This is a genomic window from Sphingomonas gilva (assembly GCF_003515075.1).
Lineage (GTDB): Bacteria > Pseudomonadota > Alphaproteobacteria > Sphingomonadales > Sphingomonadaceae > Sphingomonas > Sphingomonas gilva.
In genome coordinates this window covers 110627-160218 of sequence record NZ_QWLV01000009.1, presented here as the reverse complement: position 1 = coordinate 160218, position 49592 = coordinate 110627, and the positions used below count along the sequence as shown (strand labels likewise).

The 49592-nt window shown below is 66.7% G+C and carries 50 protein-coding genes and 1 tRNA gene (1 of these 51 cut by a window edge); 34 read left to right on the top strand and 17 right to left on the bottom strand.

Annotated features, from left to right (window positions below):
- Positions 1-74, bottom strand: a 74-nt coding sequence (locus D1610_RS17630) for a helix-turn-helix domain-containing protein (RefSeq protein ID WP_425453247.1), incomplete at its 3' end; no start/stop codon positions are given.
- Between the two features lie 133 nt (positions 75-207).
- On the bottom strand, positions 208-1983 hold the full coding sequence (locus D1610_RS15815; RefSeq protein WP_118865155.1) for a cation:proton antiporter domain-containing protein: 1776 nt from the start codon (positions 1981-1983) through the stop codon (positions 208-210).
- A 116-nt stretch (positions 1984-2099) separates the two neighbouring features.
- On the opposite strand from D1610_RS15815, the gene D1610_RS15810 reads away from it, so the two are divergent.
- Together D1610_RS15810 and D1610_RS15805 are read left to right on the top strand one after the other, a co-directional pair.
- Positions 2100-3731, top strand: a complete 1632-nt coding sequence (locus tag D1610_RS15810) for a cation:proton antiporter domain-containing protein (RefSeq protein ID WP_425453246.1) — start codon at positions 2100-2102, stop codon at positions 3729-3731.
- Complete coding sequence (locus D1610_RS15805) at positions 3731-4945, top strand: FAD-dependent oxidoreductase (RefSeq protein ID WP_118865154.1); 1215 nt, start codon at positions 3731-3733, stop codon at positions 4943-4945. Before D1610_RS15810 ends, D1610_RS15805 begins: the two co-directional genes overlap by 1 nt.
- Here D1610_RS15805 and D1610_RS15800 read toward each other — a convergent pair.
- Together D1610_RS15800 and D1610_RS15795 are read right to left on the bottom strand one after the other, a co-directional pair.
- On the bottom strand, positions 4907-6517 hold the full coding sequence (locus D1610_RS15800) for a bifunctional GNAT family N-acetyltransferase/carbon-nitrogen hydrolase family protein (protein ID WP_118865153.1): 1611 nt from the start codon (positions 6515-6517) through the stop codon (positions 4907-4909). The genes D1610_RS15805 and D1610_RS15800 overlap by 39 nt on opposite strands.
- Before the next feature lie 215 nt (positions 6518-6732).
- The gene (locus D1610_RS15795) at positions 6733-7953 is read right to left on the bottom strand and encodes an NADP-dependent isocitrate dehydrogenase (RefSeq protein WP_118865152.1); all 1221 of its coding nucleotides are present in this window, start codon (positions 7951-7953) and stop codon (positions 6733-6735) included.
- A 446-nt stretch (positions 7954-8399) separates the two neighbouring features.
- On the opposite strand from D1610_RS15795, the gene D1610_RS15790 reads away from it, so the two are divergent.
- Positions 8400-9131, top strand: a complete 732-nt coding sequence (locus tag D1610_RS15790; RefSeq protein ID WP_118865151.1) for a phosphatidylserine decarboxylase — start codon at positions 8400-8402, stop codon at positions 9129-9131.
- A 10-nt stretch (positions 9132-9141) separates the two neighbouring features.
- The gene (locus D1610_RS15785; protein ID WP_118865150.1) at positions 9142-9957 is read left to right on the top strand and encodes a CDP-alcohol phosphatidyltransferase family protein; all 816 of its coding nucleotides are present in this window, start codon (positions 9142-9144) and stop codon (positions 9955-9957) included.
- Here the strand turns inward: D1610_RS15785 and D1610_RS17300 are convergent.
- On the bottom strand, positions 9884-10108 hold the full coding sequence (locus D1610_RS17300; RefSeq protein WP_222927035.1) for a hypothetical protein: 225 nt from the start codon (positions 10106-10108) through the stop codon (positions 9884-9886). The genes D1610_RS15785 and D1610_RS17300 overlap by 74 nt on opposite strands.
- A 238-nt stretch (positions 10109-10346) precedes the next feature.
- Here D1610_RS17300 and rpsB point away from each other — a divergent pair, with 238 nt between their 5' ends.
- From rpsB to D1610_RS15715, 13 genes are all read left to right on the top strand, one after another.
- Positions 10347-11165, top strand: coding sequence for a 30S ribosomal protein S2 (gene rpsB / locus D1610_RS15775; protein WP_118865148.1), 819 nt, complete (start codon positions 10347-10349; stop codon positions 11163-11165).
- Positions 11166-11262: 97 nt separating this feature from the next.
- On the top strand, positions 11263-12192 hold the full coding sequence (tsf, locus tag D1610_RS15770; protein WP_118865147.1) for a translation elongation factor Ts: 930 nt from the start codon (positions 11263-11265) through the stop codon (positions 12190-12192).
- A gap of 137 nt (positions 12193-12329) precedes the next feature.
- Positions 12330-13049, top strand: coding sequence for a UMP kinase (gene pyrH / locus D1610_RS15765; RefSeq protein WP_118865146.1), 720 nt, complete (start codon positions 12330-12332; stop codon positions 13047-13049).
- A 12-nt stretch (positions 13050-13061) separates the two neighbouring features.
- A complete protein-coding gene (gene frr / locus D1610_RS15760; RefSeq protein ID WP_118865145.1) occupies positions 13062-13625 on the top strand; it encodes a ribosome recycling factor in 564 nt (187 codons plus the stop codon).
- Entirely contained in the window at positions 13622-14344 is a 723-nt protein-coding gene (gene uppS / locus D1610_RS15755; RefSeq protein ID WP_281268992.1) for a polyprenyl diphosphate synthase, read from the top strand. The genes frr and uppS overlap by 4 nt, the downstream gene beginning before the upstream one ends.
- A 2-nt stretch (positions 14345-14346) precedes the next feature.
- Positions 14347-15135, top strand: a complete 789-nt coding sequence (locus D1610_RS15750) for a phosphatidate cytidylyltransferase (protein ID WP_425453245.1) — start codon at positions 14347-14349, stop codon at positions 15133-15135.
- Entirely contained in the window at positions 15132-16289 is a 1158-nt protein-coding gene (locus D1610_RS15745) for a 1-deoxy-D-xylulose-5-phosphate reductoisomerase (RefSeq protein WP_118865143.1), read from the top strand. Before D1610_RS15750 ends, D1610_RS15745 begins: the two co-directional genes overlap by 4 nt.
- Positions 16286-17419, top strand: coding sequence for a M50 family metallopeptidase (locus D1610_RS15740; protein WP_118865142.1), 1134 nt, complete (start codon positions 16286-16288; stop codon positions 17417-17419). Before D1610_RS15745 ends, D1610_RS15740 begins: the two co-directional genes overlap by 4 nt.
- Positions 17420-17546: 127 nt before the next feature.
- Positions 17547-20318 carry an outer membrane protein assembly factor BamA gene (gene bamA, locus D1610_RS15735; RefSeq protein ID WP_245942329.1) on the top strand — a complete coding sequence of 924 codons (2772 nt, stop codon included), beginning with the start codon at positions 17547-17549 and terminating at the stop codon, positions 20316-20318.
- Positions 20318-20953 (top strand): OmpH/Skp family outer membrane protein, encoded by a 636-nt coding sequence (locus tag D1610_RS15730; protein WP_118865141.1) that lies wholly within the window; start codon positions 20318-20320, stop codon positions 20951-20953. The genes bamA and D1610_RS15730 overlap by 1 nt, the downstream gene beginning before the upstream one ends.
- Positions 20950-21429: a 3-hydroxyacyl-ACP dehydratase FabZ gene (gene fabZ, locus D1610_RS15725; RefSeq protein ID WP_118865140.1), complete on the top strand. Its 480-nt coding sequence runs from the start codon at positions 20950-20952 to the stop codon at positions 21427-21429. The genes D1610_RS15730 and fabZ overlap by 4 nt, the downstream gene beginning before the upstream one ends.
- Positions 21430-21507: 78 nt before the next feature.
- Positions 21508-21738, top strand: a complete 231-nt coding sequence (rpmE, locus tag D1610_RS15720; protein ID WP_118865139.1) for a 50S ribosomal protein L31 — start codon at positions 21508-21510, stop codon at positions 21736-21738.
- An 83-nt stretch (positions 21739-21821) separates the two neighbouring features.
- The gene (locus D1610_RS15715) at positions 21822-22430 is read left to right on the top strand and encodes a hypothetical protein (protein WP_118865138.1); all 609 of its coding nucleotides are present in this window, start codon (positions 21822-21824) and stop codon (positions 22428-22430) included.
- A 20-nt stretch (positions 22431-22450) separates the two neighbouring features.
- Here the strand turns inward: D1610_RS15715 and D1610_RS15710 are convergent.
- Positions 22451-22540, bottom strand: a tRNA-Ser gene (locus D1610_RS15710).
- Between the two features lie 93 nt (positions 22541-22633).
- Here D1610_RS15710 and D1610_RS15705 point away from each other — a divergent pair.
- From D1610_RS15705 to mazG, 10 genes are all read left to right on the top strand, one after another.
- Complete coding sequence (locus D1610_RS15705) at positions 22634-23674, top strand: lytic murein transglycosylase (protein WP_118865137.1); 1041 nt, start codon at positions 22634-22636, stop codon at positions 23672-23674.
- A 91-nt stretch (positions 23675-23765) separates the two neighbouring features.
- Positions 23766-24302, top strand: coding sequence for a septal ring lytic transglycosylase RlpA family protein (locus D1610_RS15700; protein ID WP_245942319.1), 537 nt, complete (start codon positions 23766-23768; stop codon positions 24300-24302).
- Positions 24303-24324: 22 nt separating this feature from the next.
- Positions 24325-25488 (top strand): D-alanyl-D-alanine carboxypeptidase family protein, encoded by a 1164-nt coding sequence (locus D1610_RS15695; protein WP_118865135.1) that lies wholly within the window; start codon positions 24325-24327, stop codon positions 25486-25488.
- On the top strand, positions 25485-26114 hold the full coding sequence (gene tmk / locus D1610_RS15690; protein ID WP_118865134.1) for a dTMP kinase: 630 nt from the start codon (positions 25485-25487) through the stop codon (positions 26112-26114). Before D1610_RS15695 ends, tmk begins: the two co-directional genes overlap by 4 nt.
- Positions 26111-27115: a DNA polymerase III subunit delta' gene (locus D1610_RS15685; protein WP_118865133.1), complete on the top strand. Its 1005-nt coding sequence runs from the start codon at positions 26111-26113 to the stop codon at positions 27113-27115. Before tmk ends, D1610_RS15685 begins: the two co-directional genes overlap by 4 nt.
- Before the next feature lie 168 nt (positions 27116-27283).
- On the top strand, positions 27284-28825 hold the full coding sequence (gene metG, locus D1610_RS15680; RefSeq protein ID WP_118865132.1) for a methionine--tRNA ligase: 1542 nt from the start codon (positions 27284-27286) through the stop codon (positions 28823-28825).
- Positions 28822-29601: a TatD family hydrolase gene (locus tag D1610_RS15675; protein WP_118865131.1), complete on the top strand. Its 780-nt coding sequence runs from the start codon at positions 28822-28824 to the stop codon at positions 29599-29601. Before metG ends, D1610_RS15675 begins: the two co-directional genes overlap by 4 nt.
- The gene (locus D1610_RS15670) at positions 29598-30374 is read left to right on the top strand and encodes an MBL fold metallo-hydrolase (RefSeq protein WP_118865130.1); all 777 of its coding nucleotides are present in this window, start codon (positions 29598-29600) and stop codon (positions 30372-30374) included. Before D1610_RS15675 ends, D1610_RS15670 begins: the two co-directional genes overlap by 4 nt.
- Positions 30367-30960: a retropepsin-like aspartic protease family protein gene (locus tag D1610_RS15665; protein ID WP_118865129.1), complete on the top strand. Its 594-nt coding sequence runs from the start codon at positions 30367-30369 to the stop codon at positions 30958-30960. The genes D1610_RS15670 and D1610_RS15665 overlap by 8 nt, the downstream gene beginning before the upstream one ends.
- Before the next feature lie 189 nt (positions 30961-31149).
- Positions 31150-31866 carry a nucleoside triphosphate pyrophosphohydrolase gene (mazG, locus tag D1610_RS15660; RefSeq protein WP_245942324.1) on the top strand — a complete coding sequence of 239 codons (717 nt, stop codon included), beginning with the start codon at positions 31150-31152 and terminating at the stop codon, positions 31864-31866.
- Here mazG and hflX read toward each other — a convergent pair.
- The 7 genes from hflX to dusB form a co-directional block, all read right to left on the bottom strand.
- Positions 31847-33148, bottom strand: a complete 1302-nt coding sequence (gene hflX / locus D1610_RS15655) for a GTPase HflX (RefSeq protein WP_245942318.1) — start codon at positions 33146-33148, stop codon at positions 31847-31849. The two genes, mazG and hflX, sit on opposite strands and share 20 nt — an antisense overlap.
- Positions 33145-33630: an RNA chaperone Hfq gene (hfq, locus tag D1610_RS15650; RefSeq protein ID WP_118865128.1), complete on the bottom strand. Its 486-nt coding sequence runs from the start codon at positions 33628-33630 to the stop codon at positions 33145-33147. Before hfq ends, hflX begins: the two co-directional genes overlap by 4 nt.
- 114 nt (positions 33631-33744) lie before the next feature.
- Positions 33745-35121, bottom strand: a complete 1377-nt coding sequence (ntrX, locus tag D1610_RS15645; RefSeq protein ID WP_118865127.1) for a nitrogen assimilation response regulator NtrX — start codon at positions 35119-35121, stop codon at positions 33745-33747.
- Positions 35122-35123: 2 nt separating this feature from the next.
- Positions 35124-37298, bottom strand: coding sequence for a sensor histidine kinase (locus D1610_RS15640; RefSeq protein WP_118865126.1), 2175 nt, complete (start codon positions 37296-37298; stop codon positions 35124-35126).
- Between the two features lie 109 nt (positions 37299-37407).
- Positions 37408-38826, bottom strand: coding sequence for a nitrogen regulation protein NR(I) (gene ntrC / locus D1610_RS15635; RefSeq protein WP_118865125.1), 1419 nt, complete (start codon positions 38824-38826; stop codon positions 37408-37410).
- Positions 38823-39929 carry a two-component system sensor histidine kinase NtrB gene (locus tag D1610_RS15630; RefSeq protein ID WP_118865124.1) on the bottom strand — a complete coding sequence of 369 codons (1107 nt, stop codon included), beginning with the start codon at positions 39927-39929 and terminating at the stop codon, positions 38823-38825. Before D1610_RS15630 ends, ntrC begins: the two co-directional genes overlap by 4 nt.
- Positions 39905-40903, bottom strand: coding sequence for a tRNA dihydrouridine synthase DusB (gene dusB, locus D1610_RS15625; RefSeq protein WP_118865172.1), 999 nt, complete (start codon positions 40901-40903; stop codon positions 39905-39907). The genes D1610_RS15630 and dusB overlap by 25 nt, the downstream gene beginning before the upstream one ends.
- 79 nt (positions 40904-40982) lie before the next feature.
- Here dusB and D1610_RS15620 point away from each other — a divergent pair, with 79 nt between their 5' ends.
- Genes D1610_RS15620 through D1610_RS15610 form a run of 3 tightly spaced genes read left to right on the top strand, consistent with a single transcriptional unit; the run spans position 40983 to position 43171 of the window.
- Positions 40983-42116: a bifunctional 2-C-methyl-D-erythritol 4-phosphate cytidylyltransferase/2-C-methyl-D-erythritol 2,4-cyclodiphosphate synthase gene (locus D1610_RS15620; RefSeq protein WP_118865123.1), complete on the top strand. Its 1134-nt coding sequence runs from the start codon at positions 40983-40985 to the stop codon at positions 42114-42116.
- Positions 42117-42120: 4 nt separating this feature from the next.
- Positions 42121-42639 (top strand): hypothetical protein, encoded by a 519-nt coding sequence (locus tag D1610_RS15615; protein ID WP_118865122.1) that lies wholly within the window; start codon positions 42121-42123, stop codon positions 42637-42639.
- 1 nt (position 42640) lies between these two features.
- Positions 42641-43171: a CinA family protein gene (locus tag D1610_RS15610; protein WP_118865121.1), complete on the top strand. Its 531-nt coding sequence runs from the start codon at positions 42641-42643 to the stop codon at positions 43169-43171.
- Here the strand turns inward: D1610_RS15610 and D1610_RS15605 are convergent.
- Complete coding sequence (locus D1610_RS15605; protein WP_118865120.1) at positions 43102-43593, bottom strand: type II toxin-antitoxin system RatA family toxin; 492 nt, start codon at positions 43591-43593, stop codon at positions 43102-43104. The genes D1610_RS15610 and D1610_RS15605 overlap by 70 nt on opposite strands.
- A gap of 133 nt (positions 43594-43726) precedes the next feature.
- Positions 43727-44650 carry a lipoyl synthase gene (gene lipA / locus D1610_RS15600; RefSeq protein WP_118865171.1) on the bottom strand — a complete coding sequence of 308 codons (924 nt, stop codon included), beginning with the start codon at positions 44648-44650 and terminating at the stop codon, positions 43727-43729.
- 285 nt (positions 44651-44935) lie between these two features.
- On the opposite strand from lipA, the gene D1610_RS15595 reads away from it, so the two are divergent.
- From D1610_RS15595 to D1610_RS15585, 3 genes are read left to right on the top strand one after another with little or no spacing between them, the layout of a single operon-like run.
- Entirely contained in the window at positions 44936-45568 is a 633-nt protein-coding gene (locus D1610_RS15595) for a carbonic anhydrase (RefSeq protein WP_118865119.1), read from the top strand.
- 19 nt (positions 45569-45587) lie between these two features.
- Complete coding sequence (locus D1610_RS15590) at positions 45588-46364, top strand: NYN domain-containing protein (RefSeq protein ID WP_118865118.1); 777 nt, start codon at positions 45588-45590, stop codon at positions 46362-46364.
- 48 nt (positions 46365-46412) lie between these two features.
- Positions 46413-46988 (top strand): Uma2 family endonuclease, encoded by a 576-nt coding sequence (locus tag D1610_RS15585; protein ID WP_118865117.1) that lies wholly within the window; start codon positions 46413-46415, stop codon positions 46986-46988.
- A 21-nt stretch (positions 46989-47009) separates the two neighbouring features.
- Here the strand turns inward: D1610_RS15585 and ettA are convergent, their stop codons facing one another.
- Entirely contained in the window at positions 47010-48689 is a 1680-nt protein-coding gene (gene ettA, locus D1610_RS15580; protein WP_118865116.1) for an energy-dependent translational throttle protein EttA, read from the bottom strand.
- Between the two features lie 237 nt (positions 48690-48926).
- Between ettA and D1610_RS15575 the strand changes: the two genes are divergently transcribed.
- A complete protein-coding gene (locus D1610_RS15575; protein ID WP_118865115.1) occupies positions 48927-49193 on the top strand; it encodes a hypothetical protein in 267 nt (88 codons plus the stop codon).
- A 163-nt stretch (positions 49194-49356) separates the two neighbouring features.
- On the opposite strand, the gene D1610_RS15570 is transcribed toward D1610_RS15575, so the two are convergent.
- A protein-coding gene (locus D1610_RS15570) for a superoxide dismutase (protein WP_118865114.1) crosses the window boundary here: on the bottom strand, positions 49357-49592 show its end. It continues 388 nt past the right edge of the window; only the last 236 of its 624 coding nucleotides appear in the window; the start codon falls outside the window, past its right edge; the stop codon is at positions 49357-49359.

The window sequence follows — 49592 nt, the reverse complement described above, 5'->3', positions numbered from 1 at the left end:
AGCGATTGCCCGGCTTCATGAAGCCGGGCAATCGCACACCGTTCCTCGATCGAAAGCTGGCGGTATCTCGACATGGCAACACCTGTACGTGGTGTTGCACTTCGTTTGTGAACTCAGAGGGGTCCATCTCTCCGTCAGAGCGGCCTCGTTTGTGGCACGATGGATGCCGGAACAAGTCCGGCATGACGGTGAAAATCTCGGCTACGCCTAAGTCTCCACCTCGCTCAGCCGCGTGCGCCGCAGCCGCGGCTCGCGGTCCATTTCGGCGTCGTGCTTGATCGCCTGGCGCATCTCGTCGCGCTTGGCATGGATCGAGGCGATCACCGGGCCGACCGCCACGCCCATGTCGACCAGCAGCGCTTCCGAAAGTTGGAGCGAGCTTTCGAGCGTTTCGGGCACCGCTTCGCTCGCCCCGGCCTTGTAGAGCTGGGCGGCATGCGCGGTGTCGCGCGCGCGGGCGATGATCGGCAGATTGGGAACCCAGCCGCGCACGCGCCGCGTGAGCGAGACGGTGAGCACGGGATCGTCCATCGTCAGGATCAGCGCGGTCGCATGGCCGAGCTTGAGGCGATCGACCAGCTCGGCGCGCGAGGCATCGCCGAACAGCACCGGATATCCTTCGCGTCGCGCCTCCGCGACCGAATCGATGTCCGATTCGACCGCGACATAGGGCTTGCCGTGCGCGGCGAGCATGTCGGCAACCAGCCGCCCGACGCGGCCGAAGCCGATGATGACCGCGCCCGGCCCCTCTATGCCCGTCGGCACCTCCGGCTCTCCGCCCGCCGCGAGTTCCACCTTGCGAGCGAAATCATGGCCGACGCGCGCAAGCAGCGGGGTGATCGTCAGTCCGATGGCGGTGACCGTCTGCCAGAAGGCGGCGGTCGAGGGCTGGATCAGTTGCGCCTGCGCGGCTGTGGCCAGCACGATCAGCGTGGTTTCCGACGGGCTCGACATCAGCACGCCGGTTTCGGTGGCGATGCCGATGCGCGTGCCGATGGCGCGCAGCAGCCCGGTGGTGACCGCGGCCTTGACCGCCACCACGCCGACCACCGCGAGCGTCAGCTCCAGCCAATTGGCGGCGATCTCGGCGAGGTTAAGGCTCATGCCTACGGTGAGGAGAAAAACGCCTAGCGCCAAACCCTTGAATGGCGAAGTTACGACCTCTACCTCATTATGATATTCGGTCTCCGCAATGAGCAGCCCGGCAAGAAGCGCACCGACGATGGGCGAGAGGCCGACGACGGCGGTGGCGACGCTGGCCACGATCACGACGAGCAGGCTGGCGGCGAGGAACAGCTCCGGACTCTTGGTCCGCGCGGCCTGCGCGAACAGGCGGGGCAGCACGAAGCGGCCGCCGACGAACATCGCCGCGATGGTGAGCCCACCCTGCCACAAGGTCATCCCTACGCCGCTCCAGCCCGCATCCTGCGCGTAGGGCGCGAGCGCGCCGAGGCCGAAGATGATGGGGACCAGCGCGAGATCCTCGAACAGCAGCATCGAAAAGGCGGCGCGACCGACGCCGCTCGCCGTGCCGACCATCGGCAGCACCAGCGCGGTCGAGGAAAGGGCGAGCGCCAGACCCAGGCCGATCGCACCCGCCCAGCCTTGCCCCAGCAGATTCAGCGCCAGGCCGATCAGCAGCCCCGATATCAGCAGTTCCGCCGCGCCGACGCCGAACACCAGCCGCCGCATCGACCATAATCGCCGGAACGAAAGCTCCAGCCCGATCGAGAAGAGCAGCAGCACGATGCCGAGCTCGGCGAAGGGCTCGATCGAGGCAGGATCGGAAATGGTGAAGTAATAGAGCCAGGGATATTGCCCGATCATCGAGCCCAGCCCGTGCGGGCCGACGAGCACGCCGACCAGGATGAAGCCGATCACCGGGCTGATGCGAAAGCGCGCGAAGGCCGGGATGACGATCCCCGCCGCGCCCAATATCACCAGCGCATCGCTGAACCCCTGATTGTGAATCTCCAACGCCATAGGTGAGACCTTAGCTTCGCGGTCGCAGCAAATGCCAGCGAAACGATTGCCGGATTCGCATCGGTTTTCGGGGTTACATCGCGCGCGGCCCACCCTAGCTTGGGGCAACAGGGAGAATGGCGCTGCCGGAACATCATATCACGCCGCTGATCGGAACGATGGTGGCGGGCCTCGTGCTCGCTTTCCTGCTGGCGCTGGTTGCCCAGCGGCTGCGGATCTCCCCGCTGATCGGCTATGTGCTGGCGGGCGTGGTGGTCGGCCCGTTCACGCCGGGCTATGTCGCCGACCAGAGCCTGGCCAACGAACTGGCCGAGATCGGCGTGATCCTGCTGATGTTCGGCGTCGGGCTGCATTTCTCCGTCCGCGACCTGATGTCGGTTCGCCGCATCGCCATCCCCGGCGCGCTGGTCCAGATCGTCGCGGCGACGGCGATGGGGGCGGGTCTCGCCTGGATGCTGGGCTGGGGGATCGGCGCGGGGCTGGTGTTCGGCCTGGCGCTTTCGGTCGCGAGCACGGTCGTGCTGCTGCGCGCATTGCAGGTGCGGAACATCCTGGAGACCGAGCGCGGCCGCGTCGCGGTGGGATGGCTCGTGGTCGAGGATCTGGTGATGGTCCTCGCGCTGGTCATGATCCCGGCGCTGGCCGGCGCCGGTAGCGGCAGCGATCTCGGCTGGACGCTCGCGATCACCATCGGCAAGGTCGCCGCCTTCATCGCGCTGATGCTGATCGTCGGGCGGCGCTTCGTGCCCTGGCTGCTCCACCGCGTCGCCCATACGGGGTCGCGCGAGCTGTTCCGGCTGGCGGTGCTGGCGATCGCGCTGGGCGTGGCGGCGGGGGCGACCCTGCTGTTCGGCGTGTCGTTCGCGCTCGGGGCCTTCTTCGCCGGGATGATCCTGGCCGAATCACCCTTGAGCGCGCGTGCGGCGGAGGAGACGCTGCCGCTGCGCGACGCTTTCGCCGTGCTGTTCTTCGTCTCGGTGGGGATGCTGTTCAACCCGTCGATCCTGATCACCGACACGCTGCCGGTGCTGGCGACGCTGGGCATCATCGTCATCGGCAAGTCGATCGCCGCCTTCGCCATCGTCCGCGCCTTCGGCCGGCCGACGCGGACCGCGCTGACGATCTCGGCGAGCCTAGCGCAGATCGGCGAATTCTCCTTCATCCTCGCCGCGCTGGGCGTATCGCTCGGCGTGCTGCCGCGCGAGGGGCGCGATCTGATCCTGGCGGGCGCGATCCTGTCGATCATGCTCAATCCGCTGGTGTTCTGGGCGATCGGCCGCGTGGCGAGGCGCCATGACGTCACCGATGGCGAGGCGCCCGCCGCCGCCTCTGCGGCCGAGGAGGCGCCGGGGCATATCGTCCTGATCGGTCATGGCCGCGTCGGGTCGCTCGTCGCCGGGACGCTGACCGGCGGCAGGCGGCCGCTGACGGTGATCGAGACGCAATCGGACACGGCGGCGCTCGAGCCGTCGGTCACGCGCGTGACCGGCAACGCGGCCGACATGGCGGTGCTGCGCCGGGCGCGGATCGAGGATGCGCGCCTGCTGCTCGTCGCCATCCCGGATGCGTTCGAGGCCGGCCAGATCGTCGAGCAGGCGCGCGCCATGAACCCCGGCCTGCGCATCGTCGCGCGCGCGCATGAGGACGCCGCGGTCGATCATCTCACGCGGCTGGGGGCCGACCTCGCGATCATGGGCGAGCGCGAAATAGCGCGGCGGATGATCGATCAGGCATTGTCGGCGGCGTGATGCAGCCGCCCATCGTCATCGTCGGGGGCGGACCGGCCGGCATGATGGCGGGGCTGCTGTTCGCCCGGGCCGGCCTCAAGACGGTGGTGCTGGAGAAGCACGCCGATTTCCTCCGCGATTTCCGCGGCGACACCGTGCATCCCTCGACGCTCGAACTGTTTCGCGAACTCGGCCTGATCGATGGATTGCTCGCGCGGCCGCACGACAAGGTCGAACAGCTCACGGCGCGTATGGCGGGGCACGAATATGCCGTGGCGGATTTCCGGAGGCTGCCGGTCAAATCCCGCTTCATCGCGCTGATGCCGCAATGGGAGTTCCTCGATTTCGTCGCCGATTCGGCACGGGCCTTTCCCGCCTTCGCGCTTCGCATGAATGCCGAGGCGGTGGATCTGATTTCATCCGGCGGCCGCGTGACGGGCGTGCGGCTGGCAAATGACGAGGCGATAGCGGCGCGATTGGTGATCGCGGCCGACGGGCGGCGATCGGTGCTGAGGGGGGCTGCGCGGTTGCCGCTCGAGGATCTCGGCGCGCCAATGGACGTGCTCTGGTTCCGCCTGTCCAAGGCGGAGACCCCGCAAAACGCGACCGGCGGGATATTCTCCGCGAGCGGCATGCTCGTGACGATCGACCGGGGCGATTACTGGCAATGCGCGCTGGTGATCGCCAAGGGAAGCGCCGAGCTGGTGCGCGAGCAGGGACTGACGGCGTTTCGCGATCGTATCGCCCGCATCTCGCCCGCGCTGACCGTCGCCGAGCTGGTCGATTGGGAGCAGATCAAGCTCCTGTCGGTCGCGCTCGACCGGCTGACCCGCTGGCACGCGCCGGGTCTGCTCGCAATCGGCGATGCGGCGCACGCGATGTCGCCGATCGGCGGTGTCGGCATCAATCTGGCGATCCAGGACGCGGTCGCGACCGCGAACATCCTCGCCGGCCCGATGCTGGCCGGGACGGACCCCGATCCCCTGCTCGCCAAGGTGCAGGCGCGGCGAATGCTGCCGACCCGGGCGATACAGGGACTCCAGCGGGCGGTGCAGACCCGCATACTGTCACCCGCGCTCGACGCGCCGGAGGCGATCGAAGCGCCGCTCGCGTTGCGCATGCTCGATCGTTTCGCGCCGTTGCGCACGCTGCCGGCCCGGCTGATCGGGCTGGGCATCCGGCGCGAGCATATCCGATCACCCGCCGCCGGGACTGTGCGGTCCGGGCGGGACTGAGCCCTGCACGCGCGTGTCGCCGGCGTGCGGATGGCTGTCGAACCGGATATGGTACAGGTCGAAGCGGCGGTCGGTCAGGTTGCGCACCGTGCCCTCGGTTCGCGCCCAGGTGAGATCGGCGAGGTTGACGTCGCTGATCGTCAAGGTCTCCACATTCTCGGTCGCCTCGGCGGCGATGCCGTCGCGCGCGAAGGGGAAGTCGCACGGGGTCAGGATGCAGCTCTGCGCATATTGGATGTCCATATTGTCGACGCCCGGCAGATTGCCGACATTGCCGGAGAGGACGACGAAGCACTGGTTCTCGATCGCGCGCGCCTGGCAGCAATAGCGGACGCGCAGATAGCCCTGGCGGCTGTCGGTGCAGAAGGGGGTGAACAGGATGCGCGCGCCTTCGTCGACCAGGCGCCGCGCGAGCTCCGGAAACTCGCTGTCGTAGCAGATCAGCACGCCGATCGGCCCGCAATCGGTCTGGATGACGTCGATCGATTCGCCGCCCTTGATGTTCCACCAGTATCGCTCGTTGGGGGTGGGGTGGATCTTCTCCTGCGCGTGGACCGATCCGTCGCGCAGGCAGATATAGGCGACGTTCTGGATATCGCCGTCGTCGGTGCGGGTCGGGTGCGATCCGCCGATGATGTTGATGTTGTATTCCAGCGCCATGCGGCTGAGTTCGGCGACGATCTTCGGCGTGTGCGATGTCAGTGCGTCGATCGCCTCGGCAGGCGCTAATGTGCGTTTCTCGAACGATAGCAACTGCAGCGTGAATAGTTCTGGAAAGACGACGAAATCGCTACGGTAATCCGCCGCGACATCGACGAAATATTCGACATTGTGGACGAACTCGGCGAAATCCTTGACCGCCCGCGCCTGTAGCTGGACCGTGGCGAGGCGGACGCTCTCGACCCCGCGCGGCAACGAATACACCTTGTCGGCATCGTCGGCGACATAGGGGTTGCGCCAAACCATCAGCGCGGCGTTGCCGGCGGACTGCCTGTCCTCGGGAAGATAGCCCTTGAGCACCCCTTTGGGCTCGAAACCGTTGCGCAGCTGGAAGCCGATCACCGGATCGCGCAGCTTCCGCTGGGCGACCTGATCGAGATAATCCGCTGGCCCATCCACCTTTCGGCGATTGCGGGCATAACTCGGCATGCGCCCGCCGATGACGATGCCGCGCAGTTCGAGCCGTTCGGCGAGATGCTTGCGCTCGTCATAAAGGCGCTGTCCGATGCGCAGGCCGCGCCGGTTGGGATCGACGCACATTTCGTAGCCGTAGAGATAATCGCCCGTCGGATCATGGCGCGAGCCGAAACCGTTCGCGGTGATCTCCTCCCAGTCGTGCGGCGCCAGCGCTACCGCGCCGTCGATCCGCATCGATGCGCAATAGCCGACGACCTCGCCCTCATGCAGCGCGACGAACTGACCTTCGGGATAATGGTTGATCTGCCCGCGGACCATGCCGGCCGAATAGCCCGAGATGCGGTCATAGGCGCGATCGACCAGCGCGACGATGCCAGGCACGTCGCGCGGTGTGGCGACGCGGACCTCGAGCGATGCCTTCCTGGTATTGCGCATGGCTACTCCTTCTCAATCCTCCCCGGAACGGGGAGGGGGACCGCACGACGAAGTCGTGTGGTGGAGGGGGCTCACCGCGAGCGCAACGCCGGTGGAGAGCCCCCTCCACCAGCCTGCGGCTGGTCCCCAGTGTTGGGTCGATCGTGCCCCCGGCACGATCTTGAATTGCCGGGGGCAATCCAACCCAACACTCCGCGAGCGGGGAGGAACTTAGATCACACCCAGGCGGCCATTTCCTTTTCGAGATTGACGCGCACCGCCTCGAAGAATTGTTCGGTGGTCATCCATGCCTGATCGGGGCCGATGAGGATCGCGAGATCCTTGGTCATCTGACCGGCTTCCACCGTCTCGACGCAGACGCGCTCCAGCGTCTCCGCGAAACGCGTGACGTCAGGCGTGCCGTCGAACTTGCCGCGATATTTGAGACCGCCGGTCCAGGCGAAGATCGAGGCGATCGGGTTTGTCGAGGTCGCCTTGCCCTGCTGGTGCTGGCGATAGTGGCGGGTCACCGTGCCGTGCGCGGCCTCCGCCTCCACCGTCTTGCCGTCGGGCGTCATCAGCACCGAGGTCATGAGGCCGAGCGAGCCGAACCCCTGCGCAACCTGATCCGACTGCACGTCACCGTCGTAATTCTTGCAGGCCCAGACGAACTTGCCGCTCCATTTGAGCGCGGAGGCGACCATGTCGTCGATCAGGCGATGTTCGTAGACGATCTTCGCGGCATCGAACTGCGCCTTGAATTCGTTCTCGAAAACCTCCTGGAAGATGTCCTTGAAGCGGCCGTCATAGGCCTTCAGGATGGTGTTCTTGGTCGACAGATAGACCGGCCATTCGCGGCCCAGGCCGTAGTTCAGGCTGGCGCGGGCGAAGTCGCGGATCGAATCGTCGAGATTGTACATCCCCATCGCGACGCCGGAGGAAGGGAACTGGAACACCTCCTCCTCGATCGTCTCGCCGTTCTCGCCCTGCCACTTCATGGTGAGCTTGCCGGGACCCGGGACGCGGAAGTCGGTCGCCTTGTACTGGTCGCCAAAGGCATGGCGGCCGACGACGATGGGATCGGTCCAGCCGGGGATCAGCCGGGGGACGTTGGACATCACGATCGGCTCACGGAAGACGACGCCGCCCAGGATGTTGCGGATCGTGCCGTTGGGCGATTTCCACATGCGCTTCAGGTTGAACTCCTCGACGCGCGCCTCGTCGGGCGTGATCGTCGCGCACTTCACGCCGACGCCATATTTCTGGATGGCCTTGGCGCTTTCGACCGTCACCTTGTCGTCGGTGGCGTCGCGATGTTCGATGCCCAGGTCGTAATAGTCGAGCTCGATATCGAGATAGGGCTTGATCAGGCGCTCGCGGATCCATTCCCAGATGATGCGGGTCATCTCGTCGCCGTCGATTTCCACGACGGGGGTCTTCACCTTGATCTTCGCCATCGAATGCTCGCTTGTCCTAGGGGAGGGGAGTTGCCGGGTGCGTTTAGGGTCTGTGTTCGTGATCGGCAATGGTCTGGACGGAGCGGATTTTGGCGCAGGGCTAGAAGCGAGGAGGGAGCGATGCCGAAGCATCGTGACCGACAAGCGACGATGGACAGGCCGCCATGTCCCCCGGACATGGCTAAAACTGCCGGGGGCAGTTTTACCTGTCCATCATGCGCCAAAAGCCGCCCGCCGCTGCGCGGTCGCCCGGAGAGGCCCGCTGGCTACGTCGCTTGCTTGCGCGTAGCTTCGGCTACGCGTCTGCGCTGCGCTCCTTGCCAGCGGGCCTCTCCGGGCGATCCAGACCGTTGCCGATCACGAACACAGACCCTCAGCGAGCCGCGCGGACCGATCAACCGCATGTGCGCGTTGTCAGGCGTCGGGACGCTGCGTAGAGAGGCGGGATGACATCATTAGAGAAACCGGCGGCCGGAACGACGACCGTCAAATGGCGCTTCCCATCGGTCCATCCGGAGGGGCGCAAGTTCGTGCTGATCGCCGTCGGGCTGACGCTGCTCGCCACGCTGATCTGGAATGTGCTGTTCTGGCCGTTCGTCGGGCTGACCATCTGGGTCGCGGCGTTCTTCCGCGATCCGATCCGCACGACGCCGGCCGACGACACGCTGATCATCGCGCCGGCGGACGGGCTGATCACGATGATCGAGGAGGTGCCGGTCCCGGTCGAACTGGCCGGCGAGGATGCGCTGGGGACGGCGCCGCTCACGCGCATATCGATCTTCATGTCGGTGTTCGACGTGCACATCAACCGCGCGCCGATCGGCGGCACGATCAAGCGCGTCGCCTATATCTCCGGCAAGTTCCTCAACGCCGATCTCGACAAGGCGAGCGAGGAGAATGAGCGACAGCATATCCTGGTCGAGCGCGGCGACGGCACGCGGATCGGCTTCACCCAGATCGCCGGACTGGTCGCGCGCCGGATCATGCCGTTCGTCAAGCCCGGAGACATCGTCGCCAAAGGGCAGCGGGTGGGCCTGATCCGCTTCGGCAGCCGGGTCGACGTGTTCCTGCCCGCGGGCACCGCGCCGCAGGTGGCGCTGGGCCAGCGCTCCATCGCGGGTGAAACGGTGCTGGCGCGCATCGGCAGCGGACAGGGCGTCACGGGAATCGCGCAATGAAGCGCGCCAAATGAAACGAGAAGGCCGTTTCCGGCCGCTGCAGCGGGGAATCCCGCTGCGCGCGATCGCGCCCAATGCGGTGACCGTCACCGCTTTGTGCTTCGGCCTGACCGGCATACGCTTCGCCATCGCCGGCGAGTTCGAACGCGCGGTGGTGGCGATCCTGATCGCCGGGGTGCTCGACGGCATGGACGGACGCATCGCCCGCGCGCTGCACGGCGAGAGCCGCTTCGGCGCCGAGCTCGATTCGCTCTCCGATTCGATCGCCTTCGGGGTGGCGCCCGCGCTCGTCATCTTCCTCTGGTCGCTGATCGGCATCCCGCAATATGGCTGGCTGTTCGCGCTCGCCCATGCGGTGTTCTGCGTGCTGCGGCTGGCGCGGTTCAATGCGCAGATCGACGCGGCCGAGCAGCCGCACAAGTCCGCCGGCTTCCTGACCGGCGTTCCCGCGCCGGCGGGCGCGGGGCTCGCCTTCCTGCCGATGTTCCTCTGGCTGTGGACGGGGATCGAGGATTTCCGCAATCCCTGGTTCGTCGCTCCCTGGATCGCGCTGGTCGCCTTCCTGATGATCTCCAGCGTCGCGACCTACAGCTGGTCGTCGCTCAAGCTCCGCCAGAATGTCAGGTTCGAAGCGATCGCGGTGATCGCGCTGGTCACCGGTGCGCTGATCACCGCGCCCTGGGCGACGCTGTCGGTGGTGTCGGCCGCCTATATCGTCACGATCCCGTTCAGCATCCTGAGCTATCGCCGGGTCAAGCGGCAGCGCGCAGGGCTGCGCGGACCGGCGCCGGCCGCATCGCACGATGCGGAGCCGCCCGCGGCCTGACCGCGATGGCGCGGGGCAGCGCCACTTCGCGCAGCGATCCGTCGAGCAGTCCGATGATCCGGTCGCGTTCGGCGCCGATCATCGCGGCGATGACACCGATCGCGGCGAAAGCGGCCACGACGAAGACGAGCGTGCTGATGACGGCAACCATGCGAACCTCCCGAACCAATCCGGCCATCGCCCGGCGGCAATCCACAGCCTGTGGATAAGTTCCGCGTTCCGGCCTGTGGCGCTATATGTTCTTTATATGTTCCACATGTCAAGCCTTGAAATCCAATCGCCGACGCTGTAAGCGCGCGCCTCCACACCGCATGGGATGCGCACATACCGGTGCCGGGCGATTGTCCGGTCACTGCGTCCCAGAGGCATAACCGGAAAGGAACCATCCTATGGCGGCACCTGTCGTCACGCTGCAGCAGCTGCTCGAATCGGGCGCGCATTTTGGCCACCAGACCCACCGCTGGAACCCGAAGATGAAGCCCTACATCTTCGGCGACCGCAACGGCATCCACATTCTAGACCTGTCGCAGACCGTGCCGCTGTTCGCGCGTGCGCTCGACTTCATCAGCCATACCGTCGCCGCCGGCGGCAAGGTGCTGTTCGTCGGCACCAAGCGCCAGGCGCAGGAAGCCGTAGCCGAAGCGGCGAAGCGTTCGGGCCAGCATTATGTCAATCATCGCTGGCTGGGCGGCATGCTGACCAACTGGAAGACCATTTCGGGCTCGATCAAGCGCTACAAGGCGCTCGAGGAGCAGCTGTCGGGCGACACCCACGGCCTGACCAAGAAGGAAGTGCTGCAGCTGACCCGCGAGCGCGACAAGTTCGAGCTGTCGCTGGGCGGCATCCGCGACATGGGCGGCATTCCCGACGTGATGTTCGTGATCGACGCCAACAAGGAAGAGCTGGCGATCAAGGAAGCCAACACGCTGGGCATCCCGGTCGTCGCGATCCTCGATTCGAACGTCTCGCCCGACGGCATTGCCTTCCCGGTGCCGGCGAACGACGACGCCAGCCGCGCGATTCGCCTCTATTGCGAGGCCGTGGCGATCGCCGCGACCCGCGGCAACCAGGAGCAGGCCGCCAGCCGCGGCCACGACCTGGGCGCGATGGCCGAGCCGCCCGCCGAGGAGGCGCTGACCGAGACCGCAGAGGCTCCGGCCGAAGCCGCCGAGGCGCCCGCCGACAACTCGGAGCAGGCGACCGCCTGATCCCCGCGTAACGCAAAGGACATGCGGGCGGGGCAGGGCGTTCACGCGCCAGGCCTCGCCCGCACCCATATTGATCGACATTCAAAGGACTGAACACATGGCAGAGATCACCGCCGCCGCCGTCAAGGAGCTGCGCGAGCGTTCGGGCGCAGGCATGATGGATTGCAAGAAGGCGCTGAATGAGACCGCCGGCGACATGGAAGCCGCGATGGACTGGCTGCGCACCAAGGGCCTGGCCGCCGCCGCCAAGAAATCGAGCCGCACCGCGGCCGAAGGGCTGGTCGGCGTCGCCGTTTCGGGCACTCGCGGCGCCGCCGTGGAGGTCAATTCGGAAACCGACTTCGTCGCCAAGAACGATCAGTTCCAGAACTTCGTCCGCGAAGTGACGCAGGTCGCGCTGGCCGAGGGCGATTCGATCGACGCGATCAAGGCGGCGAAGATGCCTTCGGGCACGACCGTAGAGGAAACGCTGACCAACAACATCGCCACCATCGGCGAAAACCAGAATCTGCGTCGTGCGCGGGTGCTGGAAGTGTCGCAGGGCGCGGTGGTTCCCTATGTCCACAACGCGGCGTCGCCTGGGCTGGGCAAGATCGGCGTGCTCGTCGCGCTCGAAAGCCACGCGGGCGACGACGTGCTGCAGCCGCTGGGCAAGCAGATCGCGCAGCACGTCGCGGCGGCCTTCCCGCTGGCGCTCGACGAGACCGGTCTCGATCCCGAAGTGCTGGAGCGCGAGCGCGCCATCGCGACCGAGAAGGCTGCCGAATCAGGCAAGCCCGCGGACATCATCGCCAAGATGGTGGAGGGCGGCATCAAGAAGTTCGCCAAGGAGAATGCGCTGCTCAGCCAGCCGATCGTCCATGACGGCAAGACCCCGGTCGCCGACGTCGTCGCCAAGGCGGCCAGGGATGCCGGCAAGTCGATCGTGCTGAAGGACTATGTCCGCTTCCAGCTGGGGGAGGGCATCGAGAAGGAGGCGAGCGATTTCGCCGCCGAGGTCGCCGCCACCGCCGGCCTGAGCAACTGAGCCAGGTCTCCTGCAAAAGCCGTCGCGCCCCGGGGCGCGGCGGCTTTCGCTTATGTGCGCTAAGCCTTGGCTTGGCGTACCGGCCTGACTAAGGTCCGCGCCGCCCCGATCTCGTCTCGACGGAAACCAGCTTTCTTATGACCACGCCCCCGTTCAAGCGCATCCTCCTCAAGCTCTCCGGCGAGGTGCTGATGGGCGAGAACGGGCTCGCCATCGATCCCGCCGTCACCGCGCGGGTGGCGGGCGAGATCGCCGAGGCGAAGGCCAAGGGTTACGAGCTGTGCGTCGTCGTCGGCGGTGGTAACATCTTCAGAGGCCTGGCGGCCGCGGCCAAGGGTTTCGAACGCGCGACGGCCGATTACATGGGCATGCTCGCAACCGTGATGAACGCGCTCGCGGTGCAGAACGCGCTCGAACAGATCGGCGTCGACACGCGCGTGCAATCGGCCATTCCGATGGCCGCGGTGTGCGAGCCCTTCATCCGCCGGCGCGCCGAGCGGCACCTGGAGAAGGGCCGGGTGGTGATCTTCGCCGCCGGCGTCGGCAGCCCGTTCTTCACCACTGACAGCGGCGCCGCGCTGCGCGCCGCCGAGCTCAAATGCGATGCGCTGTTCAAGGGCACCTCGGTCGACGGCGTTTATGACGCCGATCCCAAGAAGGTGCCGGAAGCCAAGCGCTATGAAACAGTAAGTTACGATACGGTGCTGTCGAACAACCTGAGGGTAATGGATGCGAGCGCCGTGGCGCTATGCCGGGACAACGATATCCCGATCGTGGTGTTCAACATCCGCGAGCAGGGCAATCTCGCCCGCGTTCTCGCCGGAGAGGGCATTTCGACGATCGTGCAGAAGGCTTGAAGGAGAGAGACGATGGCTGCCCCGCAGTTCAACAAGGCCGATCTGGAGCGCCGCATGGCCGGCGCGGTCGAGGCGCTGAAGCACGATCTGACCGGTCTTCGCACCGGCCGCGCATCGATAACGCTGCTCGATCCGGTGACGGTCGAGGTCTACGGCGCCAACATGCCGATCAATCAGGTCGCGACCGTATCCGCGCCCGAACCGCGCCTGCTGTCGGTGCAGGTGTGGGACAAGAGCAATGTCGGGCCGGTCGACAAGGCGATCCGCTCGGCGGGGCTGGGCCTCAACCCGATCGTCGACGGGCAGACGCTGCGCCTGCCGATACCCGATCTCACCCAAGAACGGCGCAAGGAACTCGCCAAGCTCGTCGGGCAATATGCCGAGAAGGCCCGCATCGCCGCGCGCAACGTGCGGCGCGATGGCAACGACACGCTCAAGACCGATGAAAAGGGCGGACATTTGTCCGAAGACGAGCGCAAGCGGCACGAGACCGAGGTGCAGAAGCTGACCGACGCGACGATCGCCGACATCGATGCGGCGGCGCACGCCAAGGAAAAGGAAATCCTCGGCAAGTGACGTCAGCGCACGCCGAAGCCGCGGCCCCCGCGAACGGTGCGGGGGGCGTGCCGCGCCACGTCGCCATCATCATGGACGGCAATGGCCGCTGGGCGAAGAAGCGGCTGCTGCCGCGCGTCGCCGGGCACCGCGCCGGCGTCGAGGCGGTGCGCAAGGTCACCCGTGCGGCGCGCGAAATGGGCATCGGCACGCTGACGCTCTACGCCTTCTCCTCGGAGAACTGGCGGCGCCCCGAGGAGGAAATCGGCGACCTGATGGGGTTGCTCAAGCATTTCATCGGCCAGCATCTCGACGAGCTGGTGACGGACGGGATTCACCTTCGCGTGATCGGCGATCTCACGGCTTTCACCCCGGAGATTCGGGCCCTGGTGGAGGATGCGATCGCGCGCACCGCGCCAAACACGGGCCCGCAGTTGGTGATCGCGCTCAACTATGGTGCGCAGGACGAGATACTGCGGGCTGCGCGAATGCTTGCGGCCCAGGGCGGCGAGATCGACAAGGCACGCTTTGAAGGCGCGCTTTACACGCATGACCTGCCGCCGCTCGACTTGCTGATCCGCACTTCGGGCGAGAAGCGCTTGTCCAACTTTCTGCTCTGGCAGGCGGCCTATGCCGAACTGCTCTTCGTCGACACATTGTGGCCCGACTTCGGGCCAGCGGACCTGCGGGCGGCGCTCGACGAATTCGCCCGGCGCGAACGCCGCTACGGTGGCTTGTAACGGTGGCCATACCCAAAAACTGGATGGCGGACCTGCCGCGCAAGACGCTGGTCGCGGCGATACTGATCGCGCTGGCCCTGACCGCGCTCATGCTAGGCGGCGTCGCCTTGTGGCTGCTGGCGGTGATCGCCGGGCTGCTGATGATGGCGGAGTGGGCAGACCTAGCGCGGGTCGAGCCGAAGCAGAAGCGGATCGCGCTGTTCGCGCTCTCGGTGCCGCTCGCCATCCTCTCGCCGCTCGCCGCCGGGCCGGATTTTTTTGCGATGGGGCTGATCGCGGGCGCCGCGTTCTTCGTCGCCGCGGTCACCCGCCAGGGGCAGCTGGCGCTGGGCGTCGCCTATGTCGGCGTTCCGGTGGCCGCGCTGCTCGCGATCCGCAACCTGCCCGACGGCGCGATGCTCGCCTTCTGGTCGCTGGCGATTGTCTGGGCGACCGACATCGGCGCCTATTTCGCCGGGCGCCTGATCGGCGGGCCCAAGCTGATGCCGCGGCTCTCTCCCAACAAGACCTGGGCGGGCCTTGGCGGCGGCATGGTGGCGGCATGGCTCACCGGCATGGCATTTTCGACCTATGGCGGGCTCGATCTGCGACTGGCGTTGCTGAGCCCGCTGCTCGCGATCGTCGCGCAGGCGGGCGATCTGTATGAGAGCGGGCTCAAGCGCAAGGCGGGGGTCAAAGATTCGGGCACCATCCTGCCCGGCCATGGCGGCGTGCTCGATCGGCTCGACGGCGTGGTGACCGTCGCCCCGATCGCCTTCATTCTCATCCTTATCGCGGACCATTTCGCGTGAAACGCGTCAGCATCCTCGGCGCGACCGGGTCGGTCGGGCGATCGACGCTCGATCTGATCGGCCGCGACCCTGCGCGCTTCGAGGTCGTGGCGTTGACCGCCAATTGCGATGTCGACGGTCTCGCCGCCGCCGCGCGCGAACATGGCGCGAAACTGGCCGTTGTCGCGGATGAGCGTTGCTTGCCGGCGCTCACAACGGCGCTGGACGGCAGTGGAATCGAGGCGCGGGGCGGCGCGCAGGCGGTCTGCGAAGCCGCCGCGATGCCGTGCAACTGGACGATGGCGGCGATCGTCGGCGCGGCGGGGCTCAAGCCGGTGATGGCGGCGCTGGGGCAGGGGGCGACGCTCGCGCTTGCCAACAAGGAAGCGCTGGTCTCCGCGGGCAGCATCGTCACCGCCGAAGCCAAGCGCACCGGCGCGACCATCCTGCCGGTCGATTCGGAGCATAATGCGATCTTCCAATGCTTCGCGCCGCATCAGGCGAAGGCGGTGCGCCGGGTGATCCTGACCGCGAGTGGCGGCCCGTTCCGCGCGCTTAGCCGCGCCGAGATGCGCGACATCACCCCCAAGCAGGCGGTGGCGCATCCCAACTGGTCGATGGGCGCCAAAATCTCGGTCGATTCGGCGACGATGATGAACAAGGGCCTCGAACTGATCGAGGCGTTCCATCTGTTCCCGGTCGCCCCCGAGCAGCTGGAGATATTGGTCCACCGCCAGTCGGTGATCCACAGCCTGGTCGAATATGCCGATGGGTCGATGCTGGCGCAGCTGGGATCGCCCGATATGCGCGTGCCGATCGCGCACACGCTCGCCTGGCCCGATCGGATGGCGACTCCGGCCCGGCCGCTCGATCTCGCGGCGATCGGGCGGCTCGATTTCGAGAGCCCCGACCCCGAGCGCTTCCCCGCGCTCCGCCTCGCGCGTGAGGCGCTGGAGGCCGGCGGCGCGCGTCCGGCCATATTGAACGCGGCCAATGAGATCGCGGTGAAGGCTTTTCTGGAAGGCCGTATCGGCTTCCTCGAAATTGCCGCAATCGTCGCCGATACGCTTTCCTGCTACGATCCGCCTGCGCCGGAGACGCTCGACGCCGTGCTGGCGATCGACGCCGAAGCGAGGGGCCTGGCGGACGCGCGTGTGAAGGAAGGCGTAGCTTGATCGAAGCCCCCGGCATTCTCTGGACCATCGCGGCGTTCCTGCTCGTGATCGGTCCGCTCGTGTTCGTGCACGAGCTTGGCCATTATTTCGTCGGACGCTGGTTCGGCGTGAAGGCGGAGGCGTTCTCGATCGGCTTCGGTCGCGAGATCGCGGGCTGGACCGACCGGCGCGGCACGCGCTGGAAGGTCGGCTGGCTGCCGCTGGGCGGTTATGTCCGCTTCGCCGGAGACATGAACCCGGCAAGCCAGCCCGATCCGGAATGGCTGGCCTTGCCTCCGGAAGAGCGGGCGAAGACCTTTCAGGCCAAGCCGCTATGGCAGCGCGCGCTGATCGTGCTCGCCGGCCCCGTCACCAATTTCCTGGTCGCGATCCTGATCCTGATTGGGTTCGCGCTTGCGTTCGGGGACTTGCGCACGCCGGCGGTGGCGAATTCGGTGGAGGCGGGGAGCGCGGCCGAGGCTGCGGGCATTCGCCCTGGCGATCGTATCACGGCATTGGGTGGGCGCGAGATCGAGACGTTCAACGATCTCGCACGCTTTGCTCGGTTGCGGCCCGCCGAGATGGTCCCCCTTACGTTCGTGCGAGAGGGCCGCTCCATCGAAGGCGAAATACGCATCGGCGTGGCGGTTGAGCAGGACCGGTTCGGCAACAGCTATCGGGTCGGGCGCCTCGGCATCGGTGGCGGTATGCCGCAGGCCACGCCGGTGTCCCTGCTCGCCGCGCCGGGTGTGGCGGTGCGCCAGACGGTCGAGATCGTCCAGGACATGGTCTCGGCGATAGGCCAGATCATCACCGGCCGACGCTCGGTCAAGGAGCTGGGCGGACCGCTCAAGATCGCGGAAATCTCCGGTCAGCAGGCGGCGCTGGGGCTGACGCCCTTCATATTCCTGGTCGCGCTCATCTCGATTAATCTGGGATTCATCAACTTATTGCCAGTCCCCATGCTGGATGGAGGACATTTGCTGTTCTATGCCATCGAAGGCGTGACGCGGCGGCCGGTGAACCCCGTAGCGATGGAATGGGCCTTTCGGGGCGGACTGGTGGCGCTGCTGGCGCTGATGGTGTTCGTGACGACCAACGACCTGGCGTCGTTCGGCGTCTGGAACAGGATCGCCGGGTTGATCGGCTGAGCGGGTTCGGGCAGGGCAGCGCGGCCCTTCGCGGATGACGAAGATGGCAACTCTCGATTTAGTTTGGGGTGGACGGGTGACAGCGAAGACAGCAACCGCATTCGGCAAGCGCAGCAGCGCGGCCCTGATGGTGGGCACGATCCTTTCGGGGATAGCCATGCCGGCCTTCGCCCAGGACGCTCCGCCGCCCGCCGCGACCGCGCCGGAGACGCCGCCCGAGCCTGCTCCGGCAGCACAGTCCGCTCCAGCGACGCCGCAAAACGCGCCCGCGACTACGCCCGCCCAGGCCGCACCTGTCGAGCAGCAGCGCATCATCAAATCCGTGACCGTTTCCGGATCGCAGCGGATCGAGCCGGATACCGTCTTGCAGCGCACGACACTGCGCCCCGGCCAGCCCTATACCCAGGAAACGCTCGATCAGGCGCTGCGCGATCTCTACGCGTCCGATCTGTTCGCCGACGTCCAGATCGACGGCGTGCAGACCGGCGAGCTGGTGATCCGCATCCGCGAGAACCCGGTAATCAACCGCATCGTCCTTGAGGGCAACAAGAGCCTGAAGGAAGACAAGATCCGGCCCGAGATCAAGCTCGCGCCCCGGCAGATCTTCACGCGCCCAGCGGTGCGCGCGGACGTCGCCCGCATCATCGAGCTCTACCGCCGGCAAGGCCGCTTCGCCGCTACGGTAGAGCCCAAGAGCGTCGCGCTCGACCAGAATCGCGTCGATATCGTCTTCGAGATCAGCGAGGGGCCGAAATCCAAGGTCCGCCAGATCAACATCATCGGCAACGAGGTGTTCGACGACGGCAAGCTGCGCAGCCAGATGCTGACCAAGCAGGCGCGTTTCTTCCGCATCTTTTCGTCGGGCACGAGCTACGATCCCGATCGCCTGGCCTATGACCAGCAGAAGCTCCGCCAGTTCTACCTGACCGAAGGCTATGCCGATTTCCGCGTCGTCTCCGCGGTCGCCGAGCTGACCCCCGACCGGCGCGATTTCGTCATCACCTACGTCGTCGAGGAAGGCGAGCGCTACAAGATCGAGAATGTCGAGGTCGACAGCGAAATACGCGATTTCAACAATGAGCGCCTCGCCGCCAGCCTGCCGATCAAGAAGGGCGACTGGTACAACGCCCAGTTGGTCGAGGATTCGGTCGAGAGCATCAGCAACACCGCCGGACTGGTCGGCTACGCCTTTGCCGATGTGCGGCCTGAATTCATCCGCGACAAGGAAGCGCGCACCATGTCGCTGGTGTTCAAGATCGCGGAGAGTCCGCGCGTCTATGTCGAGCGGGTCGACATCAACGGCAACACGACCACGCAGGACAAGGTGATCCGTCGCGAGATGCGCCTTGCCGAGGGCGACGCGTTCAACTCCTTCCAGCTCAAGCGATCGGCCGACCGGATCAATTCGCTGGGCTATTTCCAAGAGAATCTGGAGATCGAGCAGAAGCGCGTCGCCGATGACCGCGTCGTGCTCGAAGCCAATGTCCAAGAAAAGGCGACCGGCGAATTACAGCTCTCGGCCGGCTTCTCGAGCCTTGAGCGCTTCATCATCAATGCCTCGATCCGCCAGCGCAACTTCCGCGGCAAGGGGCAAGAGCTGCGCGCCAGCGTCAACTATTCGACCTATTCGAAGTCGGCCGAGATCGGTTTCACCGAACCCTATCTGTTCGACAAGAACATCGCGGTGGGCGGCGACATATTCCGCCGTGATTACAATGCGTTCAACTACAGCGGCGATGAACGCCAGACGACCTATTCGCAGGTGTCGACCGGTTTCCAGCTGCGCACGGGCGTGCCGATCACCGAGTATCTTTCGGTTGCTGCACGGTACGGTTTGACCTTTGACGATGTGTCGCTGGACGAGAATCAGTTCTTCACCGGCGGCCGGTGCGATCCGCTTCGCGCCGGGCGATATCTGTGCGACGCGATCGGCGAGCGCGCGACGTCGTCGGTCGGCTATTCGATCATCTACGACAGCCTGAACAGCCGTTTGCGGCCGTCTGCCGGCCATCGGGCAGTGCTGAGCCAGGACTTCGCCGGGCTGGGCGGCGACGTCCGCTACCTGCGCACGCGCTTCGACGCCGATAAATATTGGCACGTCGGCGGCGGGTTCATTTTCTCGGTGGGACTGGAGGGCGGCTATATCCTGCCGCTTGAGGAAAGCCGCGGGCCCGGGATCGACAAGGTCCGCATTACCGATCGCTTCTATCTGGGCGAACCGCAGTTCCGCGGCTTCGACATCCGCGGCGTCGGCCCGCGCATATTGCGGTCGCCCTATACCGGCACCGTAGCCGGTGGAGATCAGGCCGTGGTCACCGATCGCGATCGGATCGTGGACGACGCGCTGGGCGGCCGCGCTTACTATCTTGGCCGGGCCGAGCTGGAGATTCCGCTGGGCGCCGGCGCGCGCGAGCTGGGTCTGCGGCCGTCGATCTTCGTCGATGTCGGCGCGCTATGGAACGTGACCCGGCCGCTGCCGACGGTGGTGTTCCCTCAGGCGACCGATGAGGACGGCAATTTGCTGTTCAATGAAGACGGTTCGCCGTCGCTGCTGCCGCTGGTGACCGACGTCAACGACAGCGCTGGCCGGCCCCTTTACGTCGTCCCCTCCGATGCGACGTCCAATCCGGGCCAGGTGACGACCTGCCAGGTCGGCTATTCGGCGACCGCAGGCGGAACCTGCGAGGGCACGTCGGTGAACACCCGCTTCACCAACACGACCAATCCGTTCTTCGAGCAATTCCTGGGCGATACGCCCAAGCCGCGCCTCTCGGTGGGTTTCGGCGTCAACTGGAATTCGCCGTTCGGTCCGCTTAGGATCGATGTGGCCAAGGCGCTGATAACCGCCGAGGGGGATGACCCCAAACTCTTCACGTTCAACGTAGGGACACAATTCTGATGCGAATTCTCAACAGCCTGGCTGCTTCGGCCGTCGTCACCGCCGCGCTCGCGGCCACGCCGGCAAGCGCCCAGACGCTGCCCGACGCCAAGATCGCGATCGTCGACGCCGAGCGGGTCATGCGCGACTGCAACGCCTGCAAAACGGCCAACACGCAGCTCCAACAGCAGCTCACCCAGCTGCAGCAGCGCGCCCAGGCGGCGGGCCAGCCGCTGCAGACCGAGGCCCAGTCGCTTCAGGCGGCGATCAAGGCGGCCAACAACCGCCCCGATGCGGCGCTGACCCAGCGCATTCAGGCCTTCGAGACCAGGCAGCAGGCGGCGCAGCGTCAGGTGCAGCAGGAGGAAGCGACCTTCCAGCGCAACGTCGCCTATGTGCGCCAGCAGATCGGCCAGCGGATGCTGCCGATCATCAACCAGATCGCGCAGCAGCGCGGCGCGACGATCGCGGTGGACAAGAACAACACTTTCTACAATGCCGCCAATGTCGATATCTCGGACGCGGTACTCGCGCAGCTCAACCAGCAACTGCCGAGCGTCAGCACGACCGCGCCGCCGCCGCAGCAGCAGCCGGCAGCCGGGACCGCGCCCGCCACGCCGACACCGGCGCCGAGCACGACGAACCCGGGCCGGTGAGCGAAGCCGCCGGCGAGCGGGCCGCATTCGACCCGCTCGATATCCGCAAGGTGATGGCGGCGCTGCCGCACCGCTATCCGATGCTGCTGGTCGACCGCGTCGAGGAGCTTATCCCCGACCGGTCGATCGCCGCGATCAAGGCGGTGACGATCAATGAGGGCTTCTTCCAGGGGCATTTCCCCGGCCGCCCGATCATGCCCGGCGTGCTGATCGTCGAGGCGCTGGCGCAGGCGGCGGGCGTGCTTGCCGTCGAAAGCTTCGGTCTCGCCGGATCGGGCAAGCTCGTTTATTTCATGGCGATCGACGAAGCCAAGTTCCGCGCGCCGGTGGAACCCGGCGTGCTGCTTCGGCTGGAGGTCGAATTCGCCCAGAAGCGGGCCACGGTCTGCAAGTTTGCCGGCAAGGCGCTGGTCGACGGCAAGGTCGCGGCGCAGGCCAACTTCACCGCGATGATCGCGGATCCGCCTTCCGCTTGAGTTTTGCGCCCGCACCCTGTAGGGCGCGCGCTTCATTTCCAGGGCTGGTCGGAAACCAGCCCGCAAGGAGCCTGACCGATGAAGAAAGACGTCCACCCCGACTACCACATGATCAAGGTGCAGATGACCGACGGCACCGTGTACGAAACTCGCTCCACCTGGGGCAAGGAGGGCGACACAATGACGCTCGAGATCGACCCGCTCGCGCACCCCGCCTGGACGGGCGGCAAGGGGCAGATGCTTGATGCAGGCGGCCAGGTCGCGCGCTTCAACAAGCGCTTCGGCGGGCTGTCGCTGGGCAAGAAGTAACTCCGAAATCGGGCAAAACTCATTTGCCCGGCCTCCGGGCCGGTGCGACAACTCCCTCGAGGCACACTCGGGGGAGTTGTCATATGAACTATCTGACCTATGGCGCTGGTCGGTGTCGCGCCTGCGGCCTTCGCGGCGCCAGTCACCAGATCCAGGAAAGCCAGCAAAGCCGCTTTCACGCGATGCGCTTCGTCGCGGAGATGGCCGCCCAGCCGATGATGATGCCTGCGGGCGGCTTCATCATGACCGACCCCAACGCGCACAAGTTCATGGTCGGCGTGCTCTGCGCTTCCGGGCAAACACTCGTCGCATGCTCGGGCAACCATGACAATTTCGCGCCGATGATCGCGGCCGCTGCGCGCTTCGGCTATACGGTCGCGCAATATCAGGCGCCGCCGTACCGTGCGCGTGGCGGCGGAGCGCTGACCCTTGCCGAAGTGCAAGGGACTCATGCCGGCGGCCACGCGCCGCAGCCGGGACGATGCGCCGCGCCCAAGCTGATCAACGAGGCCATCGCCCGCAACCTGCACCTCAACGGCGCCTGGCGGAACTGGGCCATGACAGAGACCTATTACCAGCCCAGCACGGCGCGCCGGACGCATGAGCTGTACAATGTACCACCGCCCTACACGCACGGGCTTTCAGCCGACCACTGTGCCACCTGCGCCAATCTGGTCTGGTGCCGATGCTGATGTGCGGTCAGCGCGCTTGATGGCGGACAGGGTGGGATTCGAACCCACGGTGAGCTTGCACCCACGGCGGTTTTCAAGACCGCTGCCTTAAACCACTCGGCCACCTGTCCTTGGGCAAGGCGCATATCGTCCGCGCGGTCTGCTGTGCAAGGGGCGGGGTGAAAGGTTTCGCTGTTCCGGGCAGGATGTGGCACAAACCAGCCATGCGGGGGACAGTTTTGCGTATTCGGACCTTTATCGCGGCGATCGCCGCTTGTTTCACTTTCACGGCCTTTCCGGCGTCGGCGCAGGATCCGGCCGGTCTGCAGCCCTATCTCTACAGCCTGCGCGACAAGGCGGAGGCGATGGGCATCAGCCGTGCCACCTTCGACCGGGTGGTGCCGACGCTCACCTACAATCCGCGCGTGGTCGAGCTCGACCGCGGCCAGCCGGGCGGATCGAGCAGCTCGGCGATCCCGCCGTTCGCGCCCTACAAGGCGCGCCATGTCGATGCGGCGCGGATCAATCGCGGCCGCGCCAAGTATCAGGCGCTGCGTCCGCGCCTCGAGGCGATCGAGCGCCGCACCGGCGTGCCCGAATCGATCATGGTGGCGATCTGGGGGCATGAGACCAATTATGGCGGCTATACCGGCGATTTCGATCTGCTGCGGAGTCTCGCGACGCTGGCTTATGAAGGCCGGCGGCGGTCGCTGTTCGAGCCCGAGTTCCTCGCCACGCTGAAGATGCTCGACGACGGCGTGTCGCGCGAGCAGTTGAAGGGCAGCTGGGCGGGGGCGACGGGCTATCCGCAGTTCCTGCCCTCGGTTTACCTCCGGCTGGCCAAGGACGGCGACGGCGACGGCCGCGCCGATATCTGGCGCAGCGAGGCGGATACGCTCGCCTCGATCGCCAATTATTTCGTCAATGCCGGCTGGCGGCCCAACGTGCCATGGGGCGTCGCGGTCAGCGTGCCCTCCGGGCTCGACCGATCGGACCAGGTCAATCGGCTCGTCTCACCGCGCTGTCCTCGCGTTTTCGAGCGCCACAGCCGCTGGCGGACGGTCGCCGAATGGCGCGCGCTGGGCATCGGCGTCCCACCGGGATCGGGGCTGCGCGACAGCGATCTCGCCAGCCTGATCGAGCCCGACGGACCGGGCCGGACCGCCTATCTGCTCACCGGCAACTACCGGGTGATCCTCGATTACAACTGCTCCAATTTCTACGCCTTGTCGGTGGGGTTGTTGGCGGATGAAGTCGCGAAATAGCCTTTTGGCGGCAGGCCTGCTGCTCGCCGGGTGCGCCGGCGGACCACCGATGGGCGGGCCCTTCGAACCAGCGGATTACGACGAAACAGGCATGGCGGGCTGGTACGGCGCGGAACTGGCCGGGCGCCCCACCGCCAGCGGTGAGCGCTTCGACCCCTCAGGCATGACCGCGGCCCACCGCACCCTTCCGCTCGGTTCGCATGTCGAGGTCACCTCAATCGCCAATGGTCGCAATGTCGTGCTGAGGATCAACGATCGCGGCCCCTATCACGGGAAGCGAATCATCGATCTGTCGCGTGCCGCGGCCCAGCGGCTGGGGATATCCGGCATCGGCCGGGTACGCGTGCGCAGCGTCGATTCGGGCTATGCGCGGCAGGCGCTGCCACAGGCTCCGGCGTTGGCGGGAACGGCTGCTGGGCCGGGGCCATTCCGCATCCAGGTCGCGAGTTTCCACGACGAGGACCGCGCCCGGGCGCTCGCCCGGCGGATCGACGGCGAAGCCGATCGGGCCGGTGCGCTCTGGCGCGTCACGCTCGGGCCGTTTAAGGATGCCCGCAGCGCGAACGCCGCGCGCGCCGAAATCGCCGCCGACGGCTTCGGCGACGCGGTGATCCAACCCGTTCCCTGATGCCCAAGAGGTGCGTATCCCCGTGAAGACCCCGATCGCCGTTCCCGTCGCCGCCCTGCTCATCGCCATTCCCGGCCAGGCCGCGGCGCCGCCCTTCGATACGCCGGCCAAGGTCGCTTACATGAAGGATCTGAGCTCGGGCGCGGTGCTCTACGCCAAGAACGAAGACATGCGCATGCCGCCGGCTTCGATGGCGAAGATGATGACGGTCTATGTCGCCTTCGACCTGATCAAGAAGGGCGAATTGAAGCTCGACCAGATGGTCACGGTCAGGCCGGAGACCTGGGAGAAATGGCACGGTCCGCAGGCCGGATCGACCATGTTCCTGTCGCCCAACGAGCGGGTGAGCGTCGAAAATCTGCTCTACGGCATCGTCACGCTTTCGGGGAACGACGCCTGTGTCGTGCTGGCCGAGGAAATCTCCGGCACCGAAGAGGCGTTCGCCCAGCAGATGACGCGCTATGCCAGGAAGATCGGCATGAACGACAGCCGCTTCGGCAACTCGAACGGCTGGCCGGACGAAGGGCGCACCTATGTCACCGCGGAGGACCTGACCACGCTCGCCGCGCGGACGATCGAGGACTTCCCCGATCTCTACAAGAAGTTCTATTCGAAGGAGAGCTTCACCTGGGGCAAGACGATGGGCGGTGCGGCGATCACCCAGCAGAATCGCGATCCGCTGCTCGGCCGTGTCGAAGGAGCTGACGGGCTCAAGACCGGCCATACCGAGGAGGCGGGCTACGGCTTCACCGGTTCGGCCGAACAGAATGGCCGCCGCATCGTGATGGTCGTCGCGGGCCTCGATTCCTATGGCGGCCGCGCCGAGGAATCGGTCCGCTTCATGGATTGGGGCTTTCGCGCCTGGGATTCGCGCCCGCTCGCGGCCAAGGGCAAGCGGATCGAGGCGGCCGAGGTGCAAATGGGCGATGCCGACACCGTGGGCCTGGTCGCGCCCAAGAATCTCGCGGTGACGCTGCCCAAGGGCGCCGCGTCCGAGATGCGCGTCAGCGTGGTCTATAACGGCCCGGTCAAGGCGCCGATCAAGCAGGGGCAGCATATCGCGGACCTGGTGGTGCGCACCCCCGACATGCCGGCGCAGACGATGCCGCTGGTCGCCGAGGCCGCGGTGGAGGAAGCCGGCTTCTTCCGCCGCGCCTGGCTTGGCCTGACGTCGCTGTTCGGGTGACGGCGGGGCGCTTCATCAGCCTGGAAGGCGGCGAGGGCGTCGGCAAATCAACCCAGGCGCGCGCGCTGGCCGATGCGCTGGCGCGGCGCGGGATCGAGTGCGAGGTCACGCGCGAGCCCGGCGGCAGCGCCGGCGCGGAGGCGATCCGCGGGCTGCTGATGGCGGGCGCGGTCGATCGCTGGAGTCCGCATGCCGAGGCGCTGCTGTTCGCCGCCGCGCGATCCGACCATATCGACCGGCTGATCCATCCGGCCGTCGAGGCGGGACGCTGGGTGATCTGCGACCGCTTTCTCGATTCGACGCGGGCCTATCAGGGCGTCGCCGGCGGTATCGACGACGGCGCGATCCTGGCGCTGCACGCCTTCGGCAGCCGCGGCCTGCTGCCCGATCGGACGCTGGTGCTGACCCTTCCGGACGAGGAGGCGGCGGCGCGGGCAAGCGCGCGCGACGGCGCCGCGAACGATCGCTTCGGCCTTCGCGACGAGAATTTCCACCGCGCCGTGAACGCGGCGTTTCGCGGCTTCGCCGAAGCGGAGCCCGACCGCTTCCGGTTGATCGACGCCACCGGATCGAAGCAGGACGTCACCGATCGTCTCGTCGCCGCTGTCGCCGACTGGCTGCCGTGACGATCATCCGGGGCCAGGATACGGCGCTCGCGCAGTTTCGCGCCGCGATGGATTCGGGCGCGCTCCATCATGCCTGGCTGATCGCCGGGCCCGAGGGGTCAGGGAAGGGGACCTTCGCGCGGATCGCCGCGCTGCGGATGCTGGCCGAGGCGCAGGATGCCGATGGGCTGCCGCGAGGCTTCCAGACGCCATCCAGCCATCCGGCCGCGCATCTGTTCGCAGCGGGCAGCCATCCCGACTATCGGCTGCTCGACCGCCTGCCCGCCGACGCCAAGGAACGCGCCAGGCCGCGCGCCGAATGGGATCCGGAGGGCAAGCTCGCGCGCAACGTCTCGATCGATCAGGTGCGCGCGTTGCAGCCGCTGTTCGCCACCGCGCCCTCGCTTTCGCGCCGCCGCGTGGTGGTGATCGATTCGATCGACGATCTAGAGCGCGCCGCCGCCAACGCATTGCTCAAGAATCTGGAGGAGCCGCCGCAGGGAACGGTCTTCCTGTTGGTCAGCCACGCGCCGGGCCGGTTGCTGCCGACGATCCGTTCGCGCTGCCGGCTGCTGCGCTTCGCCGCGCTTGACGATGACGCCATGGCGGCGGCGCTTCGTGCGCACGATCCGTCGCTCCCGGACGACAGAATCGCCGCCCTGATCAAAGCGGGGGAGGGCTCTGTCGGGCGCGCATTGCACATGGCGGGCCTCGATCTGGCTGCGATCGATGCCGTGCTTGCCGACATCGCCCGTAGCGGCGATCCGACCAACGCCCAGCGCATCGCGCTTGGCCGCGCGGTCAGCGGCAAGGCGGCGCAGCCGCGTTACGAGGCGATGCTCGATCGTGCGCCCGGCTTCATCGCGCGTGAGGCGCGATCGCGCCGCGGCCAGCCGCTCGCCGAAGCCATCGCCGCATGGGAAGCCGCGCGCGCACTCGCGGCAAGCGCGCTGCCGCTGAATCTCGATCCCGCCACCGTCGCTTTCGAGATGGGCGGCCATGTCGCGCGATTGGCCAAGTAGCAAGATCTATTGTCGCCCCTGCGAAAGCATGGGCCCATCCGAGCTCACTCCAAGCGCAGCGGCTGATGGATGGCATAGATAGGCCCCTGCCTCCGCAGGGGCGACAGTGCCAGAGTGTGCCCAATCGTCTTCTAAACCCGCCGGCGATGCGATAGAGCCGCCGGCGACATGACCGACCCCTTCTATATCACCACCGCGATCAGCTACCCCAATGGCCGCCCCCATATCGGCCACGCCTATGAGGCGATCGCGACCGACGCGATCGCGCGCTACCAGCGGCAGCTGGGCCGCGACGTCCGCTTCCTCACCGGCACCGACGAGCATGGGCTGAAGATGGTGCAGGAGGCGCGCAGGCGCGGTGTCGAGCCGCGCGAACTCGCCGATGAAATGAGCGGTTATTTCAAGGCAATGGCGGATGCCTTGAATATTTCTTATGATCGTTTCATCCGCACCGTCGATGTCGATCACCACCATGCCAGCCAGGCGATCTGGCAGGCCATGGCGGATGCCGGCGACCTCTATCTGGACCGCTACGAAGGCTGGTATTCGGTTCGCGACGAGGCGTTCTACGACGAGAGCGAGCTGACCGAGGGGGAAGGGGGCGGGAAGCTTTCCCCGCAAGGCACGCCGGTCGAATGGACCGAGGAGGAGACCTGGTTCTTTCGTCTCTCCAAATATCAGCAGCCGCTGCTCGATCATTATGCGGCCAACCCCGAATTCATCCGGCCCGAAAGCCGCCGCAACGAAATCCTGCGCTTCGTGGAAGGCGGCCTTGCCGACCTGTCGGTCTCGCGCACCAGCTTCGACTGGGGCGTGCCCGTGCCCGGCAGCCCGGGGCATGTCATGTATGTTTGGGTCGATGCGCTGACCAACTATCTGACCGGGGCCGGCTATCCTGATAATATCGAGCTTTATCAGGATTATTGGCCGGCGAACCTGCATATCATCGGCAAGGACATCGTCCGCTTCCACACGGTCTATTGGCCCGCCTTTCTGATGAGCGCGAAGCTGCCGCTGCCGGTCTCCGTGTTCGGCCACGGCTTCCTGCTCAACCGGGGCGAGAAGATGTCGAAGAGTCTCGGCAACGTCACCGATCCGATGGCGCTCGCCGAACGGCATGGCGTGGATGCGATCCGGTACTTCCTGCTGCGCGAGGTGAGCTTCGGCCAGGACGGCAGCTATTCGGAAGAAGCGATCGTGACCCGCTGCAACGCCGATCTCGCCAACAATCTCGGCAATCTTGCGCAGCGCAGCCTGTCGATGATCGCCAAGAATTGCGGCGGACGCGTGCCCGAGGCGGGGCCCCGCACCGACGCCGAGGAAACTCTGTTCGCCAGCATCGACCGCGCCGAAGCGGGAATGCACGAAGCGATGAAGGATCTGGCGATCCACAATGCGCTCGATGCGATCTGGGCGGCGGCGCGCGACGCCAACCAGTATTTCGCCGACCAGGCGCCCTGGGCGGTGCGCAAAACCGATCCGGCGCGCGCCGACACCATCCTGTATGTGACTGCGGAAGCGATCCGCCGCATCGCCATCATGGCGCGCTGGGCGGTTCCCGCCGGAGCGGACAAGCTGCTCGACCTGCTGGGACAGGATGGCGACAAGCGCAGCTTCGAAGCACTCGGCTGGCCGATCGCGGCGGGCGAGGCGCTGCCCGCGCCGCAGGGCGTGTTCCCTCGGCTGGAGCTGGCGGAGGAAGCGGCGTGACCTTCGTCGACAGCCATTGTCATTTGAATTACAAGGGCTTGATCGAGGATCAGGCGAGCGTGCTCGAACGCGCCCGCGCGCGTGGCGTCGGCACCATGCTCAATATCTCCACCCGCGAGCGTGAATGGGATGACGTCATCGCCACCGCCGAGCGCGAGGCGGACGTGTTCGCCACCGTCGGCATCCATCCGCACGAAGCGGATGCGCATCCCAACATCGATACCGCCAAGCTGGTCGCCAAAGCCGCGCATCCCAGGGTGATCGGCATCGGCGAAAGCGGGCTCGACTATTATTACGATCATTCGGATCGGGAGCGGCAGCAGGCGAGTTTCCGCGCGCATATCCGCGCCTCGCGCGAGACGGGCCTGCCGATCGTCGTCCATACGCGAGACGCCGAGGCGGACACCGCGAGAATCCTGCGCGAGGAGATGGAGCAGGGGGCCTATCCCGGCGTCATCCACTGCTTCACCGCCAGCGGCGAGTTCGCCGATATCGCGCTCGATCTGGGCCTCTACATCTCGATCTCGGGGATCGTGACCTTCAAGAACGCGAAGGATCTGCAGGCGACCGCCGCTAGGCTGCCGCTGGACAGGCTGCTGATCGAGACCGATTCCCCGTTTCTCGCGCCGGTGCCGCATCGCGGCAAGACCGGGGAACCGGCGTTCGTCGCCGACACCGCAGCGTTCCTGTCCGGTTTGCGGGGCGAATCGATCGAGGAGCTGGCCGAAGCGACGACGCGCAACTTCTTCGAACTGTTCGCGAAAGCGGCTGCGTGAAGATCAGGATACTCGGCTGCGGCACCTCCTCGGGCGTGCCGCGGATCGGCAACGATTGGGGCGTCTGCGACCCCGCCGAGCCGCGCAACCGCCGCACGCGCGCCTCGATCCTCGTCAGCACCGCCACCACCCGCATCCTGATCGACACGGGCCCCGACATGCGCGAGCAGCTGCTCGCCGCCGATGTCGCCGATGTCGATGCGGTGATCTGGACGCACGACCATGCCGATCACTGTCATGGGATCGACGATCTCCGGCAGCTCTACCATGCCCGCGGCCGGCCGGTGCGCGGCCTGGCGCGGCCGGAAACGCTCGCATCGCTGACGGAGCGCTTCGCCTATGCCTTCAACGGACGCGACGGCTATCCGCCGACGGTGGCGGGGGAGGACTTGCCCGATCGCATCGAGATCGGCGACATAGCGGTGACCGTGGTCGATCAGCCGCACGGTTCGATCACCTCCGCGGGATTGGTGTTCGAAACTGCGGATGGCCGGGCCTCAGCGGGATATTCGACTGATTTTAACGAAATGACGCCTGAAATGGCGATATTGTATCAGCGCCTCGATCTATGGGTGGTCGATGCGCTCAGGGCGAAGCCGCATCCGACTCATCCGCATCTCGATCGCACGCTCGGCTGGATCGCCGAATTCGCGCCCAGGCGTGCGGTGTTGACGCATATGGATCAGTCGATGGACTATGCGACGCTGGCGCGCGCGCTGCCCGCCGGGGTCGAGCCGGGCCATGACGGCATGGAGATCGTGATCGATGGCTGACTGGCAGACCGCTGGGCTTATCGGCGGCATCGGCTGCCTCGTGCTGGTGCTGAGCAGCCTGATCGCGCGGCGCGTGCCGCTGGGCCAGACCGTGAAGCTGGCGCTGATCTGGGCGGCGATCTTCATCGGCGCGGCGCTGATCGTCGGCCAACGCCATCACCTGGCGCGGCTGTGGAACGACGCCTTCGGCAATCAGCAGGTCCAAGGCGGCGCGCTCAGGATCGCGGTTGGCGAGGACGGTCATTTCTGGGCGGATGCCGAGGTCAACGGCCGGCCGGTGCGCTTCATGATCGACAGCGGCGCGACGGTGACCGCGATGTCGCGCAGCGCCGCTATGGCGGCCGGCATCGAGATCGGCGACAGCGGCCTTCCCGTGACGATCTCGACGGCCAACGGCGATGTCAGCGCACGGCGCGCGCGGATCGACGAGATGCGCATCGGGCCGATCGTCGCCGACGACCTGGCGGTGGTCGTCGCCAAGGAGTTCGGCGACACCAACGTGCTCGGCATGAACTTCCTGTCGCAACTGGCCAGCTGGCGCGTGGAGGGCGGTTTCCTGATCCTCCAGCCCGCGCCACCGGCCTAGATTTTACATAATGTATATTATCGGACTTTGAGATTGAACGAAGCAGCCCGCCCTTCGCGTCAGGATCGTCTGGACCATCCGGATCATCTGGACCAGTCGGATCATCTGGACCAGTCGGATCGTCAGGACCATCGGGATCGTCTGGACCATCCGGATCGTCCGGATCATCTGGATCGCCTGGTCGCGATCATGGCGCGCTTGCGCGATCCGGAGACCGGATGCGAATGGGACAGCGTCCAGACGTTCGCCTCGATCGCACCCTACACGATCGAGGAAGCCTATGAGGTCGAAGACGCGATCGCGCGCGGCGACATGGCCGATCTGAAGGACGAGCTCGGCGATCTGCTGCTCCAGGTCGTGTTCCACGCGCGCATGGCGGAGGAAGCCGGCGCGTTCGATTTCGCCGACGTCGCCGCGACGATCGGCGACAAGATGGAGCGCCGCCACCCGCATATCTTCGGCGATGCGGCTGAGGGCGGTCATCATCTTTGGGAACAGATCAAGGCCGACGAACGCGCGGCCAAGGCGCATCGCGGCGCGCTCGACGGCGTGGCGCTCGGCCTGCCCGCGCTCCTTCGCGCCGAAAAGCTGCAGAAGCGCGCCGCTCGCACCGGCTTCGACTGGCCCGACGCCACCGGTCCGCGCGCCAAGGTGGATGAGGAACTGGCGGAGGCAGACCGCGCGATCGGCGATCACAAGGCCGAGGAGATCGGCGACCTGCTGTTCGCGGTGGTCAATTGGGCGCGCCACGAAGGCATCGATGCGGAAGCCGCGTTGCGCATCGCCAATTCGAAATTCGAACGCCGTTTCCGCGCGATGGAAGCGGAAGCTGGCGACGCGTTCAAGGAGCTGGACCTGAACGCGAAGGAAGCGCTGTGGCAGGCGGTCAAGCGTCGCGCTGGATGAAGCGCGCGTAATCGGGCTCGGCCAGCCGGACCTCGACCATCAGGCGGTCATCGGCCATCCATTGGTCGATCACCTCGCCATGCGCGTGCAGCCAGGCGGCGCCGGCGCCGTCGGCCGGATCCAGGTCGATCTGGTAGCGGCGGTGTGCGCGCGTGAGGTTGGCGGAGATCGCGGCGACGAGATCGTCCACCCCTTCGCCCGTCATCGCCGACAGCGCCGCCACATCGTCCCGCCGCGCGGCGTCGGCCAGCACCGCCTCGCGCGCATCTGGGTCGAGCGCGTCGATCTTGTTCCACGCCTCGATCCGCGGCGTGACGATCTCGTCTCCCACGCCGAGCTCGGCGAGCACCTTCTCGACATCGGCGCGCTGCGCGTCGCTGTCGGGATGCGCGATGTCGCGGACGTGCACGATCAGATCGGCCGAGACCACCTCCTCGAGCGTCGCCTTGAACGCTGCCACGAGCTGCGTCGGCAGCTCCGAGACGAAACCGACGGTGTCGGACAGCATCGCCCGATCGATTCCGGGCGGCGAGAATTGCCGCAAGGTCGGATCGAGCGTGGCGAACAGCAGATCTTCCGCCATGACGTCAGCACCGGTCAGGCGGTTGAACAACGTCGATTTTCCGGCATTGGTATAGCCGACCAGCGCGACCACCGGCCATGGCGCACGCTGGCGCCGGCCGCGGTGCAGGCCGCGGGTGCGCGACACGCCTTCGAGCTCGCGCCTGAGCCGCGCCATCCGGTCGCGGATCATGCGACGGTCGGCCTCGATCTGGGTTTCGCCGGGACCGCCGAGAAAGCCGAAGCCGCCGCGCTGGCGCTCGAGATGGGTCCAGCTGCGCACCAGCCGGCCCGCCTGATAGTCGAGATGGGCGAGCTCGACCTGCAAGCGGCCCTCGGCGGTGGCGGCGCGCTCGCCGAAAATCTCGAGGATCAGACCGGTCCGGTCGATCACCTTGCAGCCGATCGCGGTCTCCAGATTGCGCTGCTGCACCGGGGTCAGCGCGCCGTCGACGACGATCAGCTCGGCGCCCTGCTCTTCCGCGCGATCCTTGACCTGATCGACCTGGCCGCTGCCGAGCAAAGTCGCGGGCCGCGCCTGGCGCACGCGAAACGGCATGCGCCCGACGACCTCGACCCCGATCGCAGCGGCAAGCCCCGCGGTTTCCTCCAGGCGCGCGTCGTTGTCGCGCATCGAACCGCCGGTATCCGGCAGCACGACGAGCGCACGGGCGCCGCGGGCGAACTCGCCCGCATCGCGTTCGAAGCCGCCGGTGGTCAATCTTCGCTTTCTTGCTCTTCAGCCAGGTTGAGCGGCGCGGATGGCTGGATGGTGGAGACCGCATGCTTGTAGACCAGCTGCGATACGCCTTCGCGTTGGAGCAGCATGCAGAACAGGTCATAGGCGGCGATCTGCCCTTGCAGCATCACGCCGTTGACCAGGAACATCGTCACGCTCTGATCCGACTTGCGCACGGCGTTCAGGAAAATATCCTGCAAGAGCGAAGGCTTCTTGCCCGGTTCTCCTACCGCCTGCACGATCGCGGAGGCGTCTCCGTTGCCGGCGGGCATGATGGTGGAGATGGCGTGCTTGTAGATCAGCTGGGACTGGCCGTCGCGGCGCAGCAGCACCGAGAAATTGTCGAACCAGGTGACGATTCCCTGCAGCTTGACGCCTTTGACCAGGAACATCGTGACCGGGGTCTTCGTCCGGCGCAGCAGGTTGAGGAACAGGTCCTGCAGATTATTGGGCTTGTCGGCCATGGTTCACACCCTTGTGCTTGGCGGGATCCTGCCCCGCAATGCGCCGGTTTCCGGCGTCGATCCGCGCACCCGCATGGCGCGCGGCGCATAACTTAGGGTGTTTGGCTGCAATCCTCAATCGTCGTCGGCGCGAACCTCGGTGATTCCCAATATCTTCAGCTTGCGGTGCAGCGCCGATCGCTCCATGCCGATGAACGAGGCCGTGCGCGAGATATTGCCCGAAAAGCGGCGGATCTGGACGCGCAGATACTCCCGCTCGAAGGTCTCGCGCGCCTCGCGCAAGGGGGCGCCCATGATCTGCGCCCCGCCCCCCGCGCCGCCCGTCTCTCCGCGGATCTCGGCGGGCAGCATATCGAGATCGATCCGCCCCACCCGGTCGCCCGGCGCCATGATGACGGTGCGCTCAACGACGTTGCGCAGCTGGCGGACATTGCCGGGCCATTCGTGGCTCTGCAGCGCGACCAGCGCGTCCGGCGCGATCTCGGGCGTCGGCACGCGCCGTTCGGCGGCATAGCGCGCGGCGAAATGTTCGACCAGGGCGGGAATGTCCTCACGCCGGTCGGACAGCGGCGGCAGCGCGACGGGCACGACGTTGAGCCGGTAATAGAGATCCTCGCGGAAGCGCCCCTCGGCGATCTCCTGCGTCAGATCGCGCGAGGTGGAGGAGACGACGCGCACGTCGACCTTCACCTGGTGCTGCCCGCCGATGCGCACGAAGGCCTGATCGGTCAGCACGCGCAGGATGCGGGCCTGGGTCGCGATCGGCATGTCGGCGATCTCGTCGAGCAGCAGCGTGCCGCCATGCGCCTGTTCGAGCAGGCCGGTGCGGACGAGCTTGTCGCCCTCCTCCACCCCGAACAGCTCCTCCTCGACGCGCTCTGGCGTCATTCGCGCCGCGCTCAGGATGACGAAGGGCGCCTCAGCGCGGTTGCTCCAGCTGTGCAGCAGCCGGGCGGCGACCTCCTTGCCGACGCCGGCGGGGCCCGAGATCAGCACACGGCTGCCGGTCGCGGCGACGCGCTTCAAGGTCGCGCGCACCCCATTGATCGCGTTGGAGCTGCCGGTCAGCTCCTCGTCGCGGCCCGCCAGCGCCTTCAGGCTGGCATTCTCGCGCCGCAGCCGCTCGGTCTCGGTCGCGCGGCGGACGAGCAGCAGCAGCCGGTCAGCCTCGAACGGCTTTTCGATGAAGTCGGCCGCGCCCTTGCGGATCGCCGCGACCGCGGTGTCGAGATTGCCGTGGCCGGAGATGACCAGCACCGGAATGCTCGCGTCGCGCGCCTTGATCTCGTCGAGCAGTTCCAGCCCATCGAGCTTCGATCCCTGGAGCCACACGTCGAGCAGCACGAGCGAGGGCCGGCGTTCATGGATCGCCGCCAGCGCGCCATCGCTGTCCGCCGCGGTGCGGGTGCCGAAGCCTTCGTCTTCGAGCACGCCCGAGACGAGATCGCGGATGTCCGATTCATCATCGACGATAAGGATGTCGAGCGCCATGGTCAGGGGGTCCGTTCAAGCTTGATGGTATCTTCGCCGCCGTCGAGCGCGGCGAGCAGTTGCGGTTCGAAGCACAGGCTCACGATCGATCCGCCCCCCGGATTGTCGTCGAACGTGATCGTGCCGAAATGCTCCTCGACGATCTTCTTGACGATGGCGAGGCCGAGGCCGGTGCCCCGCGCGCGCGTCGTCATATAGGGTTCGACCAGCCGCTCGCGCTCGACCGGCAGGCCGATGCCGTTGTCGGCGATGTCGAGCCGGATCGTCTTGCCCTCGGCGGCGAAGGCGATGTCGATGCGTCCCGCCGGCGCATCCTCGCCACGCGCGCCGATCGCCTCGATGGCGTTCTTGAGGATGTTGGTCAGCGCCTGGCCGAGCTGGCGGCGGTCGCACACCAGCGGCCAGGGCTGGTCGCCGCCCGCGATGGAGAAGGCGATGGCCGGATTGGCGACCTCGTGCAGGAATACCGATTGGCGGACGATATCGAGCAGCGATTCCTCGCGGAACACGGGCTTGGGCATCCGCGCGAAGGAGGAGAATTCGTCGACCATCCGCCTGAGATCGCCGACCTGGCGGACGATGGTGTCGGTCAGCCGCGCGAACACGCCGTCCTCGGCGTCGATCTTGCCGCCATAGCGCCGCTGGAGCCGCTCGGCTGCGAGCTGGATCGGCGTCAGCGGGTTCTTGATCTCATGCGCGATACGGCGCGCGACATCGGACCAGGCGGCGCGGCGCTGATCGAGCAGCTGCTGGGTGATGTCGTCGAAGGTCAGGATATGGCCCGATGCGTCGCGCACGATTCGCACCGCCAGCGTCAGCGCCTCGCCGCGCGCATCGACGTGGACAATCGTCTCGCGCTCGCCATCGGCGATCGCCTTGGCCAGTTCAGGCGCGATCGTGGAGAGCGGATGCCCGACCGCGTCGTCCTCCTCGCGACGCAGCAGTTCGAGCGCGGAGGCATTGATCAGGCGCACATTGCCGTCGTCGTCGATCGACAGGATGCCGGCGCTGACGCCCGACATCACCGCCTCGATCAGCGCGCGCCGGCTGTCGAGCTGCGCGTTCGCCGAGACCAGCGCGCCCGTCTGCTCCTCCAGCCGCCGGGTCATCCGGTTGAACGCGCTGGCGAGCGTGCCGATCTCGTCCTGCGTCCGCGGGTCGGGCACCCGCGCGGTGAGGTCTCCGTCAGCCACGCGCCGCGCCGCGCCGACCAGTTCGCCGACGGGACGGACGAAGCGGTCGGCGACGCGCAACGCGATCCACACCGCGATGGCGACGATGAGGAGCGACACGCCCAGCAGGATCGCATTGAACTGCAGCTGAAGGCCGCGCGATCGGCCCATCAGCGCGCGATAATCGTTCAGCACCGCCTCCGCGCGCGCATATTGCGGGCGCATTTGCGGATTCGACGCCCGCGCGGCGTAGAGGAACATGTTGGACCGGCCGGCCATCGGCACGAATGCCGCGATGCGATCGCCGCGATCGAGCACCACGCTGGGCTCGCCCCTGCGCAACCGGGCAATCGCCGCCGGATCGATCTGGCTTTCGATATCGCGATCATAGGGGTTGATGATCGCCAGCGTCTGGACGCCATTTTGCGGCGTGACCGAGACGATCGCGCCCTCCGTCAGGTTTCGATAGTAGATCTGCTGGAGGAACAGGCTGGGAAAGCCGGGGCTGTCGATCGGCTCCTCCTCAAGGATCGCGCCGAGATCGCTGGCGGCGGTCACCGATTCGAGCTCCACCTGGTCGAGCGCCTGCTGATAGGATTGGCGGGCCAGGATGTTGGCGTTCTCCAGCATCCCGCGTGCGCGATCGGAGAACCAGAATTCCACGCCATATTGGAACAGCAGCGACGCGAAGATCACCAGCAGCAGCATCGGCACCGCGGCGAGCGCGGAAAACAAGGCGACCAATCTGACGTGGAGCCGGCCGCCTCCCCCGACGCTCGCCGCCGCACGGCGCATCGCCACGCGGCGACCGACGAGCACGAGCACGCCGACGGCCGGCACAAGGTTGGCCACCAGTAGAAACGCTACCAGCGGTGGGTTGAGCGGCTGGGGCGTTCCCTCGTCGCCGGTCAGCACGAAATAGCTGGCGACCACGACGAGGATAAGCGCGACGCCCACCGCGACCTCGACCAGCGGCATATAGCCATCGTCGCGCAGGGCGCGCATCAGCCGTTGGCGGAGGCCAGAATTTTCGGGTCGGGATAGCGTCGCGTCGCTGGCCATTGTGGCATTGCTACAACAGTCTCGTGGCGCTGGGAACACGCCTTTTGCGCGTTCAGTCGCGCTCCGAAACCGGCCTGGCGGCGACGCCCAGATCGTCGATCTTCTTTTTCAACGTGTTGCGATTGATCCCCAGCATCCGCGCGGCGCGCAGTTGATTGCCCCGCGTGCGCGCCAGCACCGCTTCGATAAGCGGGCGCTCGGCAAGCGCGAGCAGACGTCCATGCAGCATGTCCTCGTCGACGATGGGCTGCTCGGCGATCCAGGCGCGCACCGCCGCATCGATCGAGACCACGGGCCCCTCCCCGCCTCCCCCCGGCGCGGCGGAAAGACGGGCGAGCCCTTCGGCGGTGATCGTCTCGTCGCGCACCAAGGCGGCGGCGCGGCGCATCATGTTTTCCAGCTCGCGGACATTGCCCGGCCAGTTCTGGCGTTCGAGCCGGGCGACCGCAGTCGGATCGAGTCGCTTGCGCGGAAGCCCTTCCTGCGCGGCGCGATCGAGGAAATGGCGCGCGAGCAATCCGATATCGTCGCGGCGCTGGCGCAGCGACGGGATCGCGATCGGCACGACGTTCAGCCGGTAGAACAGATCCTCGCGGAACGCCCCCTCGCCCACCAGGCTTTCCAGATCGCGGTTGGTGGCGGCGACGATGCGCACGTCGGAGCGGATCGGGCGCGCGCCGCCGACGGTGGTGAACTCGCCCGACTGCAGCACGCGCAGCAGCCGGGTCTGGGCATCCATCGGCATATCGCCGATCTCGTCGAGGAACAGCGTGCCGCCGGCGGCTTGCTCGAAGCGGCCGGCGGTGCGCTGGGTCGCGCCGGTGAAGGCGCCGCGCTCATGGCCGAACAGCTCGGCCTCGATCAGCTCGCGCGGGATCGCCGCCATGTTGATCGCGACGAAGGGTTTCGCGCGCCGCGTGCCGAGATCATGGATCGCGCGCGCCACCAGTTCCTTGCCGGTGCCCGATTCGCCCGTGATCAACACGGTCAGCTCGTTCGAGACGACGCGGGCGATGGTGCGATAGACGTCCTGCATCGCCGCCGAACGGCCGATCAGCGGCAGCGCCTCGTCATCAAGCGTCGCCTCTTCCTCGCCGTGCGGACGCCGGGCGATCGCTTCCGCCACGGCGCGCGCCAGATCGTCGAGATCGAAGGGCTTGGGGAGATACTCGAACGCGCCGCGCTCGGCGGCGCGGACGGCGGTGGTCAGCGTGTTCTGCGCGGAAAGGATGATGACGGGCAGCTCGGGAAAGCGCGCGCGCACCGCGGCGAGCGCATCGAGCCCGTTGCCGTCGGGCAGCATGACGTCGCTGATCAGCGCGTCGGGCGCGCCGGCCTCCAGCGCCGCCCATAGGCCGGCGATGCTTTCCGCCTGCTCGACGCGGTGGCCGTGGCGCTTCAAGGCCTGGGACACCACCAGGCGGATCGCCTCGTCATCGTCCACCACAAGGATATGGCCTGCCATGCTCATTCTCCCCGCGCCAGGCGGATGCGGAAGACGGTGTGCTCGGGCGTTCCCTCGCGCGCATATTGGACGATGCCGCCCATGTCGCGGACCAGCTTCTCGACCAGCGTCAGCCCCAGCCCCTGCCCCTTGCCGCTGCCCGAGACGAACGGGTCGAACAGATGCTCGGCGATCTCCGGCGGGGCGCCGGGACCGTTGTCGGCGACCGCGATCTCGATCGGCAGCGATCGGCGCGGACGGCCGCCACCGGGGCTGATCGCCATGCCGTGGCGATAGGCGGCGGTGATCGAGATCCGCGGATCGGACACGCTTTCAACCGCTTCACTCGCATTCTTCAAAAGGTTCAGCATCACCTGGACGAAACTGTCGCGGTGCACCGCCACCTCAGGCAGGGAAGGATCATATTCCTCCTTGATGCGTACATGCGCGGCGAATCCGGCTTTCGCCAGATCGCGCGCATGTTCGAGCATGGGATAGATGTTGGCCGCCTCCAGCGGCAGCGGCCGCGCATCGCCGAAGCGCTGCATCCCGTCGATCAGCGCGGCGATGCGATCGACCTCTCGGGTGATGAGGCTCGTGAGCGCACGGGCGTCGGCATCCAGTTCCCCTCCGGCCTGAGCGATCAGCTGAGCGGCGCCGCGAATGCCCGAGAGCGGGTTCTTGATCTCGTGCGCAAGGATCGCCGCCGCGCCCACCGCGGCGAGCGCCCCGCCCGAGGGTTCCGCGCCGTGGCCGGTGCGGTGCGGTGAGCTCAGATTGTGCACCGTCAGCAGCCGCCAGCCGGGCTGGTCGGCGATGGGCGCTTCGACCAGATCGACGCGGAAGCGGCCATGCGGCATCGTCAGGTCGACGTCATAGGCCCATAGCCCGCGGTCTCGGCCCAGCGCGCCGCGATCGGCCAGATCGCCGGGGATCGGCACGATATCGGCGAGCGGCCGGCCCGTCATCGCCGTCTGGCTGCGGTTGAACAGCGTCTCGGCGGCGGCGTTGGCGTTGCGCACGCGGTCGTCGGGGCCGATCAGCAACACCGCGACGGGAAGCGCCGCCAGCACCTCGGAGGGCGCCGGCTGCGCAGTCGTGTCGATCACGCCGCCGCGCGGCTCAGCCACGGCGCATAGAATTCGCGGATCATGCCGAGCGCGACCTTCGCGTCGGGCACCTGGTTGACGCGGTTGCGGAACTCGGCCGATCCGTGCAGCCCGCGCGTGTACCAGCCGAGGTGCTTGCGCATCATGTTGACGCCTACCTCGCCGCCATAATGTTCGAGCATCATGTGATAATGCTCCACGATCAGGTGATATTGCACCTCGATGCTGGGGTCGGGCAGCTCCTCGCCGGTCCGCATCCAGTGCATCACCTGCGCGAGCAGCCAGGGCCGGCCATAGGCGCCGCGGCCGATCATGACGCCATCCGCGCCCGATTGCGCGAGCGCCGCATCGGCATCCTCGATCCCGCAGATATCGCCATTGGCGATGACGGGGATCGAAACCGCATCCTTTACCTTTCGGATGAAGGCCCAATCTGCCGAGCCCTTGTACATCTGGTTGCGCGTGCGGCCGTGGACGGTGACCATCTTGACGCCCAGATCCTCGGCGATCCGCGCGAGCTCGGGCGCGTTCAGGCTGTCATGGCACCAGCCCATGCGCATCTTGAGCGTCACCGGCACCGAAACCGCCTTGACCACCGCATCGACCAGCCTCGCGGCATTGGGCAGGTCACGCATCAGTGCAGAACCGGCGTCGCCGCTCGTCACCTTGCGCACCGGGCAGCCCATGTTGATGTCGATGATCGCCGCGCCGCGATCCTCGCTCAGCCTCGCGGCCTCGCCCATCTCGTGCGGGGTGCAGCCGACGAGCTGCATCGACACCGGGTCCTCGCTCGGGTCCCAGGCGAATTTCTGCAAGCTCTGGCGCGTCTCGCGGATCGCCGCTTGGCTTGCGACCATCTCGGTCACGTTGAGCCCCGATCCGAAACGGCGGACGAGCACGCGGAACGGGCGATCGGTCACGCCCGTCATGGGCGCGAGGATCACCGGCGTCTCGATGCGGACCGGGCCGATCTGGATGGGCTTGAGCACTGCGATACTGCCTAAAAAACGAGCAGCGCCATTAGCCGAAACCCCCTTGGCCCGCAAGGCGCGCGCCGGTAGAGCCGCCCCAGCCATGAGCGCCCCTCCCCGCATCGCCGCCATCCTCGTCGCCGCCGGCACCGGCACGCGCTTCGGCGGCGATGTGCCCAAGCAGTTCGCGCGGCTCGCAGGAAAGCCGGTGATCGCGCACGCGCATGCCGCGCTGGTGGAACATCCGGCCATCGGCGAGGTGATCGTGGTCGGCGATCCCGCGGCCATTGGTGAGGTTCTCGGCGATATCAAAATCGTTCCGGGCGGCGCGACGCGTCGGGATTCCGTTCGGGCCGGGCTGGACGCGATCGAAGCGGACTATGTGCTGATCCATGACGCCGCCCGTCCGCTGTTGCCGGTGCCGGTTATCGACGCGCTGATCGCCGCGCTTGCCGAGCATGACGGCGCGGTTCCCGGCCTTCCGGTGGCCGACACGCTCGCGCGATCGGATGGCGCGCTTGGCGACGTCGTGCCTCGTGACGGGCTGGTCCGCGTGCAGACCCCGCAAGCGTTCCGCTACGACGTCATCCGCGCCGCGCACGACACCTGGCCGCCGGATCGCGAGGCGAGCGACGATGCGCAGATGGTCCGCGCCAATGGCGGCACGGTCACGACGGTGCCCGGCGACGCGTTGCTCGACAAGGTGACCTTTGCCGGCGATCTCGACCGGCTGGAGCGCATGATCGACAGCGTCCAGGTCACCGGCTTCGGCTATGACGTCCACCGGCTCGCGGCGGGCGAGGAATTGTGGCTGGGCGGCATTCGCATCCCGCACGATCGCGGGCTGGTAGGGCATTCGGACGCCGATGTCGTGCTCCATGCGATCACCGACGCTGTGCTCGGCTGCATCGGCGCGGGCGACATCGGCAGCCACTTCCCGCCGTCCGAGCCCGAGTGGCGCGGCGCCTCTTCCGATCGCTTCCTCGAACATGCCCGCGGATTGGTCGAAGCGGAAGGCGGCCGCATCATCCACACCGATGTGACGATCATCTGCGAAGCGCCGCGGATCGGCCCGTATCGGGACGCCATCCGGGCGCGCATCGCCGGTCTGTTGCGGCTCGCGCCGGCGCGGGTTAGCGTCAAGGCCACCACGACCGAGCGTTTGGGCTTCACCGGTCGTGGAGAGGGAATCGCGGCGCAGGCCGTTGCAACCGTGAGCCTGCCCGGGAGTATCTGATCCTATGCGCCGCACCGCTTCCATTGTCGCCGCCATTTCCCTCGCCGTCAGCGCCGGTGCGCAGGCGCAGAACGCCAAGCCGTGCGTCACCGCGGCGGAGGGCGAAGGCCTCGCCCTCTATGTCATGCCCGATGTGGTGCGTTCGGCCAGCCAGACCTGTCGTCCCCATCTGCCCCGCACCGCGCTGCTCGCCAATCCGGCGCCGCTGATCGCCAAGTTCCAGGCCGAGACCGACGCCGCCTGGCCCGCCGCGCGCGCCGCCTTCGGCAAGATCGCCGGAGACGATGTCGCTCCCTTCCTCGACGGCAACATGGCGAAGCCGATGATCTCGGCGATGATGGGGCCGATGCTGACGGCGGAGATCAAGCCAAAGGATTGCCCGGCGATCAACCGCGTGGTCGAACTGCTTCAGCCGCTTCCGGCGCGCAATGCGGCCGCCTTGTTCATCACCATCGCCCAGCTTGCGTCCGAAGGCGACAAGGCGAGCAAGATTCCGCTCTGTCCGTTCGAGGCGGGCCGCTGACATGGACTTGCTGTTGCCTGCCGAACTGGTCGCCGCGGCGCGCAAGGCGCTCGACGCCAACCGCGCCGCCGGGCGCAAGGTGGCGCTGGCGGAGAGCTGCACCGGCGGGCTCGTATCGGCGGCGCTGACCGAGATCCCCGGTTCGTCCGACGTGTTCGAGGCCGGCTTCGTCACCTACTCGAACGAAGCCAAGATGACCCAGCTGAACGTAGCGCGCGACGTGCTGGAAACCTTCGGCTCGGTCTCGGTCGCGACCGCATGGAGCATGGCGCAGGGCGTGCTCGACCGCACCGAGGCGGATATCGCCGTGGCGATCACCGGCATTGCCGGCCCCGGCGGCGGCAGCGAGAAGAAGCCGGTCGGCACCGTCGTCTTCGCCCGCGCGGTGCGCGGCGCCGACCCCGATCGGATCATCGCCGATCTGAAGGAATTCGGCGATCTCGGCCGCGGCGGAATTCGCCTTCAGGCGGCGCTCTGCGCGCTCGAACTGCTGCTGCCGCTCGCCGATTCGGGGCTGGAGCCGACGCCGTAAAGCGCGGCGGCACGCTCCTCGAACGCGCCGATCATCTTCCTCAGCGCGCGATCGAACACCTGCCCCGCAAGCATCTCGAACATCCGGTTCTTGAAAGCGAAATCGACGCAGAAGTCGACCTCGCAGCCGCCCTTGCCGTCCGGCCGGAAGACCCATTCGTTGGTCAGGTGCTTCAAGGGTCCGTCGACATAATCGACGCGGATGTCGGTCGGACGGTGCTTGAGCACCTTCGAGGTGAAGCTCTCGCGCAATCCCTTGAAGCCGACGATCATGTCAGCGACCATCTCCGTCGCGCTGTTCTGCCGCACGCGGATCGCGGTCACCCAAGGCAGGAACTCGTCATAGCGGCCGACATCGGCGACCAGATCGAACATCTGCTCGGGCGTGTAGGGCAAGCGGCGGGTTTCGGAGTGGCGAGGCATCAATACCTCCCCGGTACGGGGAGGGGGACCGCGCACGGAGTGCGTGGTGGAGGGGGCTTACCGCGAGCGCCGCGCTGGTGGAAAGCCCCCTCCACCAGCCTGCGGCTGGTCCCCCTCCCCGTTCCGGGGAGGATCATATGGCCTTCCCCAGCTTCGCCTCGCGGGCCGCTTTCATCTGCGCGAAATCGTCGCCCGCATGGTAGCTCGACCGGGTCAGCGGCGAAGACGCCACCTGCAGGAAACCCTTGGCCCGCGCGATCGCGGCGTAGGCGTCGAACGCCTTGGGCGTGACGAACTCGATCACCTTGGCGTGGCGCGGAGTCGGCTGGAGATACTGGCCCATCGTCAGGAAATCGACGTCGGCGCTGCGCATGTCGTCCATCACCTGATGGACCTCCAGCCGTTCCTCGCCCAGCCCCAGCATCACGCCGGACTTGGTGAAGATCGACGGATCGTGGCGCTTGACGCTCTCCAGCAGGCGCAGCGAGGCGTAATAGCGCGCACCCGGCCGTATCGTCGGATAGAGCCGCGGCACCGTTTCCAGATTGTGGTTGTAGACGTCAGGCCGCGCGGCGACGATCGCCTCGACCGCCCGCTCATGCTTGTTGCGGAAATCGGGGGTCAGGATCTCGATCGTCGTATTGGGCGTGTTCCGCCGCAGCGCCTCGATCACCTTGACGAATTGCGATGCGCCGCCGTCGGGCAGATCGTCGCGATCGACCGAGGTGATGACGATGTGCTCCAGCCCCAGCTCCGCGGCCGCTGTGGCGACATGCTCGGGCTCCAGCGGATCGACCTTGCGCGGCATCCCCGTCTTGACGTTGCAGAAGGCGCAGGCGCGGGTGCAGACGTCGCCGAGGATCATCACTGTCGCGTGCTTCTTGGTCCAGCACTCGCCGATATTGGGGCAGGCCGCCTCCTCGCACACCGTCGCCAGGTTGAGGCGGCGCATCAGCGCGCGCGTCTCGCCGAAGCCGACCGATGTCGGCGCTTTCACCCGGATCCAGTCGGGCTTGCGCTGGCGCGGTTCGCGCGGGAGCGGAGTCATCTCGTTCATGCCGCGCCAGATAGCGACCGTGCGGCGGCGCCACAACCATCGGCGAGCCCGCCGCGACCGCTTGCCGATTCGTCGGTCGCGGCCCGCCCTGCGTCGCATAAGTCATGGCAGTTCTGCAATTGCGTTGCTCCAGTAGGAAATTTTATTCCAGATAGACCGGGCGACATATGTCTCACACGCGGAAGCTGCGGGACGATTTCCTATTAGGAAAGCCAAATCTTCGGGGCGACGCCTTACAACGCGCCGCAAGCTGTTCTAAGCGCTTGCCCAAAAGGGAGCGCATTCGTGACTGACTTTTCCGATCTGATCGCCGGCTATCACCGCTTTCGCCAGGATCGCTGGCAGGCCGAACGCGATCGCTGGGCGCGATTGTCCGAAGGCCAGAGCCCGCGGGTGATGGTGATCGCCTGCTCCGACAGCCGGGTCGATCCAACGCAGATTTTCGATGCATCGCCCGGCGAGATCTTCGTCGTGCGCAACATCGCCAATCTCGTCCCGCCATTCGAGCTGGGCGGCGGTCGCCACGGCGTGTCCGCCGCGCTGGAGTTCGCCGTCACCCAGCTGGAGGTGCCCGAGGTGGTCGTGATGGGCCATGGCTCGTGCGGCGGCGTCCATGCCGCGCTGTCGCGCCGGTTCGAAGGCGCGGCGCCGGGAGAAGGCGGCTTCATCGCGCACTGGATCGATCTGCTCGACGAGGCGCGCGACCGGATCGTCGCCGAGCATGGCGACGGGCCGGAGGCGGCGCGCGCGCTGGAGTTCGAGACGGTCAAGGTCTCGATCGCCAACCTTCGCACCTTCCCCTGCATCCCGGAGCGAGAGGCGGCGGGCAAGCTGACCATCCACGGCGCCTGGTTCGGCATCGCCGGCGGCGAGTTGCATCTGCTCGATTCCGCGACTGGAGAGTTCGCGCCGGCGTGAAGCCGTGTTACGCGGGAGTATGACCAACAACGATCATCCGCCCCTCGGCAATGTCGCGCTGCTGATCGACGCCGACAACGCCTCTCCCGCCAGTCTCGATCCCGTGCTGACGGTGCTTGCCGAGCTCGGCCAGGTCAATGTCCGCCGCGCCTATGGCAACTGGTCCAAGACCGGGCTCAAGACCTGGGCGGCATTGACGTTGAAGCACGGCATCGAGCCGCAGCAGCAGTTCGACATCACCAAGGGCAAGAACGCCACCGACATGAAGATGACGGTGGACGCGATGGACCTGCTGTTCCGCGGGCGCGTGACCGGTTTCGGCATCATGTCTTCGGACAGCGATTTCATGCCGCTGGTGATGCGCGTCCGCCAGGAGGGGCTGCCGGTCTACGGCTTCGGCAGCGCGCGCACCCCCGAGGGATTCCGCCAGGCCTGCACGCGCTTCATCGACGTGAGCGGCCTCGTCGCGCAGGCGGATGATGGGCCCCCCGCCCCACGCCCTGCGCGGCGGAACTCCGCGAGCACGACCGCCACGCCGGAACCCGAGCCCGCCGCCCCGGAGGCAAGCTCGGTCGACGACGACCTGGTCAAGCTGTTCGGCGACGCCTGGAAGGCCGCCAAGCGCGACGCGAACGGCTTCGCCAGCCTGTCCGAGGTGGGCCGCATCGCCGGCAACCGATCGAGCTTCGACGTGCGCAGCTACGGCTTCGCCAAGCTATCCGACCTGATCGCCACCCTCCCCGAATTCCGCGCTGAGGACCGCGACGGGCGGATGTTCGTGAAGCGGGTGCGGTAACGGGCGCGGCGCTAGGATCGGTCGCCGCGTCGTGATATCGTCCCGTCCATGACCGAGCTGCGGCCTCTCAACAACAGCCACCTGCCGGTGAAGCTGCGGTTGGAGGACTATCTCGCGCTCGACGAATCCGGCGCCTTCGAGGGCTATCGCAAGACCGAGCTGATCGAGGGGAAAATCTTCTTCATGAACGCCCAGCATCGCCCGCATGCGCGGGTGAAATCGCGTCTGCATGTTCTGCTGGCGGCGGCGCTCGAAGCGCAGGGGACAGGCTGGGAAGCGATCGTCGAGGGATCGATCGCCGTTCCTCCGCGCAGCTCGCCCGAACCGGATATCGTCGTCACCAGCGAGCCGGAGGGAACCGGCCTGATTCCGCTCGAATCGGTGCGGCTGATCGTCGAGGTCTCCGACGCGACGCTCAGCTTCGACATGTCGCGCAAGGCAAAACTCTATGCTGCCAATGGCGTGCCCGAATATTGGGTGGTGGATGTCGAAACTAGCATGATCCACCAGATGTGGGCGCCCAAAGGCGAAACCTATACGGAAAGACGTCAGGTGACTTTCGGCGGACCGCTCACCGCCGCCACGATCAATTCGCTGGAAATCGGGACGGGCGGGCTCGCCTGAGTCGCCCGTCCGCTCTCACCCTCACCGCGTCAGCTTCTTGTACGCCAGGCGCGTCGGGCGATCGGCGGCGTCGCCCATCCGCCTCCGCTTGTCTTCCTCGTAGCTTTCGAAATTGCCTTCGAACCATTCGACGTGGCTGTCGCCCTCGAAGGCGAGGATGTGCGTGCAGAGGCGATCGAGGAAGAAGCGGTCGTGGCTGATCACCACCGCGCAGCCGGCGAAGCTTTCCAGCGCCTCTTCGAGCGCACGCAGCGTCTCGACGTCGAGGTCGTTGGTCGGCTCGTCGAGCAGCAGGACGTTTCCGCCCTCCTTCAGCATCTTGGCGATGTGCACGCGGTTGCGCTCGCCGCCCGATAGCTGGCCGACCTTCTTCTGCTGGTCGGTGCCCTTGAAGTTGAACGCGCCGACATAGGCGCGCGTGCCCAGCTCCTGCTTGCCGAAGCGGAACACGTCGAGACCGTCGGACACCTCTTCCCAGACATTCTTGTTGGGATCGAGATCGTCGCGGCTCTGGTCGACATAGCCGAGCTTGACCGTGGTGCCGACGTCGATCGAGCCCGAATCGGGCTGCTCCTGGCCGGTGATCAGCTTGAACAGCGTCGATTTGCCCGCGCCGTTGGGGCCGATGACGCCGACGATGCCGCCCGGCGGCAGGTTGAAGTCGAGATCCTCGAACAGCAGCTTGTCGCCGTAAGCCTTGGTCAGGCCCTTGGCCTCGATCACCTTGCCGCCCAGCCGCTCGGGGATCTGGATCAGGATCTGCGCCTTGCCGACGGCGCGGTTCTCCTGGCTCTTGACCAGCTCGTCGAACGCCTTGATCCGCGCCTTGGACTTGGTCTGGCGCGCCTTGGGCGACTGGCGGATCCAGTCGAGCTCGTCTCGGATCGCCTTCTGCTTGCCGGCGTCCTCGCGCTCCTCCTGCTCCAGCCTTTTGGCCTTCTTCTCGAGATAGCCCGAATAGTTGGACTCGTAGGTGTAATAGCGCCCGCGATCGAGCTCGAGCACCCAATTGACCACATTGTCGAGGAAGTAGCGGTCGTGCGTGACGAGGATCACGTTGCCGGTATATTCCTTCAGATAATTCTCCAGCCACTGCACGCTTTCGGCATCCAGGTGGTTGGTCGGCTCGTCGAGCAGCAGGATATCGGGCTTTTCGAGCAGCAGCTTGCACAGCGCCACGCGGCGCTTCTCGCCGCCGGAGAGATTGGTAACCGGGCTGTCGCCGGGCGGGCAGCGCAGCGCCTCCATCGCGATCTCCAGCTGGTTGTCGAGCGTCCAGCCGTCGACCGCGTCGATCTTCTCCTGAAGGACGCCCATCTCCTCCATCAGCGCGTCGAAATCGGTGTCTTCTCCGGGATCGCCCATCTCGGCGGAAATCGCGTTGAAGCGGTCGACCAGATCGGCGACGGGACGGACGCCGTCCTTGACGTTTTCCATCACCGTCTTGTTCGGATCGAGCTGCGGTTCCTGCGGCAGATAACCGACGCGCACGCCCTCGGCCGCCCACGCCTCGCCCTGGAAGTCGGTGTCGTAACCCGCCATCACCTTCATCAGCGTCGACTTGCCGGCGCCGTTGGGGCCGATGATCGCGATCTTCGCGTCGGGCAGGAATTGCAGGTGGATGTTGTTGAGAACCGGCTTGTTCGCGCCGGGGAAGGTCTTGGTCAGACCCTTCATCACATAGCTGTATTGCACGGCCATCTGAGGCGGTACTCCATCGGAAAAGCTGTCGGGAAAACTGTCGCCGCGCCCCTAGCCGAGCGGGATCGCGGACGCAAATCGCCGGGCGATTCAGGCGATGGGGTGTGCCATCTTTTCGTCGCAAACCTTGCCCCCAGATGAATTTGCGATTGACGGGGTTGCGCTGCGCGGTAAATCACAGCGCTCGCGTCGGCATTCGGGCCGGTCCGCGAATATTGCTATATTGGAGCAACCGGAATGAAGAAGCTGACCTTTGTTCTCGCTGCCGCCGGCCTGATGACCCTGGCCGCGTGCAACCAGTCGCCCGAGGCGGAAGCCGTCGAGGCGAATGGCGAGATGGCCGCCGACAACCTCGAGGTGATGGCCGACAACATGGACATGATGGCCGACAACGCCACCACGGCCACGGGCGAGATGGCGCTCGAGAACGCCGCCGACAACCTCGAAGCGGCTGCCGACAATGTCGAGGCGACTGCCGACGCTGCTGCGGACAACATGAACTGAGATCGTCCTGGTCCTTCGGGGCCGGATGTCTGGTCGAAGGGGCGCTTCCCATGCGGGAAGCGCCCCTTTTCGTTGGAAGACCGAAGAGCTACCCCCGTCACCCAGGCCCCTTCGACAGGGTCCGGGGTGACGAGCTTGGTTGAGCCGTCTAGTTCCGGCGGATTCAGCCCTGATCGGCGCGTGAGATCCCCTGGCCGTCCAGGTTCTGCGCGACGAACTCCCAGTTGACGATGTTCTTGATCACCGCCTCCAGATAGTCCGGCCGGGCGTTGCGGTAATCGACATAATAGGCGTGCTCCCACACATCGAGCGTGAGCAGCGGCTTCATGCCGTCATAGACGACCGGCGTGTCCGCATCGTGCAGCGAGGTGACCTTGAGCTGGTCGCCGTCGAGCACCA

Coding starts and splice junctions, on each gene's coding strand:
- mazG (WP_245942324.1), top strand. CDS start 31,150: ATGGCGCGCTTGCGCGATCCGGAGACCGGATGCGAATGGGACAGCGTC.
- D1610_RS15610 (WP_118865121.1), top strand. CDS start 42,641: ATGGACTTGCTGTTGCCTGCCGAACTGGTCGCCGCGGCGCGCAAGGCG.
- rpsB (WP_118865148.1), top strand. CDS start 10,347: ATGGCGGCACCTGTCGTCACGCTGCAGCAGCTGCTCGAATCGGGCGCG.
- bamA (WP_245942329.1), top strand. CDS start 17,547: ATGGTGGGCACGATCCTTTCGGGGATAGCCATGCCGGCCTTCGCCCAG.
- pyrH (WP_118865146.1), top strand. CDS start 12,330: ATGACCACGCCCCCGTTCAAGCGCATCCTCCTCAAGCTCTCCGGCGAG.
- frr (WP_118865145.1), top strand. CDS start 13,062: ATGGCTGCCCCGCAGTTCAACAAGGCCGATCTGGAGCGCCGCATGGCC.
- hfq (WP_118865128.1), bottom strand. CDS start 33,630: ATGGCCGACAAGCCCAATAATCTGCAGGACCTGTTCCTCAACCTGCTG.
- D1610_RS15795 (WP_118865152.1), bottom strand. CDS start 7,953: ATGGCGAAGATCAAGGTGAAGACCCCCGTCGTGGAAATCGACGGCGAC.
- D1610_RS15665 (WP_118865129.1), top strand. CDS start 30,367: ATGGCTGACTGGCAGACCGCTGGGCTTATCGGCGGCATCGGCTGCCTC.
- metG (WP_118865132.1), top strand. CDS start 27,284: ATGACCGACCCCTTCTATATCACCACCGCGATCAGCTACCCCAATGGC.
- D1610_RS15700 (WP_245942319.1), top strand. CDS start 23,766: ATGGCGGGCTGGTACGGCGCGGAACTGGCCGGGCGCCCCACCGCCAGC.
- rpmE (WP_118865139.1), top strand. CDS start 21,508: ATGAAGAAAGACGTCCACCCCGACTACCACATGATCAAGGTGCAGATG.
- D1610_RS15640 (WP_118865126.1), bottom strand. CDS start 37,298: ATGCGCGCCCTGCGCGACGATGGCTATATGCCGCTGGTCGAGGTCGCG.
- D1610_RS17300 (WP_222927035.1), bottom strand. CDS start 10,108: ATGGTTGCCGTCATCAGCACGCTCGTCTTCGTCGTGGCCGCTTTCGCC.
- D1610_RS15605 (WP_118865120.1), bottom strand. CDS start 43,593: ATGCCTCGCCACTCCGAAACCCGCCGCTTGCCCTACACGCCCGAGCAG.
- D1610_RS15730 (WP_118865141.1), top strand. CDS start 20,318: ATGCGAATTCTCAACAGCCTGGCTGCTTCGGCCGTCGTCACCGCCGCG.
- D1610_RS15800 (WP_118865153.1), bottom strand. CDS start 6,517: ATGCGCAATACCAGGAAGGCATCGCTCGAGGTCCGCGTCGCCACACCG.
- ntrX (WP_118865127.1), bottom strand. CDS start 35,121: ATGGCGCTCGACATCCTTATCGTCGATGATGAATCGGACATCCGCGAT.
- D1610_RS15705 (WP_118865137.1), top strand. CDS start 22,634: ATGCGGGGGACAGTTTTGCGTATTCGGACCTTTATCGCGGCGATCGCC.
- D1610_RS15620 (WP_118865123.1), top strand. CDS start 40,983: ATGAGCGCCCCTCCCCGCATCGCCGCCATCCTCGTCGCCGCCGGCACC.
- D1610_RS15815 (WP_118865155.1), bottom strand. CDS start 1,983: ATGGCGTTGGAGATTCACAATCAGGGGTTCAGCGATGCGCTGGTGATA.
- tsf (WP_118865147.1), top strand. CDS start 11,263: ATGGCAGAGATCACCGCCGCCGCCGTCAAGGAGCTGCGCGAGCGTTCG.
- D1610_RS15715 (WP_118865138.1), top strand. CDS start 21,822: ATGAACTATCTGACCTATGGCGCTGGTCGGTGTCGCGCCTGCGGCCTT.
- ettA (WP_118865116.1), bottom strand. CDS start 48,689: ATGGCCGTGCAATACAGCTATGTGATGAAGGGTCTGACCAAGACCTTC.
- D1610_RS15575 (WP_118865115.1), top strand. CDS start 48,927: ATGAAGAAGCTGACCTTTGTTCTCGCTGCCGCCGGCCTGATGACCCTG.
- D1610_RS15590 (WP_118865118.1), top strand. CDS start 45,588: ATGACCAACAACGATCATCCGCCCCTCGGCAATGTCGCGCTGCTGATC.
- D1610_RS15615 (WP_118865122.1), top strand. CDS start 42,121: ATGCGCCGCACCGCTTCCATTGTCGCCGCCATTTCCCTCGCCGTCAGC.
- lipA (WP_118865171.1), bottom strand. CDS start 44,650: ATGAACGAGATGACTCCGCTCCCGCGCGAACCGCGCCAGCGCAAGCCC.
- D1610_RS15785 (WP_118865150.1), top strand. CDS start 9,142: ATGAAACGAGAAGGCCGTTTCCGGCCGCTGCAGCGGGGAATCCCGCTG.
- D1610_RS15810 (WP_425453246.1), top strand. CDS start 2,100: ATGGCGCTGCCGGAACATCATATCACGCCGCTGATCGGAACGATGGTG.
- ntrC (WP_118865125.1), bottom strand. CDS start 38,826: ATGAGCATGGCAGGCCATATCCTTGTGGTGGACGATGACGAGGCGATC.
- D1610_RS15585 (WP_118865117.1), top strand. CDS start 46,413: ATGACCGAGCTGCGGCCTCTCAACAACAGCCACCTGCCGGTGAAGCTG.
- D1610_RS15790 (WP_118865151.1), top strand. CDS start 8,400: ATGACATCATTAGAGAAACCGGCGGCCGGAACGACGACCGTCAAATGG.
- D1610_RS15805 (WP_118865154.1), top strand. CDS start 3,731: ATGCAGCCGCCCATCGTCATCGTCGGGGGCGGACCGGCCGGCATGATG.